Genomic DNA, 55,477 nt, shown 5'->3' with positions numbered 1-55,477 from the left:
CGGCTCATCGCACTGTACCTGCAGCACGCAGCGTTCTCGGCGATTGAGGCCAGGGTGCTACTGCCGGAAGGTGGACCCACTGATCCGATGCGGGCGGTGATCGGACGAACCTCGACGCCGAAAGCGGACGCGTAGTAGCGCAGGCGGCGGGCGGAGGGTTGCCTAAGCTTTAGCAGCGGCTGTCTCACGGCCCCTCAGCTACAGGGCAAGGCCAAGCTGACGTGGCTCTTCCCCCGCGCCATGTTGCAGCCCGGATAGCGACACCCCGATCAGTCGCACGCTGCGGCGTAGGGGAAACACGTCCCGCAGCAGGCCAAGGCTGATCTGCGCCAGCGATTCGCGGCTTTCCACCGGCATTGTGAGGGAACGCGCCCGGGTGATCTGCTCTAGATGTTTTGTCCCGGCATGTGGTGGAGCGGGCTTGACCTGAAGCGACCGGGCTCGGCGGCCCATGCTTTGCAGATGCCCTCGTCGAGCGTGAGACCACGGAGGGTCTTGAGGCGGCGACCGAAGTTGTCGGCGCTGACGAAGGCGGCCAGCGGCGAAGCCTGACCGAGGGCATGGTCACGGTCACGATTGAGGCTCGTGACCGTGCGAGAGAACACATCCGACTAAGCCCGGCGGCGTCAAACCGGAGCCGTCAGGTTTTCGCCTGCTCGATCCGCCTGCCGCGCTCCCGCGAGACATCAATGACCATCCTCGAAGATGCCCCGTCCCAGCCGGCCACCTCCTCGGACGCAGCCTCGCGAGGCCTCGACCGTCGCCGCTTCGGCGCCATGGTCCTGACGGCCGGTGCCGGAAGTCTACTCTTCCGTCGTTCGGCCTTGGCACTGCCGGCGTCCGATGCGGTCCAGGTTATCGACTTCGAGTGGGTCGACGCCGCCCGCGACCGGGCGGTGCCGGCGCGGCTTTATTGGCCGAACTCCTCAGCACGGAAGAGCCCGGTCCCGCTGATCGTCTTCTCCCATGGGCTCGGTGGCTCCCGGAAGAGCTACAGCTACCTCGGAGAAGGGTGGGCTGCGGCCGGGACGGCCAGTCTGCACATCCAGCATGTCGGCAGCGACGAGTCGCTGTGGCGAGGCAACCCGCTCCTGCTCCTCGACCGGTTGGACGGCGCGGCGGACGAGCGTGAGGCCATCGAGCGGGCACGCGACGTGCGCTTCGGGCTCGACCGCCTGCTCGACCGGAGCAATCCGTACCATGCCGCCATCGACCGGAAGTGCATCGTCGCGGCCGGTCACTCCTTCGGCGCGAACACCACCCTGATCCTCACGGGCGCCCAGGTCGTCAGGGACGGAAAGCTCCTCGAGTACCAGGACCCCCGCTTCTCTGCGAGCCTCGTCATTTCGGCCCCGCCCTTCTACGGCGAAACCAACCTCGCGGCGGTGCTCGCCTCGGTCGGCGTCCCCACGCTCCATGTGACGACAACCGAGGACACGATCCGCATCCCCGGTCGCTACTCGCCCGTCCAGGACCGCATCGACGTCTTCAAAGCCATCCCTACGGTGCGAAAAGCCCTCGTCGTGTTTCAGGGCGGTTCACACAGCGTCTTCACCGACCGATCCCTCAGGAACGGCGGACCGCTGAACCCCTTGGTTAAGCGCGCAACGTCGGAGGTCGCCCTGGCCTTCCTCGACCTCGTCTACCGGTCCGATCCCCGTCCCCTCGAAGACTGGAGCGCGACGTGGAAACCAATCCTGGCCACGGCACCGGCACCGTTTCCGGTGCCCGTAAGGCAAATGGATCGCAAGCGGCGTGCGTGAGGAAAGAATCGTCTCTGCGCCGCCAATGCGCCATTGAGCTCAGGACGACAGGCAGAATACTGGGGGCATGAAGCGATGTTTGGTGCCGGACCTCGACTGCTGCGATGGGGTGATTCTCCGCACGTCCACGTTCGGACGGACCCTTGGCGACGCGCAGGTTGGCGTTCACGCGAGGTGACCCCGGACAGCCCTCCACGATGCGCCGGCGGAACGTTGGGTTGCGAGCGTGTCTCGGACACTGGAAATCCTGTCGAAGGTTCCGAGGACGCGCCGCTCGAAGCAGGGTCCCCGTACGAGAACGGGCCAGCCTATCAGGTCTTTCGTCGCCTTCCGAACAGTCACGCTGCCGCCGAGACCGAGTACTCGTTCGTTCGGCAGCAGCTTCCGAGTGGAAGGAAACAATGACCATCGGCACCGCGACCTTCTGGATCGTCATCGCCGCTGCCGGCGCCTGTTTCGGCGCAGTGTTCGGCTTTCTGTTCAAAGAGGGGCCGACGGTGGCTGGCATGATATTCGGCGCGTGCGTCGGCGGTGTTGCCATCGCCTACGAGCGCGGCGTCCTGTTCCCGAGCTACAGCAGGCGCCTGCGCCTCCTGCCGACACCTGCCTACCTCGTGGCGGCGGAACTCAGCCTGTTGCTCGTGGTGCTTGTCGGAATGACGGTGACCGGTTCGCTCATGTGGACGCTCGGCCTCACGGACAAGACTTTGTTGCAGGCCGCGACACCCCAACCCGCATCCGTGCTCTATGCGCTGGCTGTCTCGGCGCTTCTCGTCAGTGTGCTGCGAGTGCGCGAGTTGCTCGGCAGCGGGACCTTCGCCAACATCCTTCTCGGACGCTACCACCGCCCGGTCAGCGAGGAACGCGTCTTCCTGTTCCTCGATCTGGTCGGGTCGACGACCTATGCGGAAAAGCACGGCGACCTTGCCGCACAGGAGCTGCTGAAAGCCGTCTTCTCGGCGATCGCCGAACCGGTTCGGCGGCACCGTGGTCAGGTCGACGATTATATAGGCGACCAGGTCATCATTTCCTGGCCGCTTGTGCGCGGGATCGAGCAGGCACGGTGTGTCGCCTGCGTCTTCGCGGTCCGCCGTACCCTCGGCAACGATCGCGATTGGTGGATCACGCGTTTCGGTGTCGTTCCCGAACTGCGCGCCGCACTTCACGGCGGTAGCGTCGTGACGGCGGAAGTCGGCGTCGACCGGCACAAGATCGCCTATTTCGGCGACGTCATGAATGCGACCTCAAGGCTGGAAGGTCTGTGTCGGACGACCGGGCGACCCGTTCTCATCTCGGACGCCGTCCTCGCGCGGATGCCGGTCCTTCCGGATGGCATCGAAGCCGAGGAGCTTGGGTTGCATAGCCTGCGCGGCCGTAGCGGAACAATGGTGGTGCATTCACTGGCTGAAAAGCGAAAGCTCAAAATCATTTGTGGCGCCAAGGAGCACTCGGACGCCGAAGACCAGCGCAAGGGAGCAGGGCTCGGCCACGCTGCCCGGGCAGGTGGCCTATAATCCACGGTCCGATTGGATGATCCATTTTGCTTGGTCAGCGAGCGAGGTGACGGCGTCGCGTCTCGATTTTTATTCGGAGCAGCCGATGGGCGACCACTGAATCAGCCGCCGTGCCGCGCTGTGGCGAGGGCCTGCCCGAGAGCAACCGGGCCGGACGCGCCTTCGCGCGGTCCGGCGGGGTGCCTCAGCGGCCGATCTGCTTGGTCAGGGGCATGATCCCCTCGATGCCCAGGAGTCTCTGGTCGCGCTCTTGCGGACGGTATCCGCTCTCGACGGAAGCCGCGCACCTCAACGCGGCGCCGGCCATGTCCCAGTAGATCCTGACGGTCTTACGCAGGCTGGCTCCTTCCGCTTCGGGGACGGAAAGGTCGTGGTTCATTGTCGTGCTGGCCATCGGTAGGTCCCTTAATGGTGGTGGGTCCCGATGGGCGTCCTCCCTGGACAGACAGGAGATGGCCTCTGTGTGCACCGCAGCAAAGTGCGAAGCGACACAGACACGCAGCATCATGCGTCCGATACGGGCCAGCCTTGCGCCTAGGACCGAATGGTGCCCGGCGGGGGTCGAGGGCGGATCCGGAACAGACCCCTGAGCGTTGCCCGGCCTCATTCCTCCCCCGGCCGGACGGGAACGATGTATGCGCTGCCAGATGGCGCGGGCGATGAAAAACCTGAGTTACTCGTCCCGCGCGAGGTGATCGGCGTATTGGCCATTCCTTCGCGACAGACCTGACGTGTCATGCCATTTCCGGTTGATCACTTCGTGATGCGGAAATCGGCTTCGCTCAAGCGCCGCGCGGGCTCCGTGATACGGCTCCCGCTTGATCCAAGCGGAAACCGGATCACCTGCATCGCTATCCGTATCGTACCCCACCCTTGGGTGCAGGTTCCGATCGGAGAACCCAACACCGGCACGAGCGTCGGGTCGACCGAGGCGAGCGAGCGCGGCAAGCTGGATTGGCAGGCGCCCGGCACCGCTATTCCGGCCCTTCGAAATTCGCCGTCCGGGACCCACCGGCCGGGAGGCCGGTTGCCGACGGGCGGGACGGACTGGATCGTCGCCGGACCGGGAGCCGTCCGACAGCAACTGCTCAGCTTTCTTGTCGTCCCGACGGCGGTCAGGTCGCTGCCGGGACGAAACGTGGTCAGTTCGAAGGGCCGCGTCGTCAGCGGCTGCAGCGCCCAGCAGGTCTACGACACAGCCGATGGACAGCCGAGGGACAGTTGTCCTGTCCCGCTCGTCGCGACTCCGGCCTATGCCGTTCCATTTCCGCCCGTGGCCCCGTAGACCTCGCCGGTCACGAAGCTCGCCTCCTGGGAGGCCAGGAAGACGTAGATCGGCGCGAGTTCGACGGGCTGGCCGGGCCGACCCAGCGGCACCTCCGATCCGAACTTCTCCACCGCCTCCTGCGGCTGCCCGCCGGACGGCTGCAGCGCGGTCCAAAACGGCCCCGGGGCGACGGCGTTGACGCGGATTCCCTTCGAGATGGCCTGCTTGGCCAGCGCCTTCGAGAACGCGACGATGCCGGCCTTCGTGGTCGCGTAGTCCAGGAGGATCTTCGGGGGGGTGTAGGCCACGACCGACGCCGTGTTGATGATGGAGGCCCCGGGCGGCAGCAGGGGCATCGCCGCCTTGGTGATCCAGAACATGGCGTAGAGGTTGGTCTTCAGCGTCAGGTCGAACTGCTCGTCCGTGATGTCGCCGATGTCCGTCTGGTTCGTCTGCTTGCCGGCGTTGTTCACGAGGATGTCGAGGCCGCCCAGGCCGACGATGGCCTTGTGGACCAGGGTCTCGCAAAACGCCCTGTCGGTGATGTCCCCCGGCAGCAGGACCGCCTTACGTCCTTCGGCCTCGATCAGCTTGGCAACCTCATGCGCGTCGGGCATCTCGGCCTCCAGGAAGCTGAGGGCGACGTCCGCGCCCTCCCTGGCGAACGCGATGGCCGCGGCGCGACCGACACCGCTGTCGGCTCCGGTCACGAGGGCTTTGCGACCGGCGAGGCGACCATGCCCGACATAGCTCGTCTCACCGTGGTCCGGCTTCGGATCCATCGCCTCCGCCAGACCGGGCGCCTCCTGCGGCTGACGCTTGAAGGGTGGCTGCGGGTACTGGGTGCGCGGGTCCTGCATCGCAACGCGATGGCTCTGTGCATCTGTCATCGATGAATCCTGAAAAGGCGACCTGTTTTTTTGAAACGGTCGCGGCGGGCGCCTATGTCGGCATGCCCGGACAGATTCGAAATCCGAGGCGGGCGAGGGCGGTTCCCCACCCGGTGCGTGGGTAATCGTCGCCCAGGTCACCTTCCGGAGCGGGGGGCCCCCAGGATGACGGAGCCGGGATCACGGAGAGCGCCCGTTCACGCTTGCGCGTCGAACGATACGACCATGCCAGGATATCATCGAACGCAGCTGCCGGCGTGACGAAGGTCTTCGTGGACCGATGCCCGAGATATGCCGCTGCGGCACCGAGGGCGATGGCGGTCCGGGCACGCCCATGGTGGACGTGTCGAGTTGAAGCAGTCGCATTCCGGAACGTCGGGTTCCGGCGTCCGTTCGATTTCCGTTTGTGCGGGACGATCGACTTGGCGCATTTCGGCTACCACGCATCCCATGAGCAATACGCTCCGTCCACGCTCCTCGCCCACGTGCAGTCGGCCGAGCGGGCGGGCTTCGCCTGCGCGATGTCGTCGGAGCATTTCAAGCCTTGGAGCAACGCCCAAGGGCACGCGGGTCATGCGTGGTCCTGGCTCGGGGCCGCACTGGCGACGACGCGTCTGCCCTTCGGCATCATCACTGCGCCGGGGTACCGTCACCACCCGGCCGTCCTCGCCCAATCCGCCGCGACCCTCTCGGAAATGTTCCCGGACCGCCTTTGGTTGGCCCTCGGCAGCGGACAGCGCCTGAACGAGGACATCACCGGGCTCGCTTGGCCGGAGAAGGCCGAGCGTACCGCGCGGTTGGCCGAATGCGCCTGCGTGATCCGGGCCCTGTTCGAGGGCGAGACCGTGACGCACCGGGGCCGCGTCACTGTCGTGGACGCGAAGCTGTATTCCCGTCCCAGTAAGGCGCCCCTGCTCCTCGGTGGTGCCGTCACCGCCGACACCGCTCGCAAGGTGGCGGCATGGGCCGACGGTCTCGTCACGGTCGGCATCGAACCCGACAAGCTTCGTCCGGTGGTCGAAGCCTTTCGCGAGGGTGGAGGTGCCGACAAGCCGGTGTTCCTCCAGACCAAGGTGGGCTGGGACACCGATCCGGATCGGGCGCTTGCCGAGGCTCATGGGCAGTGGGCCAGCAACATGCTGGAAGGCGACGCGAACTGGGACCTGCGCTCGCCCGAGGACTTCGAGACCGCGTCTCGCTTCGTGCGGCCGGAGGATGTCCATGGCTGCGTGCGGGTGTCCGATGACCTCGGGCGACAGGCGGCCTGGCTGGCCGAGCTCGCCGAGATCGGCTTCGAGGAGATCATCATCCACCAGGTCGGACGAAACCAGGACGCCTTCATCGAGGCCTTCGGTGCCCGCGTCCTGCCGCAGCTGCGCGTCTAGCCGACCGCACCGTCATCGTTATCGCCTGCCTGGAGCTGCCGCGCGTGTTGAAGCCTTTTCCCCGCACCGGCGGGTCTGTCGAACGCGAAGATGGATATCTGCCCCTCGAAGCCTACGCCGCCCTCGGTGAGGGCCGTTCCGTCGCCCTTTCCGGCGCGGACGGCTCCATCGACTGGTGGTGCTGCCCGAACCTCGACTCCCCGCCGCTGTTCGACCGCCTGCTGTCACCGCACGAAGGCGGTTACTTCTCGGTGACGCCGGTCGACCCCTTCACGTCCGAGATCGGGTACCGTGACGGTAGCAACGTCCATGAGACCGTCTTCACCACGGCGACGGGCAAGGCGAGGCTGACCGAGAGCCTGAACAGCGGCCCGGCCGGCCGGCTGCCCTGGGCGGAGCTGGCCCGGCGGATCGAGGGGCTGGAAGGGCACGTCCGCTTGCGTGTCGAACTCGTCTTCGGCACGCGCGGGGATACCGCCGGTCCATTCCTCTCCACGAACGCGAGCGGCCGCGCCTTCCATGTCGCCAGCCTGATGGGGCTGTTCAGGCATAGCGAAGGTGTCCTCATCGATGCCGAGGACGACCATGCGATCATGGCGCATGTCGATGTCTCCGCCGGCAAGAGCGAGCTCGTCGCGATCGTCGCCGGCGAGCACGAGCCGTTGGTCGTCGTACCGGTGGCGGACATCGACCGCCGCATCGAGGTCTCCTGCGACGCCTGGCGGAATTGGACCGAGCGACTGGGATACGAGGGGAGGTACCGCGAGCAGGTCGAGCGGAGCGGGCTGGCCTTGAAGCTCCTGCTGTTCTCCCCCACCGGCGCCATTGCTGCCGCGGCCACGACCTCATTGCCGGAGGGCATCGGCGGAAAGAAGAACTACGACTATCGCTACGCCTGGATCCGCGATGCCGGCTACGTCATCAAGGCGTTCCTCCGGCTCGGCGCCCACGCGGAGGCCAGCGCCGCTCTGACGTGGCTCGTCGGCCGCCTCGAGGAACATGGCGCGCAGGTCCTCTACACCCTGAACGGCAAGACCGTGTCCGAGGAGGAGGAGCTCGACCTTCCGGGTTACCGCAACTCGCGACCCGTCCGGAGAGGCAACGCCGCCACCGGGCAGCACCAGCATGGCATCTACGGCGACATCTTCGAGACTGCGGAACGGTTCGTGGTCGGCGGCGGCATGCTCGACCTTCGGTCGGGTGCCCTGCTGGCTCGCCTCGCCGACGAATGCGCCGAGACGTGGAAGCTCAAGGATGCCGGGATCTGGGAGCTTCCCGAGCAGCAGCACTACACCGGATCGAAGATCAGCTGCTGGCAGGCGCTGGCCCGCGCCGTCGAGATGGCCGAGGACGGCCATCTGCCCGGGACGTGCAAGGATCGCTGGGCCCGCGCCCGCGACCGCGTCGCCGCATGGATCGACGAGCATTGCTGGTCGGAGGAGAAGCGGGCCTACGTGATGTACCCGGGCAGCGACAAGCTCGATGCGTCGCTGGCCCTGGCCGTCCGCTTCCGGTTCGGCAACCCGGATCGACTTCGGGCGACCTGCGAGGCGATCGACCGCGAACTCGGTGCTGGCCCCTATCACTACCGCTATACCGGGGTCGACGCCGAGGAGGGCTGCTTCCTCGCCTGTACCTTCTGGCTCGTCGAGGCGATGGCCTTGCTTGGCCGGAAGGACGAGGCCGCGGTCAAGTTCGAGGCGGTGATCGAGGCCCTCGACCGCAACTCGGGCACCTATTCCGAGATGGCTGATCCCGAGACGGGTGCCTTCCTCGGCAACCTTCCGCAGTGCCTGACACACCTCGCCCTCATCCAGGCGGCCGCTACGCTGTCGGGCTTTGAACTCTGACGGAGATCCGGAAGGGGCTGGTAGGCTGGGTGTCGGCTGAGTGTCGCGGTCTCCTATGGCCTCAACGGACGATCCTTAACCTCTCCACCGCCCGGCGACACGCGAGCGTCGAGCCGTCCCAAGTGCGCGAAGACCTGTTCGGAAGCGCCAGTCGTCGCCTGATCGACTGTTCAAACCGGCAAACCTCGTTGCTTGCAGCGTGAATGCAGGCATCGCGGATGTCGGCGCTTGGTCAAGTGACCGCATGGCGCGACCTCCCCACGTCGGGTCTAGTCGTATTTCGCATCTCGCAGGAAGCACATGGCCCACGTCCTCGTCATTGGTGCCAGCAAGGGCATCGGCCTTGAGACCGTGAAGGCGGCCCTGGCGGCTGGGCATCGCGTCCGAGCCTTCGCACGGTCCGCCGCAGGAATAGCCCTTGCGGGGGCGGGCTTGGAACGATTCTCCGGGGACGCCTTGAATGCCGGGGATGTGGCGTCGGCCCTCGTCGGGGTCGACGTCGTCGTCCAGGCGCTCGGGGTGCCGGTCAAGGACCTGCTTGGTCCCGTGACCCTGTTCTCGGACGCCACCAACGTGCTGGTGCCGGCGATGGAGACGGCAGGCGTGCGACGGGTCATCACCGTCACGGGCTTCGGCACCGGCGACAGCCGCGAGGCGATCGGCTTCCTGCAGCGCGTGCCCTTCCGCCTGGTTTTCGGACGGGCCTACGACGACAAGGACGCGCAGGAGATGCGCATCCGCAGAAGCGCCCTGGACTGGACGTTCGTCAGGCCCGGCGTCCTGACGCCCGGATCTGCGACCGGTCGCTACAAGGTCCTTTCCGATCCGTCGTCGTGGCGCAACGGCCTGATCTCCCGGGCCGACGTGGCGCACTTCATCGTCGGTCAGATCGACCGCCCGTCCTACGAGCGCAAGGCCGTCGTACTGGTCGGTTAACGTCGGGGCCTGGACCGGAGCGTCATGCGCGTCAGTTCGGACGGGCGCCCCAGCCTGAGGGCGAAGCCTGGCCACAACGCCGTGCCGTTGTTGACGTAGAGCGTCATGCCGCCGACCGCGTAGGCGCCCGACACGAACCCGCCGTTGGCGCGCGCGACCAGCCGGTCGAGGCCCAAGATCATCCCACCGTGCGTATGCCCCGAAAGCTGCAGGGCCACACCCTTCGCGGCTGCCTGTCTCGCGTCCCGTGGCTGATGGTCGAGGAGGACGATGGGCGCGCCCGACGGCGCACCGGCCAGGGCTGCGTCGAGGTCGTGCGCCGGCTGGCCGGAATGCGAGGCGGACAGGTCGGTCACGCCCGCCAGCACCATGGCATCGGTCCCGCGCCTCAGGACCGTATGCCGGTTCTCGAGCACGCTCAGACCCAGGTCGGCATAGTGGCGCATCCACGCCGCGTACGCGAAGAAATACTCGTGGTTGCCGGGGATCGCCCAGACCCCATCGGGGGCGCGCAGATCGCGCAGCGGTTCGACGTCGGCGCGACGGGCGTCGAGGGACCCGTCGATCAGGTCGCCGGTGACCACGATGAGGTCGACGCCGAGTTCGTTGGATCGTGTCACGACCTCCCGCGCCCACCCCGCCGGGAACAACCTACTGAGATGCAGGTCGGTCAATTGGAGAAGGGTGTAACCATCGAAGCTGGCCGGAAGGTCGTCGATCTCGACGGTGATGTCTTTGAGGGGCGGCACTCGCACGGCCTGGTGTACCGCCACCGCCGACATGAGCATGGCCAGCGCCGCCTCGGCGTAGCGCAACCCGGTCGGGATCGCCCATCCGCCGCCGGGCAGGAGCCTGGTGGCCAACGCCACGACGTCGAGCGCCACCTGCATCGCCGCCACGAGGACGATGGCGCCGAAGGCCCAGTTGAACAGCACGATCAGCGCGCGTGGGAACTCGGGTGCGAACACCGAGCCAGACGAAAGGCGGCTCCACAGGTGATATTGGGACGCGATCAACAGGAGGACGGCGACGACCGCCTTCAGCGCGAACGGCCACGGCAGGGGCCAGAGCACCCTGATGATGACGTACAGGCAGGGCAATCCGAAAATCAGGTGGAACATGGTCTCCTTGCGGCTTTGCGGGATGTCGCTCGACGCCGATTCAGGATGCCGGCGGGTGCGTCCACCCGGAACATGGCCATGAACCATGGGTCCATGAAGAAGGAGGGTGGCTGCTGTTGCGACCGCATGGCCGACAACATGAGCGAGCGTGGCTGAAGCGCTGCCCGCGTCCCCTGGAAAAGACCGGGCGACCTCCACGGCCCGCCGGCCTTACTCCCTATCCGTCCTGCGGTCGCTGTCGATGATGCTTTCGTGGGTCGCGCCATGCGACGGTCGGGCATTGGTTCGGCCCATCGGCGTCACCGCCTGCCGTTCCGCGTGGGGATGGCCAGCGCCTCGACGAAGTTCGCGATCTCGGTCCGCCGCTTGGCGTCGTCCGTGACCTGATCGTCCAGCCCGAGCCGCCACGCCAGGTCGCGCCGGTCGGGCTCGCGGTGGAGGGCCTCGACCAGATCGGCCTGGTCCTCGACCTCTCGCCGGGTCCGTGCCAGGCCGCTCTCCACCAAGTCGTCGGCCTGTCGGCGCAAGGCCCCGGTGACCTCGTCGAGCCCGATCTCGGGATGGTACTGCACGCCCCAGAACATACCCCCGTCGTGCCGGATCTCCGCGGCCTGGACCATTGTGGACCGGTTCAGTGCCAGGAGGGTCGCGCCGTGCGGCAGGGTCTCGACCTCGTCCGTATGGATGCTGGGCGCATCGTAGGCAGCGGGCCGACCCCTCAGCAACGGATGCGACCGCCCGGCCTCGGTGGGGACGATCCGCCGCGCGAAGCCCGCCTCGGGACCGTTGCGGTTCTGCCTGACGGTGCCGCCCGCGGCGACGGTTGCCATCTGCAGACCGGCGCAGGACCCGAAGGACGGCGTCCCGGAAGCGAACAGGGCTCCCATGAACGCGAGCGAGCGCCGGACCTCCGGCGTCTCCTCGTTGAGTGACAAGGGCGACCCGGACAGGAAGACCGCGTCGTATCCGGCCAGGCTCTCGCCGTCCGGAAGGGTGCAATCCGCGTCCGCGGGCATGATGCGGTGGCAAACGGCGCCGGGCGCGATTTGGCCCAGCATAGCGACGTAGGTCTCGCCGGATGACCGTCCGACGCTGTCGCGGCGCTTCCCACGGGCTTCCCGAGGCTCGCTCTCCGCGACGAGGAAACGAAAGACTGATGTCGGTGCCTGCAAGGCCGTGGCGCTCCGGGGAACCGTTCCCCGGGGACCCGAACCGCTGGATGGAGCCCACGTTCCGGGCCGGGCGGTCCTGCCGCAGGGCGAAGGCGATCTGTTCGTTCGTGAAGCGTTCGCGAGGCATGGCATCCACCCTCCTTGAGGGTTCAGGATGCCCGAAAACCGTGCGCTCGGCGTGGACCGGTTTGGTGGGTCAGGGTCACCTCAGCGGAGGCCCCGTATCGCCATCTCCTCCGGCGGATTCTCGGCCGCCTCCTGGCGTGCGAGAAGGCGCCCGAGAGCGACGGGTCGATAGTCGCAGGCGTCAGCGCCGACATCACACGACCGGCTGGTGTCCGGCAGGCAAGCATGCGTGTGGCCATAGAGGTGGCGGGTTTCTCGCCAGAACCCCGGCCAGGACCGGTGCGGATAATGTGAGAGGAAGAGCCGCCATGGCCGGCCCTCGGCGTCCTGTACCGTGATGCGAGCGCTCTCGACGGGCGGATCGGCCCACGGAAGGTCGAGCACGCGGTTCGTATCGTGGTTGCCGCGCACGAGGCGCTTGATGCCGTTGAGGCGAGCGAACACGGTGGCACAATGCTCACGGCTGGCGCCGGCGGCGAAGTCACCGAGGTGCCAGACCTCGTCAGATGCTCCGACGACCGCGTTCCAGCGATCGATCAGCGCCTCGTCATGACCCTCGACGGAGCCGAAAGCATTCCGGCGCCGGTGCACGAGAGGCGCATCGCCAAAGTGCGTGTCGGCCGTGAAGAAGGTTGCCATGCGGCCTACGGGGAAGAGGAGTTCACTGCGAGCAGAAGACGGCAATGCCGTCGCCCACGGAGATGGCGCAGCCCTGGGGGCAGGCAAGCCGGCGCGATGTCGCCCGCCTCGCAGGGTCGGCCCCGGGCATCGAGAAGCCCGCCAGCGGCACGCTCATCGACCCGGCGCCATAGGCCCGAGGGTGAGGGACCACCATATGCCATCGCACCGAGGTCGGAGTGCCGCCGTGATCGAGACCGTCAACCAAGCCATGAACGTGCTTGACGCCTATTGGGCCAAGCACGGAGCACCCGATCACCGTGTCATCGCTCAGATCCGCACCAAGCTCGAAGAGCACTCCTCGATGTGCGGCGACGATTCGACCTCGCTGCTCGACGAAGCCATGGGCGACCTCGGCTACGTCATCGCATGGCAGGGCGAAGGGATCCATTCGCTCGCCCGGCAAGGCGGCGACCTGCAAGCCGAAGTCGCCGGAAACGAGATCGACCTATCAAAGGCGTCTTGAAGCGCGTCGCGGCCGCGGTGGTGTCGATGGCGAAAGCGCACCCCGAACAGGAACGATCCCCTCACCCCCAGCTTCTCTCGACGTTGGACAGTCGCAAGGAGAGCACGATGGACGATGATCGGGTCTGGTCGTTCGAGAAGAGCCTGTGGACGGGTGGCGCCGATCATTATCGCGAGTTGGTAGACGATGAATGCCTGATGGCATTGCCGCAACCGCCCTACGTTTTCACTGGCAGGCAAGCAATCGAGGCCGTTGCGAACACACCGCGGTGGGCCGACGTGGAAATCGACAATGGACAGATAGCCAGGCCGCAAGAGGGATTGATCGTCATCGCCTACACCGTCAAGGCGACGAAAGACGGTGAAACCTACGAAGCGCACTGCACCTCGACCTATCGCCGACTCGCACATGAAGAGTGGCGGGTTGTGCAGCATCAACAAACCCCACGTCTCGTCGCTTCCGCCGCAAACAAAGACGTGTAAGGCACGGTCCGCTCCCGGTGTCACATTCCTTCGCACCACACCGGTTCTTGCCGAGCCGGTCGTCGGTCGTGCCGCGGTGATCGACGGAGACACGCTCGACGTCCGCGGCACGCGGATCCGGCTGCACGGCGCCGAAGGGCCCGAGAGCGGGCAGCGCTGAAAGGACGTTGCTGGCAAGGATTGCCGGTGCGACGAGGCAGCGTCCTTGGCGCTCGCCGAACGGATCGGCGAGCGGTCTCTCGCTTTCGATCCGCGCGATACAGACCGCTATGGCCGGGTCTTGGCCGTGTCCGGGATCGAGGGCGGGGATCCGAACGCTTGGGTGGCCCGAGAAGGCCACGCTGTCGCGTTCCGACGCTATGGCGAAGACGACGTGAATGCCAGGCTGACGGCCAAGGCGCTACGGACCGGGATATGGGCTGGCCCATTCCGGGAGCCAACCGAGCGGCGCCGGCCCAACGTGCCGGGGGCGAGGACAGGCGGACAGAGATCGTAACGCCCCCGACCGGTAAGAGCGGCTGCACGATCGAGAGCAACATCTCGGCCGGCGGCCAGCGGATCTACCATCTGCCCGGATCGCGCGATGATACCCGCACGTGCGTCAACGACCGGGCGGGCGAGTGGATGTTCTGCGCCGGGGTGGCGTGCGATGCGTATCGGTCCTGAGGCCAGCTCTGATCCCGCATCGTTCTGCGCGATGCAGACGACACACGTCGATTCAAGTCCGGAATCGACTAAAAGAGCGCAACGAGCGCGACGCCGGCGATCATCAGAAGGCCGCCAAGGATCCGCCATGGGCTGGCAGGGTGCTCATCGAAGCCGACCCATCCAAAATGATCCAGCAAGATCGAGGTGATTACGCCGGCGGTCACGAGCATTCCAAGGAACGGCGCGGCCCCGATCTGCCGGGCAACGACGAACTGGGCCAGGATGATGCCTCCGCCGAGGAAACCTCCGAACCACGCCCACCAGGGCATCGCCACGACCTGGGCCGCCGTTGGCCACGCGAGTTTGCCGAAGATCAATCCCACGGCAAGGATGCAGGTAGCGGTACCAGCCACAACAACCAGCCCGGCCGTCAGCGACTCGTCCAACCCCTTGAACAGCGCCCCGTTCTGTCCGGCTTGAACGGCATTGGCCACGCCAGCGAGCAGCACGAAGCCGTAGAGGTACCACATGGTTCAGATCTCAATCGGTGAGATCACACGACATAGGGCGTGTGGGGCATGTGTTGACCAGGCCGGCCGGCGTCATCGTGTCCGGATTTCGCTAAGACGTCGTGTTCAAGGCTTTCGGATCGCCGAACCCTATGAAACGGGGTCTCAGATCGCCTGCGGGAATCTCACGCGTGCCATGCAATGCACGTCCACGAACGCGCCGTTCCGGAAGCTCGCCGCCTTGTGCGTGCCCTCGATCTCGAAACCGAACCTCTTGTAGAGGGCGATCGCCCGCGCGTTGTCGACGAAGACGGTCATCTCGATCCGGTTGATGTTGAGCCAGTTGTCGGCCGTGTCGATCATCGCGGCGAGGAGACGCGAGCCGATGCCGGCGCCCATGAAATCCTCATGGACGGCGAGCCAGAACTCTGCGGCATGGGCACGCCGTCCGTAGAACGGGCGCAGGGCCGCCGCGCCGACGACGCGATCGTCCCGTTCCGCGACCAGGTGGAGATCCCGCGGCGAGCGCGGCTCCGCCCATGTCTTGACGGCCTCGAAGGATTCGTAAGGCAGCGCCAGCGTTCCGAAGCGGAAGGCGGGTTGGTTGTAGATTTCGAAGAGGTCCGCGGCGTCCCCCTGGCGCATGGCGCGGGTGATCACGTCCGTTCTCCCTTGCGGGTGGGTCACTGCGACGGCTCCTTGGCATCGCGCGTGCCGGAGGCCGCCTCGGTCCAGTCGTAGCGGAGCGTTTCGCGGAACGCGAAGCGCTCGACGTGACGCGCGACGACATCGCGGAGGCCGGACAAGTCGGCGGTGTCCCGCGCCGTCAGGTCGATGGTCAGGGCCTCGGCGCTGGCGCTGAGCCGGGTCTCGCCGAGCGGCAGCGCGATGCGGCCGTCCGAGTCGGTGAACGCGGTCTCGAACCTGTGCGCCCAGTGCTTGCACAATTGCTGGAGGTAGCGGCTGGCATGGGGGGTGGGGACGACGGCACGGGATTGGAGCATGTCTTCTTCCGTAGAACTGGCGTTGATCGTCTTGGGCGCGATGCTCGGCTCTCGATGCGCCGATCGACATCCGGTCACCCGGCGATATCCATCTGGAACCCGAGCGCGTTGCGGCGCCTGGCGGTGACGTCGCGCAGCGCGAGAAGGTCGGTCGGCAGAACGGAGAAGCAGGCATCGCCGAACCATTCGAGGGAGGCCTCGGCGTTCGGGTCCAGTGCGTCCAGGAACGACCGGTAGTCCAGCGCACCCTCGAAAAGTCCGGTCATGCCGTCGCGTCGCCCGGCCGCGGCGTAGACGTTGGCCGGCTCGAAGACGCCGAGGTCGGGGCGGGCCCGGACGTTCTTGAGGTGATAATAGTCGATGTGCTCCGCGAGGCCGTCGTGCGCCGCGAGCGGATCGTCGCCGCCTTCCCAGACGTGGAGCGCGTCGAAATTCACCTTGAGCGCCGGATGGTCGACCTCCTCGAGGAGGCGCATGAGCGATGCGGCGGTGTCGGCCAGGGTGTCGGGGTGGGTCTCGACGAGGAGCCGCATGCCGTGGTCGGCCAGGTGGCTCGCCGATTCCCGCAGGCGGGTCGTCATCAGGGCGCGCTCCTCGGGCGATGTCGTCGCGCTGCCTTTCGTGCCGGCGAAGGTGCGAAGCCGCGGCGCCCGCCACTGCCGGGCGAGCCGGCACAGGCCGGCGGTTCGCTCCATCAGAGCCTCGGGCGGCGCGTCGAGCGGCAGGTAGTCGCTCAGCATCGGCACGCGCAGGCCGTAGGCCGCGAGCCATTCGCCGTGATCGCCCGGGCCGAGGTTGCGCGCATGCACCCCCCACAGCTCGATGCCGTCGAAGCCGCTGCCGCGCGCGAAACGGGCGATCTCGCCGATCGACAGGAGGTGGTGGCGAAAGCTGATGGTGCAGAGCGAGACTCTCATGCGGTCAGCCTTTCGCGGTGGGAGGACGGACGGCCGAGGCCTGGGCGGGCCTCGCGCCACGCTTCGTAGGCGTCCCCGAGCCGACGCTTGAGGGAGAACTCCACCGCGTCGAGCGCGTCGAGCTTGGCGAGGATCGGGGCGACCTGCGCCGGATCCTGGGTCCTGGCGAGCTTCAGGACGGCGTAGTGCAGGGCCGTCAGACCGTTCACCAGCGCCTCGATCTCGTCGCAGATCCGCTGGAACGCGCTGTCCGGCCAGCCCAGGGCGCGCCAGAAGAAGGCGAAGCCGTGCTCGTAGGCCCACTTGCGGATGGTGATCACCGGCAGTTCGCGCAGCGCCCCGTCGACATCGGCGAGGGCGAGGCCGCCGCGGCCCTCGGCATGGGCCGAGACGATGGCGCGCACCGCGTCGATCAGCGGGTTGGCCTCGGGGCGGAAGCAGGCCTCGAAGAAGGCCGCGAGGTCGGCATCCGCCGGGGGGTGGCCGAGCGAGGGATCGAACCGGTAGCCGCCGGCGACGCTCGGCTGGCGGATGGCGTTCAGGAGCGTGTCGCGCGCGATCGGGCCTTCCCAGCGGAAATCGGGATCGCGCACCTTCCAGACGGCGGGATCCTCCGAGAGCTCCACCAGCAGGTAATGCGGGAAGGGGTTCTGGTTGAACTTGTTCTCGCGCTCCGGCAGGTGGAACATGTCGAGCATCACCATGATGCACTCGTCCGGCGGGCGTCGCTCCAGGCACTCGAGGAGGGTCGCCACGTTCCGGTCCTTGGAGCGGGAGTGGTCGTACCAGGCCAGCAGCGGCACGCCGTAGAGCCGCTCGAACCAGTAGCGGAACGACTCGTGGTCCATGGCGTCCGAGTGGTAGGCGAGCCGGAAGCCGTCGGTGATCGCGAACTCGGCATCCCAGATCAGGAAGTAGAAGGGGCGGTGGTCGATGCCGCGCGCCTTCAGCCCGTCGCACAGGCAGCTGACGAAGCAGTGGATCTTGAGGTCGTAGGGCATTTCGCCGTGGACGCCGTCCGCGGGCGCCGCCGGTTCGCCGGCTGCGGCCGCCCGGTCGTCCTGCCCGCCCGGAGCCAGGAGCGCGGCGAGGTCGGCGACGGTGGAGAGGTCCTGCCGCCCGATGGCCTCCTCCGGGATCGACAGGGCGAGGCTCGTTTCCAGCGACAGCATGAGCTGGAGGAGCTGGACGGAGTCGAGATAGAGGTCCTCGTTCAGCCGCGCGTCCGGCCCGAACCGATCGAGGTGGGGGTGGCTCATCTCCTCGCGCAGGATCGTGCCGATGGCCGCGACGACGGTGTCCCGGTTCATGCCACGGCCTCCGCGACGAGGTCGCCGAGGCGGCCGTTTTCGTACCGGTCGGCGACCTCGCGGCGAGAGATCTTGCCGTTGGCCTGACGGGGGATCGCGCGCACCTGCACCGCCTCGACCGGCACCTGGTGGCCGGCGAGCCAGCGGCGGCACCAGTCCTGGAGCGCGCGTGGCGGCACCGGCGCGTCGGCGCTGAACAGGAGCGTCACCCGCTCGCCGGCGAAGGGATCGGGACGCGCGAAGGCCACGGCATCGGTGACGCCGGACATCGCCATCACCACGTCCTCGACCTCGCCGGGATAGACGTTGAGGCCGGACACGTTGATGGTGTCGTCCATGCGCGACACGAAGACGAGCATGCCGTCGGGCCGCCGGTAGCCGAGATCGGCGGTGCGGACCGGGCCGTCCTCGCCCTCCACCACGATTTCGGCGGGCCCCTCGGCGCTCGCGCCTGCCAGGACGCGGTGATGGGGCAGCGGGTAGCCGATCGCGTCTGCCCGTCGCAGGTCCGGATTGACGGCGATGCAGCCCGCTTCCGAGCAGCCGTACTGCTGGAACAGGTGGACGACGCGGGCCCGGATGGCCGAAAACCAGGGCGCGGGAAGAAGCGTGCCCGAGACCATCGCGGCGTGGATGGACTCGCCCTCGGGCAGCAGCCGGGCGAGCGTGTGGAGCATGGCCGGCGAGGTGTAGAGCAGCGGGCGGTCGATCTCGCGCAGGCGGCGCAGGAGGTATTTCGGGTTGGTGGTGTCCACCACCACCGGCGCGCGGCCGCGGCGCAGGCCGACGAGGAGCCCGCAGATCAGCCCGTAGGAATGGGTGATCGGGCAGGCGACGACCGGGGTCATCCCGTCCGGCTCGGTGAAGGCCGCGACGTAGCTCTCGATCTCGCGCTCCACCGCACTCCAGGGGCGGGCGATGCACTTGGGTTCGCCCGTGGTGCCGGAGCTCATCTGGAGGAGCCGGCCCTCGCCCGGAACCGGCGGCGGGGCACCGCCCAAAACCTCGCCGTCCAGCGTGTCGAGGAACAGGCGGTGGCAGCCGGCGCGCTCGGCGAGCCGCCGCGCGCCTTCGTCAGGCACGGCCGGGTGGATCGGCAGCAGCGTGACGCCGATGCGGCGCGCGGCGAGGATGAGCGCGAGGCCCTCGGCGGTGTCGCGAAAGCGCGCGGCGATGCGCTCGCCGCCGCCGCACAGGCGCGCCTGTTCTGCGATGCGCCGGATGGCGGCATCCATCTCGTCCGCACCGACGTTGCGTCCGTCGATCTCGATCATGGGGTGTCCCGAGGAATCGCTGGGGGAGGGGAAGAGGGCGTTGGGCACGAGGCGGCTGCACCGTTCCTCGTCGAGGCCGAGCTTTCGCGAGAGCAGCGCCTCGACCCGCAGCCGCGGGGCGTCGATGGCGAGCCGGGCCAGCCGGTCCTCCAGCCCGTGCTCGGCCGCATGGCGCTTCAGCCGGTGGCCGAGGCGTCGCCAGAAATCCGTCTCGTCGAGCCCATGCGTGCGATGGACGAGGTCGGTGACCTCGCAGAGGTTGAAGACGAACAGGCTGTCGGTGACGAGTTCGCCGAGGACGGCGGGCGAGCGCATGGCGTGGAAGCGATCGTCCACCGGACCGGCATGGGCGGCATCGATGGCGCCGAAATTCGGCACGCGGGCGGGATCCGATACGAAATCGACCCCGTATTCCGCACTCTCGTGGAAGTCGCGCAGGATCACCCGTTCCGGCCAGCCGTCGCGATGCACCAGGATCGTGTTCTGGCCGTGAGCTTCCAGCGCGACCCCGTGGGCCACCAGAAGATGCCAGACCGGTAGCACCGCGACCTCGACCCATCGGTCGAGCCACGCCCGCAGGCCGTAGCGCGCGAGCCAGGGGGCGACGAAGGCGGTGCCATCCGCCTCGCGCGTCGCCAGGACGTTGAAGGGCAGGGCGGCCTCGCCGGGCGACAGCGCGACGCTCTCGCGCCAGATCGCGGCGAGCCGGCCTGCGAGCGGTCCGTCCCGGTCGACGAGCGCGGCCGCGTATTCGCGCAGGACGTCCATCCGGTAGCGGCCGCGCAGCAATGGATCGCCCGCGACGATCCCCGCCAGCCACGCCGAGAGGGCGGGGGCGGTGAGCACGAAACGCGGGTCCAGGGTACGAAGGCTCGACGTGCTGACGACGCTCAGGGCGAGCTTCACGCTGCCCGCGCGCGGGTCGTCGAGATTGTGCAGCGTGCGCAGGGACTGGCTGGCGCGGTAGCGCGGCCCGGCGACGCCCAGCGCGATGGCGCGGCCCTCCGCCAGCCACGGCCGCAGCGGTCCCTCTTCGAGGTGGCGCATCTGCCAGGGATGGACGGGCAGGAGGGCGTGGGTGTCGAACGCATGGCCGGCCTCGACGAGGCGCCGCTCCAGCACGTCCCAGTCCGGGCCGAGTTCGGCGCTGTGGAACCCGGCCTGCGCGCCCGGCAGCGAGAGGGCGATCGCATCCTTGCGCACGGCCAGCCATTCGAGCCGGAACGGCTCGGCGCATTCGGGGCCGTAGCGGCGATGGTCCGCCAGGGTGAACCCGGTGCGTGCCTTGAAGCAGGGATGGTAGGGGTGTCCCTCCCAGACGGCGCCGTCGAGGGTCGCGAAGGGGAGGGCGCGGCGGTCCGGCGGGGACAGGGTCTCGGCGTTCCAGCGGCAGAGTTCCACCGTCTGGCGCAACTCGGCGAGCAGGCGTTCCCGGCGCTCGGGGGGCGCCGGCAGGGCGTCAACGAGTGCCGCGAGGTCGGCCGGGCGCCACGCTCCCCCGGCCTCGGCCGTCTCGAGGGTCGACGGATCGAGGCGTGGGCGCCCGAACGGGCCGATCGCGCCGGTGGCGCGGAAGCGGCGCCCGCCGACGCGCCAAGTCAGTTGTCCCGAGGCCAGCCGTCCCGAGGTTTCGTCGCGGGCGGTGTCATGCTCGCCGATCCCTTCGAACAGGATCGCTTCCGCCAGCTGCCGCAGGACGCGCAGCTCGGGCGCGCAAGCCGTCCGCACGACGCGCTCATCGGGCGCGCAAATCGTCCGCACGACGCGTTCATCACGCGCGCAAACCGTCCGAAGGACGCGCTCATCGCGCGCGCATGCCGTCTCAAGAGGCGAGGGCATGGCCGGCCTCCGTCCGAGCCGCCGCGCGCAGGCGGAGCGGGTTGGGCATGTCGATGTAGTTGCCGCTGCCGTCGCCCGAGGCCAGCTCATCGCGATCGGACAGGCGCACGCGCAGGTTGGCCTTGGTGCAGAGGGTCGGCCCCTGCAGCACCGCGCGGGCGAAGGCCCGGCCATGTCCCGTCATGCGGCGGGCCATCGCCTCCAACCGGTCGGCGAGGTCGTCGACGAGGATATCCTCGCCGACCGGCCCGTCGTGCCCCATCCGGGAGATCACGGAGAAGATCTGGTTGACCACGAGATAATAGGCGAGGCGGCGGCGGACCTCGCCGTCCTCGAAATAGAGCCCGGCGATGGCGGCGGTCTCGGGCGCGAGGCGCAGGAGCCGCGGGCGGGCCGACTCCGACAGGTAGAAGCCCTGGTTGTCGCGGTAGAAGCCCCGGCGCGGCCAGCCGGTGGAGACGTCGAGGAGCGCGTTCTGCTGATGCGCCTCCAGCGCGATCCCGTGCGCGTCGTAGAGCGCGACCACGGGCTCCAGCATGCAATCGAGGTAGAGGCCGAACCAGGTTCGGACGGCCTTCGACGGCGCGGTGCCGTCGTCGCGGAGATGGCGCAGCAGGGTCTCGAGCCGTGAGGGGCGGCCCGGAAGCGGCTCGGCGGTCAGGGCCGCCAGGGTGGCGACGCCCCGCTCGGCCCCATCGCGGAACGGGTTTTCGCGAAACACCGTCTCGAAGCCGCTCTCCTCGCGGTCGGGGCAGCGCAGCGTGAGATAGGCCGGGTCGGAGAGGATCCGGAAGGCGGGATGGCGCGCAGCGAACCCGCTGCGCGCGATGAGCCGGGCCATGGCGACGCCGGCTTCGAGTTCGGCGATCCGGTTGACGCGCAGCGAGTTGGTGAGGGTGACGGGAAGCGAGAACTTCGCCATCCAGGGGCTCTCCGGCGCGTAGACGGTCCGGAGCGAGGAGGTCGCGGTGAAGCGGGGGCCGAAGGCGCCGAGGCGCCTCAGCACGCCCGCATCGACCATCGCCGCGACGTGCGGCTCCAGCATCAGGGCCTCGGCCTGGAGCGGATGCATCGGCACGGCGATCTCGCCCGGCCGCAGCGGCACCCGTGCCGCATCGGCGCCGAGGAGCTCCAGCGCGACCTCGGGCGCTGAGCGAGACCCTGCCGAATCGTGCCGGGCGCGGTCCGCACGGACGGCGAAGACGGCGAGCTGGAACGTGCCCGCTTCCTCGGGCGCATAGGCTCGCGCCTGCCAGGACGCGAGACCCTGCCGGCTCTTGGGCGTCGGGTGGAGCCAGTGTCCGAAAACCAGCGCGCGGTCGGCCCCGATGAAGCTCGTGTCGTCGGCCGTCGCCTCTCGGGCGAGATCGAGCTGGCGGGCGGTCTCGCGGTAGCTGTCGAGCACGCGCCCGAGCAGTTCCAGCTCGCGCCCGCGGGCCGTCTCCCCCGATCCTTCGTCCACGCGCGCATAGGCCTCGCCGAGGAGATCCTGGATCGCGCGCATCGGCGCGACCGAACGCCAGCGGGGCTCGTGGAGATGACGGGTCCAGAGGCGGCCGAAGATCTGCGCGCCGCACAGCGAAGGGGAGCGGATTTCGGCGCGGATCGCGATGCGCTGGCTGCGCAGGTTCCATTCCACGCAGGCTGCCGGCGGCCCGTCCGGCAGGGCATGACGGACCCGGATGCCGGGATCGATCTCGCGCAGGTAGCCGTTCGCGAAACTGCGAAAGGCCGCCGCCTCGGCGATGGGCTGGGACGATGGTGGCATGAGGATCGATCCTCGGCGAAGGCCTTGGGTGGCGAGGCCTTGGGGTGGCGAGGCCTTGGGGTGGCGAAGGCCTCGGGTTGCCAGGCGGCGCGGCCGAGGACGGCCGCGAGGGGATCGGACGGTCTACCGGCCGACGGTCGGCATCCTGCGCGACGTCTCCATCGCCTCAGGACGGTGCGGAGCGACACGTCGCTCCGACGATGCGGCACGGCGGGCCATCGTTTCGCGCGCGGCCGCAGGGCTGCGCACCGGCCGGTACGAGATCGCCCCGCCGGCGAATTCGCGGTTGCGTGAAGTCGCGATGACGACCCGGGCGCTCTGGATCACGCCGAAGGACCCTCCTGTTTTCGCCAATGGCATTCTCCTCCCCATCCCGATCGTCACGAAGATCCAACGAAAGAAATAAATTCGTCGCCTCATCTCAATTGTGCGTAAAACTCAAATATTGATATTCTAATATAGTGATTATAGATTGGTATATAATATCATAAAGCGACATAAAATGGTATTTATTGAACCGCGGTCATCAGATGGTCGATTCAAAAAACGACGTCAAGATGAAAACCATAGATTGGAATTCGTCGATTTCCATTTTTATCGCAAACCAATGCGGCTGGCGTCATTTACGATGGCTTTCACGTTTGGGTTATCGTTCGGAAGCTCGTTTGTCCGATCCATATGCCGTGCTTGTCGGGCGCCCAATCTTCCGGTCGACGCGTTTCGGCAACGCCACGACGTCGGGCGCCTCCCGTATTCGGCCCACCGAGCGGTTCCGCATGGCCCGGCGATCATCGGCGGCCGGTGTCCTCGGATGCGCCTTCACGCAGGGCGAGGGTCATCACGGCCCAATCGCGAATGGCACGCTCTTGTTCCAGAAAAACGTGGCGCTTTGCAAGCATCTATCGATTAGAATACTTCCAGAATAACGTATCGAGCGTGTGTCTTGCCTGCAACGGCGCCTCTAAATGAAATGTATCTTATAACTGTTCTATTTCTCATCCGGCGTCGACGACGGCACGATTCGTGAGGGAGGTCAGCGACTTGCCGTGCCGACCGATGCCAGGCTGGAATAGATATAACCTGTTGGAGGAGTTGCTTAATTTGGAAAAGCGCCGCCTCGCTGGCGCCGGCGATCGTGCGCAGCGGGCCGATCGGCGGACACATCACGGGGGTTTTGACATGGCGTTGTGCGTACGTGGATCATACAGGCGGACGGCGTGGGTCGCCCTCGCCGGCGTGTCCATGGGGGTGATGACCCAGGCGGCGGTCGCAGGCGGCGGTGCCGGCCCGACCCTCCGACGGGTCGACGCCTCGACGATCGCTCCGGTCAATCCGCGCTACGTCCAGCTCGGCGCGCAGGGTGCGGACGCGGTGACGCTCGAAGAGCTGCGCGTCGAGGGGCAGGTCCAGGGCCGCGGCGTCGTCGGCGGCCAGCCGCCCTCGTCCGGCACCGTGGGACAGCCCCCCGTCCCCTATGCCGGCGGCCAGGTCGGGTCCGGAACCCGTGTCGGCTTCCTGGGCAATCGCTCGGTCCTGAAGACGCCCTTCAACGTCACGGGCTACACCAACAAGCTGATCGGCGATCAGCAGGCCCGGACGCTGTCCGACGTCGTGCTCAACGATCCGTCGGTCCGCAACGACGCTCCGGCGTTCAGCGATCGCGACTCGTTCTTCATCCGCGGCTTCTCGGTCACCAACCTCGATACCGCCTTCGACGGCCTGTTCTACATCGCCAATCCGCGCCGCACGCAGCTCGAGGGCATCGAGCGGGTCGAGATCCTCAAGGGTCCGACCGCGCTCCTGAGCGGCGGGACCGGCCGGGTCGGCGGCACCATCAATCTCGTCCCCAAGCGCGCCTTCGACGAACCGCTGACGCGGATCAACACCTTCTACACGAGCGACGCGCAGGTCGGGACGCATCTCGACGTGGGCCGCCGCTACGGGGCGTTCAAGGAATGGGGCGTTCGCTTCAACGGCGCCTACCGCAACGGCGCGACACCGCTCGACAAGAACGCTCTCGAGGTCAGCAACCTCGCGGTGGGCCTCGACTACCGTGGCGACCGTTTCCGCGCCGCGCTCGATCTGACGCATTCGAAGCAGAACGTCACGGCACCGTCGTCGCTCTTCAACTCGGCGGCGGCCAATATCGCGATTCCCCGGGCGCCGAACAATCGACGCAACACCTCGAATTCCTTCGAGTACTACGATTCATCGTACAATATGTTGGCAGGGCGGGTCGAATATGACCTGTTGCCGGACACGACGGTCTACGCCGCCGGCGGCATCAGCCGCTACAACGAGGATTCCCTGTCCTCCTTCTATCAGATCACGAGCCCGACCGGCCGGGCGACGAACACGCTGTCCATCTCTCCCACCGAGCTTCAGGGCCGCAGCATCGAAGTCGGGCTGCGCTCCCAGTTCGAGACGGGGTTCGTCGGCCACCGGTTCAACGTCTCGGCCGTCGAGGCCTACAACGGCAATTTCTCGCGCGGCTACACCGCACCGCGGCTCCCCAGCTACCAGACCAACATCTACGACCCGGTCTACCTGCCGTCTGGCTCCGTCCCGACGATCGGATTCCCTCGCTCGGGCGGACAGCCCATTTTCGCCGACCTCACCGCGCGCAGCGTGGCCATCGCCGATACCCTCTCCCTCGCGGGCGACCGCTTCCTGCTGACGCTGGGCGGGCGCTACCAGGAGATCGACCAGAACGGCTTCGTGGCGCTCCCGGGCCCGACCCAGGGGTCGCCGACGTCGCAATACAAGGAGGGCAAGATCACTCCGGCCATCGCCGTCGTCTTCAGCCCCTTCGACGCGCTGTCGTTCTACGGCAACTATATCGAGGCCCTGGTGCCGGGGGCGACCGCACCGACCGTGGCCGTCAACGCCAACGAGATCTTCGCCCCCACGGTGAACATGCAGAAGGAGGTCGGCGCCAAGTACGATTTCGGCACCGTCGCGGTCACGGCGTCGCTGTTCGAGATCGAGCAGCCGAGCGCCTTCACCGATCCCACCACCAGGCGGTTCTCCGTCAGCGGCCTCCAGCGCAACCGCGGCATCGAGTTCAATGTGTTCGGCGAGCCCTTCGCCGGCGTGCGGCTGCTCGGCGGCGTCACCCTCATCGACGCCAAGCTCGTCAACACCCTGGGGCGCCAGTTCGACGGGAATGCCGCGCCCGGCGTCCCCGACACCGCGTTCAACCTCTACGGCGAGTACGACCTGCCGCCGTGGCTGGCGCCGGGGCTGACGCTGACCGGCCGGGCGATCTACACGAGCGGCCAGTTCTACAACCAGGCCAACACGCAGTCGGTGCCGGACTGGACCCGCTTCGACGCCGGCCTGCGCTACGTCTTCGAGGGCGTGAACGGCAAGCCCGTCGTCGTCCGCGCCATCGTCGAGAACCTCCTCGACGATTCGTACTGGGCGTCGGCCGCCCGCGGCTTCCTCGCGGTGGGGGCGCCCCGCACGTTCATCCTGTCCGCATCCTTCGACTTCTGAGGCCTGCGATGACGATCGGACCCGCGACGATCCTCGCCCCCGGTGGGGGGACCGCATCGTGACAGGAAGCTTTCGCCAGTCGATGGCGTGGCTGCACACCTGGTCCGGCCTCGTCGTCGGCTGGGTGCTGTTCGCCGTCTTCGTGACGGGCACCGCGAGCTACTACCGCACCGACATCTCCCGCTGGATGCGCCCCGAACTCGCCCAGGTCGAGGCGGTGCAGGGGCCGGAACTCGCCGCGGCCGCCGAGCGGGCGGTGGCCTATCTCAAGGAGCACGCGCCCAAAGCCAGGACCTGGCTCGTTGGCATGCCCCGGCCCGATCACCCGGTGCTCGACCTGTTCTGGCGCAACCGGCCCGGGGAGCCGCCGGGCCACGTCCTGCTCGATCCGCGCACCGGCGCACCGGCCGCCGTGCGGGACACGGAGGGCGGCGACTTCCTCTATCTGTTCCACTTCGAACTGCATCTGCCGTCGTTCTGGGGGCGCTGGGCGGTCGGCGTCTGCACCATGATCATGCTGGTGGCGCTGATCTCCGGCATCGTCACCCACAAGCGGATCTTCGCCGACTTCTTCACCTTCCGCCGGGACAAGGCGTCCCGGCGCAGCTTCCTCGACGCCCACAACGTCACCGGCGTCCTGGCGCTGCCGTTCCACCTGATGATCACCTACACGGGGTTCGTGACGCTGGCGACGTTCTACATGCCGTGGGGTGTGACCGCGGCCTACAAGGGCGAGGCCAGGACTTTCTTCGCCGAGGCCGGCTGGACCACGACGGCCCGCCCGCCGAGTGGAAAGCCCGCCGCCCTCGCGCCGGTCGGGCCGCTCGTCGCGCGGGCGCTCGCCACCGTGCCGGAGAGGCTGGAGCGGCTGACGATCGCGAACCAGGGCGATGCCAAGGCGACCGTGGTGGCGATGTTCGAGGAGCCGCACGGCATTTCCCACGAGCAGCCCCAGATCGCCTTCGACGGCGTGAGCGGCGAGATCCTCGAGGTCCGCAACGGCGGCCTCGAGCCCGCAGCCAAGACCTTGACGGTCATGACCGGCCTGCACGAAGGGCAGTTCGCCGGCACGGCCCTGCGCCTGCTGTTCTTCCTGTGCGGCGTGATGGGCTGCGCCATGATCGCGACCGGGATCGTCCTGTGGTCGCTGGCGCGCCTGCCGAAAGCGGCCGAGCGACCCTTCTTCGGCCTGCGCCTCGTCCAGGCGCTGAACGTCGGCAGCATCGTGGGTCTTCCGGCGGCGGTCGCCGTCTATTTCCTCGCCAACCGGCTCCTGCCCGTGGACCTCGCCGGACGGGGGGATCGGGAGGTCCAGGCGTTCTTCGTCGCCTGGATCGTCGCGGCCGTGTTGCCGCTCGCCCGCCCGGAGCGGCGGGCCTGGTGCGAGGGCCTCGCCGCGGTCGCGCTCCTGTGCCTGGCCGTCGTCGCCGCCGACGTCCTCACGACGCCCGGTCACCCCTTGCGCCGATCCGGCGGCGATCCGCTCTTCGCCTGGTTCGACGCCGCGATGCTGATGCTGGCGGCCCTGTTCGCCCTCGCGGCCCGCAAGGTCGTCCGCTACGAAGCCCCGCGGCGGAAGGCTTCGGACCGCCCGATCGAGCCGACGATGACGGTCTCTTGAAGAACACGTCCTGTCACGCCCGGCCGGATCGGCCTCAGCGCAACAAGAGCAGCAGACCCGCGCACGCTCCGACGAGGAATGCTCCCGCGCCGGCCGGATAAACGATGCGGGGACGATAGGACAGCAGCAGGACGAGGGCGACGGCCGCCCCCGTCAGCGCACCGATCCATCCGACGAGCCCGAGGTCCCAGCCTTCCACGTGCCCGGTCAGGAGCAGGGACAGGCCGATGCCGACCCATCCGGCCAGGCGCAGGGCGACGACCCGCCGTTTTCCCGGCCTCGACCGGAACACCTCCCTGTGGTGCCGGTCCAGGCTCAGGCAGAGGGCCGCGAGCGCCGCAAAACCCAGCCCGAGGTTGAGAACGAGGGCGGCCGGCATCAGAATCCCGCTCCCGCGGAGGCCACCAGCCACAGGCTCCCGCCGATGACGATTGCGGCACCCGCCGTCATGACGGTCGCCCGCAGGAGGGAGCGCATCGCGAAGACCAGCACGACGACCCCCGCCATGACGGCAAAGCTGAGAAGCGTCGCCGTCGTCACCGCCTCGGGCCGCGACAGGGGCAGCGTCAGCGACAGGAGCGCGGTGACGAGCGCGGCGATCCCGTAGCCTCCTCCCGTTGCCAGGGCGACCCGTCCGGCGATCCTGGCTCCACCGACGAGGCGAGATCCGCTGCGGATCGAGGTCGAGGTGGTGTTCGACACTGCAAAAACCTCATGCCTCGGCGTCGGAGCCGGAATTCCATCGACCGCCATTGTCGGACAAAAAATCGATGCCTTCAATAATGTCGCATCAATCGCCGTGTCGCTACGCAGGTAAGAATGATAAACGTTCCAATGTACGTCTTGCGTTGCTTGCGCATCCGGACCTAGGCTGGACGGCCGGTGCTGACAAGATCGAATCCCACGGGGCGGATTGCACGCTCAGGCCGACCTCGAATGCGTTGGCTGCACCGCCATCGCGGGTTTCCTCGCTGAGGCAGACCGGTGTGGCGTCGAGCGGGGCCCCGGGCCGGCGAAGTCTCGTCGTAGCCGTTCCCGCGGAACGCGAGAGCGAGACGATCATCCGCCGCCGTCGAAGCGACGGCCTGCCGACCTTGTCGCTGCCTTTCAAGCGGTACCCGCACGGGCCCACGGCGCTCTCGGTCGAGCCGGAGCGCTCGTCGATGCGTTCACCGTCCCCCGCGAGGCAGGACGATGACATCGGGCCGGGACATGGGACCGGCGGCTAGCCCGGACGTCTCGGCGTCGTCCGCTCGCCGTCCGGGCATGGTGGCTACAGGCGTGGTTCGCCGCCCGAAGTCGGCATGTCGTTCGCCAGGAGGGGTTGGTCGCGACCGTCCCCGGGCGCCTGCTCCAGGGCGTCGCGGTCGATCTCGACCACGTAGCCGCCGAGCTCGACGCTGTAGCGCAGGGAGCGCCAGGGCAGCGGGTGCAGGCTCTCGCCCAGCCCCAGGAAGCCGCCGGCGGCCAGCACGACGTAGGCGACCTGACCCGAGACCTTGTCGAGCATGACGCTCTTCACTGCGCCGAGGTGCGTGCCCTCCTGGTCGTAGACCGCGGTGCCCTCGACGCGGGTCGAGGCGATGAGGCGCGCGGTCTCGTCGGTGCCGATGTCCTCGGCGGCGGGGTCGAGTTCGAGCGATCCGGGGGCGCGCAGAATCCGCTCCTGATCGTCCTGCGGCGGGCGGTGCGAGGCGGGCAGGTCCGTGGGCATGCGGTCTCCTGGAGTGGCGCCGACGGGGCCGGGCCGGCGCGGGTTCGCTGTTGCCGAAGGGGAAGCCCGTCGCGGGCCGCGAGGTTCCGCCGGGCGGCCGCCGCGGCGCGCGGAATGGGTCTTCCAGGTCGCTCCGTCTTCACCATCTGTGGATGACGATCGCGCTGGCGGTGATTTCCCCTTGGAACGCGGTGGTCACCGCTTAGTTGTTGCAGCTATGCGCCCCGAGGCCTTGGGCCACGGATCGACTGGCGCTCGCAGCCACATCCGGAGGGAAGCCATGGCTACCAAGACCGCACCGAAGGCCACCGAGAAGGCGGCCGCCGCTCCCAAGGGGAAGAAGGCAGCCGAGACCAAGGGCTCCGATGGCAAGGCCGCCGAGACCAAGGCCGCCAAGCCCAACGCCCTGCAGCAGCCCCTCAAGCCCACCGAGGAACTCGCCGCCATCGTCGGCGCCGCCTCGCTGCCGCGCGGTGAAGTGGTCAGCAAGGTCTGGGAGTACATCAAGAAACACAATCTCCAGAACCCCGAGAACAAGCGCGAGATTCTGGCCGACGACAAGCTCAAGAAGGTCTTCGGCAAGGACAAGTGCACGATGTTCGAGATGAACAAGCACCTCGCGGCCCATCTCAAGTCGGCCTGACGGTCCGCTTCCGACCCAACCGAAAACCACGCCCGGTCCGTCACGGACCGGGCGTCGTCGTGTCCGGGGTCTTCCGTCAGGCGATGTTGCGCAGCACGCCGCCGTCGACACGCAGGGCCGCGCCGCTGGTGGCGCTGGCCGCCGGGCTGCAGACGTAGGCGACCATGTTGGCGACCTCGTCCACGGTGGCGAGCCGCCCGATCAGCGAGGTCGGCCGGTGCTCGGCCACGAAAGCCTTGCCCATCGCGTCGAGGTCCGGATTCTCGCTGCCCTTGGCCATTTCCTTCATGAAGTCGGCCACGCCCTCCGACAGGGTCGGGCCGGGCAACACGCTGTTGACGGTCACGCCCGAGCCCGAGACGGTCTCGGCGAGGCCCCGGGCGATGGCGAGCTGCGCGGTCTTCGTCATGCCGTAGTGGACCATCTCCACGGGGATGTTCACGGCGGATTCGCTGGAGATGAAGACCACGCGGCCCCAGCCCTTCTCGACCATGCCGGGCGTGTAGGCCCGCGACAGCCGCACCCCGCTCATCACGTTGGTCTCGTAGAACCGCTGCCAGTCCTCGTCCGGGATCTCGAAGAAGGGTTTCGGCTCGAAGATGCCGGCGTTGTTGACGAGGATGTCCACCGCTGGCAGGCCGGCCACCACGGCCTGCGTGCCCTTGGCCGCCGAGACGTCGCCGGGGGCGGCGAAGATCGCGCCCGAGCCGGTCTCCCGCTTGAGGCGGGCCACCGCGTCGGCGCAGCGGTCGGGGGTACGCCCGTTGACGGCGACGGTGGCGCCCAGGCCGGCCAGCGCCTTGGCGATGGCGTAGCCGATGCCGCCCGTTGAGCCGGTGACGAGGGCGGTACGCCCGGTGAGGTCGAGGTTCATGGCCACTCCTGATGCTGGTCGACGTACCCCGACAACGCGTCGGAGGCCGCCGGGTTGGCGGAGGTCACCCCTGCGGCTGGCGCCGCATCACGCTGGCCGCCGCGCCCAGCGCCGCCAGCCCGCAGGCGCACCACAGGGCGACCGTGATGGCGGGGCCGGGCCCGAGACCTTGGCCGAGCCCGAAGATCACCGCCACCAGGGCCGCGCCGAGGGATTGCCCGGTGAGGCGGGCCGTCGATTGCATGCCGCTCGCGCCCCCGCTGCGGTGGCGCGGTGCGCTCGTGATGATGACCTTGTTGTTGGGCGACTGGAACAGCCCGAAGCCGAGGCCGCACAGGGTCAGGCGCCAGCCGATGTCGACGGCGGACGGATCGGCCGGCAGCAGGGCCACCGCGGCCAGCCCGAGGGCGAGGAGCGTGAGGCCGACGCCGCCGAGCAGGCCCGGCGCGTAGCGGTCGGCGAGCCGCCCCGAGATCGGCGCCATGACCGCGATGGCGATGGGCCAGGGCGTCATCAGGAAGCCGGTCTGCGTCTCGGAGAGCCGCATCACGTCCTGGAAGTAGAACGGCAGCGCCACGTAGGCCATCATCTGCGCCGCGAAGGAGGCGACGGAGGTCGCCATCGATAGGGCGAAGGCGGGGATGCGCAGGAGATCGACCGGCAGCAGGGGTGCCGGCCTACGCAGCTGCGTGAGGACGAACACCGTGCCGACGGCCAGCGCCGCGCCGATCTCGAGGAGCGCGATTGCGCGCCCCTCGGCCTGGCCGATGCCGTCGATGCCGATGATGAGGAGGCCGAAGGTGAGCGCGTTGAGCACCGCGCTGACCCCGTCGAACCGGGCGCCGCTGCGGGGCGTGGCGGGGAGCGTGCGCAACGCCACCGCGAAGGCGACGAGCCCGACGGGCAGGTTGACGAGGAACAGCCACGGCCAGGTCGCCACCGACAGGATCGCCGCCGCCACGGTGGGGCCGGCCGCCGAGGCCATCGCCACGATCAGGGCGACGTTGCCGACCCCGCGCCCGATCAGCCGGCTCGGATAGATGAAGCGCACCAGCGCGATGTTCACGCTCATGATCCCGGCCGCCCCCACCCCTTGGGCGATCCGCGCCGCCACCAGCCAGCCGAGCGAGGGCGACAGGGCACAGGCCAGCGAGGCGGCGGTGAACAGGACCAGCCCCCCGAGGTAGACCCGGCGGTAGCCGAGGATGTCGCCCAGCGACGCGAACGGCAGCAGGCAGGCCGTCACCGCGATCTGGAAGCCGTTGACCACGAAGATCGCCGCGGACGGACTCACCCCGAGGTCCTTGGCCATCACCGGCAGGGCGACGTTGACGATCGCCCCGTCGAGCACCGCCATGGTCATGGCGAGCGCGATCGCCAGGAGCGCCAGCATCCGCTCGCGCGGCGGTAGGCCGTCCATCGATGTTGCAGCGTCCGGCCCGCTGGCGGCTTGCGTGTCGGCCTCTTGCGTCATGAGCGTGTCCATGGCCAGGACGGCGGCCGTGCCGCCCTATGTCACCGCGCATCCGCCTCGTTCAAGGCATGCCACACCGGAGTTCCCCATGGCTTTCCCCAAACGCGGCCCTGCCGTGTCCACGGCGCTGACCGGTTCGGCCCTGGGCCTGGCGCTCGTGCTCGGCCTCGCGCCGCTTCCCGTCCGGGCCGACGAGGCTCCCCTCGGGATCGGGATCGAGGGCTTCGCCTATCCCTATCCGGTACGCTTCCTCGACCTGATGCGCGACGGGGAGCGCCAGCGCCTCGCCTACATGGACGTGCCGGCCTCGGGCACCCCCAACGGCCGTACCGCGCTCCTGCTGCACGGACGCAACTTCCCGTCGAGCTACTGGGAGCCGGTGATCGCCGCCCTGAGCGCCGGTGGCTACCGGGTGGTGGCGCCCGACCAGCTCGGCTTCGGCAAGTCCTCGAAGCCGGTGGCGCCCTTCGGCTTCGACACCATGGCGGCCGAGACGGTGGCGCTGCTCGATGCCCTCGGCCTGGCCCGCGTCGACGTGGTCGCCCATTCGATGGGCGGCATGCTCGCGGTCCGCCTCGCCCGCAACGCGCCGGCGCGGGTCAATGCCCTGGTCCTCGAAGCCCCGATCGGCCTGGAGGACTACCGGTTCTTCGTGCCGCCGGTCTCCAACGACACCCTGCTGCGGATCGAGACCGACGCCACCGCCGAGGCCTACCGCCGCCAGCTGATGACGAACTACGCCCTGTCGCTGCCCGCCTCCGCCATCGAGCCGTTCGTCGCGTTGCGCGAGCGGGTGAAGGGCTCGGGCGAGTATCCGCGCTGGGTGCAGTCCTTCGTGAACTCCTACCAGATCATCTGGGGCCAGCCGGTGGTGCACGAGATCCCCCTCGTCACCGCCCCGACCCTGTTCGTGATGGGCGAGAACGACCGCAACGCGCCGGGCAAGCCCTTCGCCCCGCCCGCCCTGAAGGACCGGATGGGCGACAACGCGGCCCATGCGAAGGCACTGGCGGCAAAAATGCCCGACGGCCGCGCCGAGGTGCTGCCCGGCATCGGCCACCTCGTCCACATGGAGGCGACGGCCCGCTTCAACGACCTGATGCTGACGTTCCTCGACGGACACTGACCGGCGAGTGCCGGAGAATCTCATTCTTCTCGCCCTGCGTGCCGTTTCGCTCCTGCGTTTACGGGATCGATACGGAGTCGATGCACTTATCGGTTGCACGGGAAGGCTGTCGATGTCGCATCCCGGACGATGGGGAGTGGCACGATGGCAGCGTCGGTGGGGGTGCCAGGGCCGGCGACGTACCGGGCGCCATGGTGGTCACGCCTGCCGTCGCCGGGCACGCTCCGGATCGGACCGACGCTGTGGCTGCTGGCCGCCGGCCTGATCCTCCCCAACGCCCTCGCGCTCGGCGCCGAACTCGCCTTCGGGCTCCCGTGCCGGACGCTGTCGATCACGGCCTACGCCATTCTCGCCCTCACTTGCGGACGTTGGCCGAGGGCACTCGTGGCCGCCCTGTTTCCCCTCCTCCTCCTGTTCGATCTCGCCATGACCATCCCGCGGATGTTCTTCATCGAGATCGGGGCGATGGGGCGCAACCTCGGCCTGCTGGCGCAGGTCGATCTGCTGGCGTCACCTTTCTACATCGCCTTGCTGGCCGGCCTTTGCGTCCACCTCGCCGTCAACCTCGCGGTCCTGGCCTCGTGCGGTCGGCGGATGGCCGCGGGCAACCGGTCGCTCCTGCTCGCGGCGGCCCTCGCGCTGGGCGTGGCCGACCTGAGCGACGACGGCATGCTCGCCCAGGCGGTGGGTCCGCTCGCGAGCATCGGCCAGCCGTTCGAATCGGCGGTGATCGCCTCGGGCTTCGACACCCTCGCAAGCCCGGCGGTGCCCGGTCGCAACGTCCTCCTCGTCGTCGTCGAGAGCCTCGGCGTGCTGCGCGATGCCCGGGCTCGCGCCATCCTGTTCTCCGCCTTCGAGGCGCCGGATCTGGTCCAGCGGTTCGACGTCACCCGCGGCACGACGACCTTCTTCGGGGCGACCTCCCACGGCGAGATCCGCGAACTCTGCCGCACGCGCACCGCTTACGGCGACATCGCGGCGAGCGGGGAAACCACCGCCTGCCTGCCCAACCGGATGGCCGCGCACGGCTACAGCACCCTGGCGCTGCATGGCTTCAGCCGGATGTTCTACGACCGTGCCGCCTGGTATCCGCAGGTCGGGTTCGCCCGCAGCGCCTTCGGCGAGACCCTCACCGGCATCGCGCCGCGCCGGTGCGGCAGCGCCTTCTCGGGGCCCTGCGACGTCGATATCGCGCAGACGATCGGCCGGACGATGGCGGAGGCCCGCGACCCCCTCTTCGTCTACTGGTTGACCCTGAACTCCCACGTGCCGGTCAAGCCCGGCCAGGCGACGCGGCGCCACGATTGCAACGACGGTGGCGGCCCGTTCGGAGATCCGGAGGTCTGCGCCATGGCCGAGATCTGGCAGGACCTGTTCGCGGCGGTGACCCGCCTGGCCGTGGCCAACCCGCGGACCGAGATCCTTCTCGTGGGAGATCATGCCCCGCCCCTGTGGCGGCGCGCGGCGCGCAGTCGGTTCGAGGCGGACCGCGTGCCCTGGCTGCGCCTGTCGCCACGGGCCGGCATCCTGGTCGCCCGGTAGGATGCGGTCGGGCCGGTGGCCCGGGAAAAAGGGGGCGGGTCGGCGATCGCAAGGACCCCTCGCTGTTGACAGCCGAGGCGGCTTCGCCAACACCCCCGGGCCGGGCGTCGGCCGTTCTCGGCCCGGCGGCCACGGCACCGTTCGCCGGGACGGGCCGGCGGTGCCCGGGCGACGAGCATGGCCCGGGGCGACCCATCCGGCCGCGGCGACCAACATGGACCCCCGATCGATGACGGTGATGCGCTCCTACCTCGATTTCGAGAAGCCGGTGGCCGAACTCGAGGCGAAGGTCGAGGAATTGCGGACGGTGGCCGCCCGCGACGGCGCCGTCTCCATCGCCGACGAGGTCGGGCGCCTGGAGGCCAAGGCCGCGGCCGCGCTCTCGGACATCTACGCCGCCCTCACGCCCTGGCAGAAGACGCAGGTCGCCCGTCATCCGCAGCGCCCGCATTTCGTCGATTACTGCGCCGGGCTGATCGCCGAGTTCACGCCGCTCTCGGGCGACCGCACCTTCGGCGAGGACGCCGCGGTGGTGGCCGGGTTCGGGCGCTTCCAGGGGCGCTCGGTGTGCGTCATCGGCCAGGAGAAGGGGGCGACCACCGAGGCGCGCCTGCGCCACAACTTCGGGATGGCGCGGCCGGAGGGCTACCGCAAGGCGGTGCGCCTGATGGAACTCGCCGACCGCTTCGGACTGCCGGTGCTCGCCTTCATCGACACGGCGGGCGCCTTCCCCGGCATCGAGGCGGAGGAGCGCGGCCAGGCCGAGGCCATCGCCCGCTCGACCCAGGCCTGCCTGGCGCTCGGTGTCCCCAACGTCGCCCTCGTCATCGGCGAGGGCGGCTCGGGCGGCGCCATCGCGCTCGCCACCGCCAACCGCGTCCTGATGATGGAGCACGCGATCTACGGGGTGATCTCGCCCGAGGGCGCCGCCTCGATCCTGTGGCGCGACCAGGGCCGGGCCAGCGACGCGGCCACCGCCATGAAGATCACCGCGCAGGACCTCCTGCGGCTGGGCATCATCGACCGGATCGTGCCCGAGGCGACCGGGGGCGCCCACCGCGGCCGCGAGGCGGCCATCGCGGCGGCCGGCGAGGCGATCGCGGCCTCCCTCGCCGAATTCGGCGGCCTCTCGCCGGACGAGGTCCGCGACCGGCGCGCGGCGAAGTTCCTCGACATCGGGCGCAAGCTCTAGCGCCGATGCGCCTGTCCCTCGGCTCCCTCCTGAGGCGCCGGACCGAGCGCGCGCCCGATACCCGCGAGCCGGGCGCCCTCAACCATGTGTCGCTGGGCAGCCACTGCCACATGGCCCAGATCCTCAAGGACAGCGGCCTCAGGACCTGGTCAGGCCCGTTCGACTGGATCTTCTCCGCGCCGGGCATGGTGCGCGACTGCCTCTCGGACGATTTCGCGCTGCTCCTCGACCGGCGCCAGCACGAGACCACGCGGCCCGAGGAGCGGCCCAAGCCCGGCGAGTTCCTGGGCCGGCACCGCATCTACTGCCAGCGCCACCGGATCCCGTTCGTGTTCAACCACCACGATCCGGCCGGCAACGACGCGGACTACGCCTTCCTCGAGCGCGGCGTCGAACGCCTGCGCCGTGCCCTCGACACCCCGGGCACCGAGAACCGATTCTACCTGATGACCGCGATGCCGGTGCGGGAGGCGGCCCTGATGCAGCTCTGCGACCTTTTGGCGCGGCGTGCCTCCCGGAACCATCTCACGCTTCTCGAAGTCGCGCCCGGCCAGGCCGCGGCGGCCGTGGAGCGGGTCGAGCAGCCGCGTGCCGACCTGACCCGGCTTCGGGTCGCAACCCGCTCGGTTTCCACCGGCATCCGCTTTCGCGACCCGGCCGACGACGTCTTCGTCGCAAACCTCCTGCGCGGCTGAATCCGGTCGTGGGGCCCCGACGTATTCGGGTTCCCGCGATCCAGTATCTCCCCCCGACAATCCCGGAATTCACACCCCGGCGCGGTCGCGGGGCCTGCGGCCATGTCGCTCGCCTTGCGGTAAAGAACGGGTAAGTTTAACGACGCTATGGGTTTGGGGAGTATTGGGCGCGAGGGTGACATCCCGCGCACGACGGCAAGACGGGGTTCCCCATGGCTTTTCGTCCCTTCGCGGCGGCATGCATCACAGCTCTGACGATCTCGCTGGGCGCCTGCCAGGACGGCGGGCTCGGCGGTGTCGCCTCGACGCGTCACCTCGCCCCGGTGCCGCCGAAGACCCTCGCGCTGATGGCGCAGAAGGGCATGAGCCAGAACGACCCGATCCTGATCCGCGCCTTCAAGAAGGAAGCGGAGATGGAGGTCTGGAAACGCGACGGCCGCGGCCGCTACGCGCTCCTGAAGACCTTCCCGATCTGCCGCTGGTCGGGCCAGCTCGGCCCCAAGACCAAGCAGGGCGACCGTCAGGCGCCGGAGGGCTTCTACACGGTGACCCCGGGGCAGATGAACCCGAATTCCTCGTACTACCTCTCCTTCGACACCGGCTATCCGAACGCCTACGACCGGGCGCAGGGCCGCACCGGCAACTACATCATGGTCCACGGCACCTGCTCGTCGGCGGGCTGCTTTGCCATGACCGACGAGTCGATGGGCGAGCTCTACGCCCTCGCGCGCGACTCCTTCGCCGGCGGCCAGCGCGCGTTCCAGTTCCAGTCCTATCCGTTCCGGATGACGGCCCAGAACGTCGCCAAGTACCGCAACGACCCCAACACCCCGTTCTGGAAGAACCTCAAGGAGGGCTCGGACTATTTCGAGGCCCTGGGCGAGGAGCCGCGGGTGGCGGTGTGCGGCTCGCGCTACGTCTTCGGCGGTGCCGACGTGGCGGCGGGCTCCTGCACGCCCAAGGTCGAGACCCTGGTCGCCGAGAAGCGCGAGCGCGACAACCAGGCCGTGGCCGAGCTGATCGCCAAGGGCACCCCGGCGACGCGGGTGGTCTACGAGGACGGCGGCCAGAACCCGGTGTTCCGGGCGCCGGCCACGACCACCGCCTTCGCCAGCCTCGGCAAGTCCGAGGAGCCCGAACTCCCCTACGACGCCAAGGACTTCGCCCGCCGCCATCTCGGCGAGGTGAGCCGGCCCGATGCCCTGGCCGCCGCCGGCCGCGAGATCGAGGTCGACGCCAAGGGCCGTCCGGTGATGGTCGCCGCCGCCGAACCGGCGATCCCGACCAAGGCCGCCGCCGCGGCCCTCACCGCCAAATCCGTCGCCGACAAGTCCGTCGCCGACAAGGCGGGGGCCGATCGCAAGGGCGCCACCCGCATGGCCGCGCCCGAGCCGGCCAAGGCGCCGGAGCCGGTCAAGCCGGCCCGGGTGATGGTGGCCGATGCCGATGGCGACCCGAGCGCCTACCAGAAGCTGCTGGGCGGGCTGCTGAAGTCCGGCCCCACCGCGCCGGCGACGCCGGCTACCGATGCGGCCACCATTCCCGCCGTGGTCGCCGCCGCGCCGGTGACGCCCGCCAAGCCCGTGCGGACGGCCGCCGCCGCCGTCAAGCCGGCACCGAATCCGGCGACGGTGGCCAAACCCGCCAAGGGCGATGGCAAGGCGGAGCCGAAGCCCGCCGCCCACAACGTTGCGTCACCCGCCGGCAGGAACTGAACGCGACGCCGCGGTCACGGCCGCCCGATCGCCGCCGCGATGAGGCGCTTGGCATCCTCGCTCGCCCAGTCGGCCGGGCCCTTCATGATGCCGAGCGTGCAGCCGCCCGCATCCACCAGGATCGTGGTCGGCAGGCCCAGCGTGCCCGTCTCCTTCTGGAGCACGGGCAGCACGCGCCCCGTCGGGTCGGCGTAATAGGCCAGGGCCCGGATGCCGTTCTCCTTCAGCCAGAGCGGTGGCGTTTCGAGGTTGCGCGTGTCGAGGTTGATGGCGACGACGTGGAAGTCCTTCGCGTCGAAGGCCGCCTGCAGGCGGTCGAGGGCCGGCATCTCCGCCTTGCAGGGGGCGCACCACGTCGCCCACAGGTTGACCAGGAGCGTGCGCCCGCCCATTCCCGCCAGGGTGACGTCCCTGCCCTCCGGGCCCTTGAACGGGAAGGCCGGCGCCGGGCGCGGCGTCTCCAGCACCTGGAGGGCGGCGACTTCGCCCCGCGCCAGCGGCGCGAGGCGCGCGGCGGTCTTGGCGGCGCCCGCGCAGGCGCCGGTGTTGCCGCCCGTCGTCCCGGTCCCGTATAGGGCGAGGCCGGCGGCGAGCGCCGCGACGAGCCCGATGCCGGCGGCGAACGCCGCTGTGGTGCGAGGCATCATCGTTGCGTGCCCGCGGCAGATGGAAGGATCGATGACGACATGAGCAACCGGATGTGGGGCGGGCGGTTCGCGAGCGGACCGGCCGAGATCATGGAGGAGATCAACGCCTCCATCGGATTCGACAAGCGCCTCGCACCCCAGGACATCCGCGGCTCGCTGGCGCATGTGGCAATGCTGGGGCAAGCCGGCATCCTGCCGGCCGACGATGTGACCGCGATCGAGGCCGGGCTCAAGGCCGTGGCCGCGGAAATCGAGGAGGGCCGCTTCGCGTTCCGCCGGGAGCTCGAGGACATCCACATGGCGGTCGAGAGCCGCCTGACCGAGATCGTCGGCCCGGCCGCCGGGCGCCTGCACACCGCCCGCTCGCGCAACGACCAGGTCGCCACCGACATGAAGCTGTGGGTGCGCGACACCCTCGAGGGCCTCGACGCCCAGGCCGCCGGTCTGCAGAAGGCGCTCGCGCAAAAGGCGCTGGCGCATGCCGCCACGGTGATGCCGGGCTTCACCCACCTGCAATCGGCCCAGCCCGTCACCTTCGGCCACCATTGCCTGGCCTATGTCGAGATGCTGGCGCGCGACCGCGGCCGGTTCCAGGACGCGCGCCGCCGGCTCAACGAATGCCCGCTGGGTGCCGCCGCACTGGCCGGCACGTCGTTCCCGATCGACCGCCACGCCACGGCCGCCGCGCTCGGCTTCGACCGGCCGACCGCGAACTCCCTCGATTCGGTGGCCGACCGGGACTTCGCTCTGGAGTCGCTCTCGGCCGCCGCCATCTGCGCCGTCCACCTCTCGCGCTTCGCCGAGGAACTGGTGGTGTGGACCTCGGCCCAGTTCGACTTCGTGCGCCTGTCGGACGGCTACACCACCGGCTCGTCGATCATGCCGCAGAAGCGCAATCCGGACGCGGCCGAACTGGTGCGGGCCAAGTCCGGGCGGGTGATCGGCGCGCTCACCGGCCTGCTCATCGTGATGAAGGGCCTGCCGCTCGCCTATTCGAAGGACATGCAGGAGGACAAGGAGGGCACCTTCGACGCGCTCCAGGCCCTGTCCCTGTGTCTGGCCGCCATGACCGGCATGGTGCGCGACCTCGAGCCCAACGCGGAGGTGCTCGCCCGCGCCGCCGGCTCCGGCTACGCCACCGCCACGGATCTGGCCGACTGGCTGGTGCGCGAGCTCGGGCTGCCGTTCCGGGAGGCGCACCACGTCACCGGGCGCCTCGTCGGCGTCGCCGCGGCCAGGGGCGTCGGCCTGGAGGCGTTGTCGCTCGCGGACCTGCAGGAGGCGGAGCCGCGCATCGGCGAGGCCGTCTATGCGGTTCTGGGGGTCGAGAATTCGGTGGCGAGCCGGACCAGCCACGGCGGCACCGCCCCCGACAACGTGCGTGCCCAGGCCACGCGCTGGCTCGCGGCGCTGGACGCGCCTGCGGCGTGATGCGCAAGCGCGGTCGACGGACCCGCGCTACCGCGGTCACTCGGGTGCCGCGGGCTGCGACCGCAGAACCGCGGGCCGCTCTTTTGCGGATCCCGCTCACGTCGCGATAGGAGTCGAGCGATGGACACGGTGCTGGTCACGGGCGTTGCCGGCTTCATCGGGCTCCACGTCGCCGAACGGTACCTGGCCGCGGGGCGGCCGGTCGTCGGTATCGACAACCTCAACGATTACTACGACGTCTCCCTCAAGGAAGCGCGGCTGGCACGGCTCGCGGCCGACCCGAATTTCCGGTTCGTCCGGATGGACATCGCCGACCACGCGGCGGTCGATGCGCTGTTTTCCGAGCATCGTTTCCGGCTGGTCGTCCACCTGGCCGCCCAGGCGGGGGTGCGATACTCGCTGAAGAACCCGCGCGCCTACGCCCACAGCAACGTCGACGGCTTCCTCAACATCCTCGAAGGGTGCCGGCATCACGGCTGCGAACACCTCGTCTACGCCTCGTCGAGCTCGGTCTACGGCAAGCTCACCAAGATGCCGTTCTCGGTGCACGACAACGTCGACCATCCCGTCAGCCTGTACGCCGCCACCAAGAAGGCCAACGAGCTCTTCGCCCATTCCTACAGCCACCTCTACGGCCTGCCCACGACGGGCCTGCGGTTCTTCACCGTCTACGGCCCTTGGTATCGGCCGGACATGGCGCTGTTCATCTTCACCAAGGCCATCCTGGCGGGCGAGCCGATCACCGTGTTCAACAACGGCGCGATGCAGCGTGACTTCACCTACATCGACGACGTCGCGGAAGGCGTGCTGCGGGTGGGCGAGGCCGTCCCGTCCGGGAATGCGGCCTGGACCGGCATGGCTCCCGACCCCGCCAGCAGCAGCGCGCCCTATCGCATCTACAACATCGGCAACAACCGGCCGGTGGCGCTGCTGCGGCTGATCGAGGTGCTGGAGACGTGCCTGGGCCGCAAGGCGGTCCGCCAGCTGCTGCCGATGCAGGCGGGCGACGTTCCCGCGACCTATGCCGACATCGACGCCCTGACCGAGGCCGTGGGCTTTCGCCCGTCGACCCCGATCGAGGTCGGCGTCGAGCGCTTCGTGCGATGGTACCGGGATTACTACGGGGTCTGACGGCAAGGGCGCGGCCCCGTTCCGGCCCGCCGGCGGGGAAGAGGCCCACACAACCGATCCCGACGTTCCCGCGCAATCGGCGTGAAACTTGTTTGTGGTCTCACGGGTTGTAAGCGTGGCCGTTCACGGCCCAGCCAGATTTGCCCCGTTAGATCACCGCCAGCGTTTCGGAGATCGCTTGATGCCCGTCGAAAGTTGGACTCGGCCGGACGACGTGCCCGCCCTGGCGGCGCAGGCCAGAACGTACATCGACGCGGCCCTTGCGCGCCTCGACGAGGCCGAGCGGCAGGCGTTCTGGGCCTCGATCGTGAAGTGCTACAACACGCCCTACAACGACCCCGAGCCCCGTGCCCTGGTTCGCCCGGCCCCGGCCCCGGCCCCGGTCCGCATCGTGCTGGCGGACGAAACGCCCGATGGCGAAGGCCCGGTCGAGGCCGCGGACCTCGCCCATCTCGCCGCGATCCCGGCCGCCTCGGGCCCTGTCGACCATCACGTCCGCTGACCGGGGACGCCCGCGGCCGACGGGGGTGATGTCCTGCGCCGCGCCGGCCGATGCTTGCCGAAAAAGGCGTGACGGTTAAAACGGGGCCTCCGGCCGGGCGATGCGGCGGGAGCGGCCACGGCGACCGCCTCGAGGCCCACAGGACCCAAGAAGCCCATGTCGCGTGTCGTCGCCCGCAGTCTCGTCCTCGGAACCTCGGCCCTCGTCCTCCTGTCGGTGCCGATCGCCGGCCCGGTCGGTCCCGGACCGGCCCTCGCCCAGCAGCAGGCTCCCGCCGCCGTCGAGGAGACCGAGGCGCCACCCTCGCGCAAGCGCGGCCGCCGCGGCCGCGAGGCCTCCCGCGAGGCGACACGGACGGCGCCGGGCATGCAGCAGGCCACCCCCGTCGCCATCTTCGGGGACTGGAACGTGTTCGCCTCCGGCCAGGGCAAGACCCGCGTGTGCTACGCCATCGCCCAGCCGCAGACGCGCACGCCCAAGACCCTCAAGCGCGATTCCGCCTATCTCTTCGTCACGGTGCGCAAGGGCGAGAACATCCAGAACGAGGTCGCCGTCATGCTCGGCTTCCCCGCCAAGCCCGCCGCCAGCCAGGCCAAGCCGGCCGCAGCCGCGGCACCGGCGATCTCCGCCTCCGGCGATCCCGCCCTGGCCCTCGGTGCCGTCCGCTACGGCCTCGTGGTCAAGGACGGGAACGCCTGGCTGCAGAACCCCGCCGAGGAGGCGCGGGTCGTGGCCGAAATGTCCCGGACGCCCAAGGTCGTCGTCAAGGCGACGTCGATGAAGGGCAACCCGACCAGCGACGAATACGCTCTGGCGGGTTTCGGCGACGCGATGAAGCGGACCCGCGAGGAGTGCCGCTGAGGGCGCCACGGCCCTGAACGGGGAGGGCGGGCGCCGCCGGCCTTCTTCCACAGGTTTTGCCGGCCCGATCCGCACATCACGGTTCCGCGATGACGGCGAATTCTCCCGTGACGACTATGCCGTCCCGCCGTTCGCGTGGACTATCGTCTTCATCGTCGATCGGCGGGAGGGTTCCGACCGCGTCTCTGGGATGTGTCGGAGCGGTCGAAGATTACCGAAAGTTGCTTTGGGCGCAACTTGTCATATGATGTGAATTGATGTCAGCATGTTTGTGGGAGCATTTGAGGATGAGGTATGCCAACCGCATCCGTCTTTCCTTCGCCAAACGCTGAACAGGTCGCCAAGCTAACCTGATCCGAGACCGAGACTCGCCATGTTGGATTTTCTCGGGACCTTCTTCGATCGGAGCACCCTCGCTCCGCATGGGATCTGCCTGCTGTGGCGTCCCGAACTGATCTGGACGCATGTCGTCTCAGACCTCGTGATCGGGCTGGCGTACTTCTCGATCCCCGTGGCGCTCGGGGTGTTCGTGACGCAACGGCGCGACATCGCCTTCGGCTGGATGTTCTGGGCCTTCGCGCTCTTCATCCTGGCGTGCGGCACCACGCATTTCTTCGCGATCTGGACCCTGTGGGTGCCCGACTACGGTGCCGAGGCGCTGGTGAAGGCGGCGACGGCGGTCGTCTCCGTCGGTACCGCGGCGGCGCTGTGGCCGCTCCTGCCCAAGGCCCTGGCGCTGCCCTCGCCCGAGACGCTGCGGCAGGCCAACGCCGATCTGCGGGCCCGCATCGCCGAGCGTGACGCGGCCCTGGCGGCCCTGCGCCAGGCCAATGCCGAGCGCGACCGGGCCGAGGAGATGCTGCGCCAGACCCAGAAGATGGAGGCGATCGGCGAATTGACCGGCGGCGTCGCCCACGACTTCAACAACCTCCTCGGCATCGTCATCGCCAACCTCGACCGTATCGCCCAGGTCGTCCCCCGGGACGCGAAGGCCGACCACGCCATCGCCGATGCGATGACGGGGGCCGAGCGTGCGGCGAACCTGGTGCAGAAGATGCTCGCCTTCGCCCGCCGCCAGCCGCTCCACCCGACCGTGATCGACGCCAACCGCCTGATCGGCGATCTCTCGGAACTCGTCCGCGGCGCCCTCCACGCCATCGCCCAGCCGCGGCTGGAACTGGCCGAGGACCTCTGGGCCGTGAACGCCGACACCAACCAGCTGGAGAGCGTCCTCCTCAACCTCGCCGTCAACGCCCGGGACGCGATGCAGCCGGGCGGCGTGCTCACGATCCGCACCCGCAACCTGCCGGCGGCCACGGCGGCCGGTCACGCCGGGCTCCAGCCGCGCGACTACGTCTGCATCGAGGTGGTGGATACCGGCTCTGGCATGTCGCGGGAGGTGGCCGAGCGGGCCTTCGAGCCGTTCTTCACGACGAAGGCGGTGGGCCAGGGCACCGGTCTCGGCCTCAGCCAGGTGTTCGGCTTCGTGAAGCAGTCCGATGGGCATGCCGAGATCGAAAGCCGCATCGGCAGCGGCACCGTGGTACGTCTCTACCTGCCGCGTCACGATCCCTCGCGGCTACCCGAACCGCGTCTGCTCCCCGCCGCGTCCGAGCGGTCCGGCCCGTCCGCCTTCTCCATGCCGAAGTTTGCCTGAGGTCTTCATCGATGAGCGAGACATCCACACACCGGGTGCTGATGGTCGAGGACGAATCGCTGCTCTTGGAAGTGATCACGGCGGATCTCGAGGATGCGGGCTTCACCGTCACCAGTGCGGCCAATGCGGAGAACGCCATCACCCTCCTGCGCGAGGGTTTGGCCGTCGACCTGCTGTTCACGGACATCCGGCTGCCGGGGGCGATGGACGGATGGCAGCTCGCCGAGGCGGCTCGCCGCCTGCGGCCCGGTCTTCCGGTGATCTACGCCACAGGCTTCACGACGACGCCGCCGCGCCTGATCGAAGGCAGCATGTTCTTCACCAAGCCCTACCGGGCCTCCGCCATCATCCGTGCGATCCGAACCCTGGCCGAGGGCACCGCCGCCTGAGGCGGAGACCGCCTTACCCCGAGTCCTCCGCGCACCCCGTTGCCGGATCGCGGACGGTGTCCGCCGCGCGCGGCATGCCTTTGCGATCGCCTACGACGACTACCCGGGGCGGAGCCGCGAGCGGCAGCACGACGCTGGCGGCTGTTGACGCCGTAAACGACGAGAACCCGGCGTCATTCCTCACGCCCAGGTCCGGCTCGATGCCGGACCCCTCCGTCGACCGCGCGCCCGAACGACGTCAGACTGAAAAACGGCCGTGGCAGTGCTTGTACTTCTTGCCCGACCCGCACGGGCAGGGCTCGTTGCGCCCGACGCGGCCCCAGGTCTCCGTGTCGTCCGGGTTGCGCTCCAGCACCGCGGTGTCGCCGGCCTCGGCGCCGGCCACCATGGTGGCGCGGGCGGCACCGGCATAATCCATCTCGTTCTCGCCGGTGACGGGATCGAGGTGCTGGGCGAACATCGGCGGCAGGGCCGGCGAGGCGAAGGGATCGGGGGCCTGATCCTGCTGCTCGTACATGATCTCGATGCGCGAGAGCTGTTGGGTCACCTGCTCGCGCAGGGAGGCGACGAGGCCGTTGAACAGCTCGAACGCCTCCGATTTGTACTCGTTGAGCGGATCGCGCTGGGCGACACCGCGCCAACCCACCACCTGGCGCAGGTGGTCGAGGGTGACGAGATGCTCGCGCCAGAGGTGGTCGAGGGTCTGGAGCAGCACCTGCTTCTCGACGTAGGTCATCAGCTCGGGCGTGTTCTTCTCGACGCGGCCGGCATAGGCGTCGTCGGCGGCGGTGCGCAGGCGCTCGCGCATCTCCTCGTCGGCGATGCCCTCTTCCTTGGCCCAGTCCTCCACCGGCACGTCGAGGTTGAGGACGGTGGTGACCCGCTCGCGCAGCCCCTCCACGTCCCACTGCTCGGCGTAGGCGTTCTCGGGGATGTGGACGCTCACGAGGTCGTCGATGACGCCGTGACGCATCTCGTCGACGGTGTCGCGCACGCTCTCCTGGCCCATGAAATCGCGGCGCTGCTCGAACACGACCTTGCGCTGGTCGTTCATGACGTTGTCGTACTTGAGCACGTTCTTGCGCATGTCGAAGTTGCGCGCCTCGACCTTCTGCTGCGCCTTCTCGATGGCCTTGTTGATCCAGGGATGGATGATCGCCTCGCCGGGCTCGAGCCCCAGGCGCGTCAGCATCCCGTCCATGCGGTCGGACCCGAAGATCCGCATCAGGTCGTCCTGGAGCGAGAGGTAGAACTTCGAGCGGCCCGGATCGCCCTGGCGGCCGGAACGCCCGCGCAGCTGGTTGTCGATGCGGCGCGACTCGTGGCGCTCTGTGCCGATGATGTAGAGCCCGCCGGGCAACGCCTTCTTGCGGCCGGCCTCCGGATCGGCCGGCTCGCCCGAGGCCAGCACCTTGGCGCGGTACGCCTCGATCTCGGCCTTGATCGCGGCGATGCGGGCCTCGCGCTCGGGCCCCTCCGGCACGTCGGCGAGCTCCTTGCCGATGCGCATCTCGAGGTTGCCGCCGAGTTTGATGTCGGTGCCGCGCCCGGCCATGTTGGTGGCGATGGTGATGGCGCCCGGCACGCCGGCCTCGGCCACAATGTAGGCCTCCTGCTCGTGGAAGCGGGCGTTGAGCACCGCGAAGGTCTTGGTGACCTTGCCCTCGCGGGCGGCCTTGTAGACGTCGGTCAGCGCGTTCAGGTCCGAATAGTCCAGGGCCTTGAAGCCGGCCTTGCGCAGGAGGTCGGCCAGGTGCTCCGACTTCTCGATGGAGCCGGTGCCCACCAGGATCGGCTGATGGCGGGCGTGCGCCTTCTCGATCTCGGCGATGATGCCGGCGTATTTCTCGTCCACCGTCCGGTAGACCTCGTCGTCCTCGTCGACGCGCTCGACCTCCTTGTTGGTCGGGATGTCGACGACCTCGAGCTTGTAGATCTCGGCGAACTCGTCCGCTTCCGTCGAGGCGGTGCCGGTCATGCCCGCGAGCTTGGAGTAGAGGCGGAAGTAGTTCTGGAAGGTGATCGAGGCGAGCGTCTGGTTCTCGGGCTGGATGGTGACCCGCTCCTTGGCCTCCAGGGCCTGGTGCAGCCCTTCCGAGTAGCGCCGGCCCTGCATCATGCGGCCCGTGAACTCGTCGATGATCACCACCTCGTCGTTCTTGACGATGTAGTCCTTGTCGAGGGTGAACAGGGTGTGGGCGCGCAGAGCCTGGTTGACGTGGTGGACCAGGGTGACGTTGTGCGCGTCGTAGAGGTCGCCCTCCTTGAGGAGGTCGGCGCCGCGCAGCAGTTCCTCGATGAACTCGTTGCCGCTCTCGGTGAGCGAGACCGTGCGCTGCTTCTCGTCGAGGTCGTAGTGCTCGCGCTCGAGGTGGGGCATCAGCGCGTCCACCGAGACGTAGAGGTCGGAGCGGTCGTCGACGGGGCCGGAGATGATGAGCGGGGTGCGCGCCTCGTCGATCAGGATCGAATCGACCTCGTCGACGATCGCGAAGTTGTGGCCGCGCTGCGCGAGCTGGCTCAGCTCGTACTTCATGTTGTCGCGCAGGTAGTCGAAGCCGAACTCGTTGTTGGTGCCGTAGGTGATGTCGCAAGCGTAGGCCGCCTTGCGCTGCTCGTCGTCGAGGCCGTGCACGATGGTGCCGACGGTGAGGCCGAGGAACCGGTAGACCCGGCCCATCCACTCGGCGTCGCGCGAGGCGAGGTAGTCGTTGACGGTGACGACGTGGACGCCGAGTCCCGAGAGGGCGTTGAGGTAGACCGGCAGCGTGGCGACCAGGGTCTTGCCCTCGCCGGTCTTCATCTCGGCGATGCCGCTCTCGTGCAGCACCATGCCGCCGATCATCTGCACGTCGAAGTGCCGCTGGCCGAGCACGCGCTTGGCGCCCTCGCGCACGGTGGCGAAGGCGGGCACGAGGATGTCGTCGAGGCTCTTGCCCGCGGCGATCTCGGCCTTCAGCATCTCGGTGCGGGCGCGCAGCTGATCGTCCGACAGGGCCGCGATCTGCGGCTCGAGGGCGTTGATCTCGGCCACACGGGGACGATAGCCCTTGACGCGCCTGTCGTTGGACGAGCCGAAAATCTTCTTAGCGAGGGCGCCGAGCATCGTGAACCTGCGGTCGATCGAAAGTGTCTGAACGGTCTGTTGGGCCGGGCTTATAGAGGTAATTATCGGCCTGCGCATCAGACAAGGGTTGACGCCCCCGCGGCCCGATCACGGGCAGAAGAGGACGGGCCATGCCAAAGGCGCCCGGCGGACGCTTGGTTCCGCGCAGGCGCCCGGCGGACGCTTGGTTCCGCGCAGGCGCCCGATCGCAGGGGCGGCGTTCGATCGGTCAGTTGATCTGACAGAACCCGGCGCCCTGGCCGACGAGGCGGCCGCTGGCGCAGTTCGCCGCCACCACCCCCGTCGAGGCCGGCTGGATCGCCTGGACGGGGGCGCGCACCGGCAGGATCGGCCGCAGGAAGGCCGCCTGCGGCTCCACCGGCATGCCGGCCGTCGCCGTGCGCCTAGCGGAGGCGTCGTGGGCCCGGGCCGGGGTCGCGTAGACGATGCCGCCACCCCCGCGGCCACCGCCGCCGCGCCCGCCGCGGGCCTCGGCCTCCTGGACGGAGGCGAACGCCAGGGCGAGGGCACCGATCACGACGGCGTGGCGCATCCGATTGTCCTCCGGGTCGAGGCTGAGACGGCGCCATCCTACGGCGGGGGCCTTAAGGCCGAGTGGATGCAACCGTTCGTATTCGACGCTTTCCGTGCGATCGGGCGGAGGTGCGGCGGTCCCCTCGGGCTTGCCATCGGGCCCGGCCCGCGCCACGTGTGTCGGCGTGAAACGCCGCGGCCGTCACGCCGCAAACCGCCACGCCTTCCGCGCCCCATCCGGCCACGAGAGCCGGCCCGCGGCGGCGCTTCCAAGGACGCATCCCCCATGATCAAGCCCTCCCGTCTCTGGCTCGCGAGCGCCCTCGCGCTCGGCGCGGCCCTGCCCGCCGGTGCCCAGACGCCCCCGGCCGCCACGCCCGCCCCCGCGGCGGCGCCGGTGGCGCCCGAGACCGTGGTCGCCAAGGTCAACGGCGCGCCCATCACCGCCGGCGACCTCGCCGTGGCCAGCGACGACCCGGCCCTGTCGCTGCCCGGCGTCGACGAGGACCAGAAGAAGAACCTGCTCGTGGACTACATGGTCGACCTGAAGGTCGGCGCCCAGGCGGCGAACGCGGCCAAGATCGGCGAGACCGCCGACTTCCAGCGCAAGCTCGCCTACTTCAAGGACAAGCTCCTGCTCGACGAATACCTGGAGCGCGAGGCCAAGAAGGCCGCCACCCCGGAGGCCGCCAAAGCCCTCTACGAGCAGACCGTGAAGGCGATGAAGCCCGAGGAGGAGGTCCACGCCCGCCATATCCTGGTGGACAACGAGGCCGAGGCCAAGGCGATCGCCGCGCGGATCAAGGGCGGCGAGGAGTTCGCCAAGGTGGCCGGCGAGGCCTCGAAGGACCCCGGTTCCAAGACCGAGGGCGGCGATCTCGGCTGGTTCACGAAGGAGCGCATGGTCGCCCCCTTCGCCGAGGCCGCGTTCAAGATGAAGGCCGGCGAAGTCTCCGACCCGATCAAGACCCAGTTCGGCTGGCACGTGATCAAGGTCGAGGAGAAGCGCGTGAAGCCGGTGCCGACCTTCGCCGAGATGAAGGATCAGGTCGACCAGTACATCACCCGCAAGGCGCAGCAGGACCTGATCCTGAAGCTGCGCGAGGGCGCCAAGATCGAGCGCACCGACGCCGCCCCGGCCGCAGCACCCGAGCCCAAGAAGTAGCGCGACGTCCGCCTGTCCCCTCTCCCCGCCGGCGGGGAGAGGGCGAGCCGCGCTCGGCCGAATCGCGGTCCCGGGTACCCCCGTGTCACCGCGCGGATCGACCGCGACGGACCGATCCCGCCGCCGCGCCCGATCCGGCTGACGACGGCCCGATCGTGCGAGCCCGCACACGGATGCGGTGTCTTTCAGCGCTGCTGGCTGGCCGGCGGCGAAATCAATATCCACATGTAACGAACAGCACATCCACAGGTGTGGTGGGGGCCTAACCCAGTCGTCGTTCGGAGCCGGCCGGTGCCGCTTCGACGTTTCGAGGAGGTCCCATCATGACGCGCCTTTCAAACATCGGATTTGCCGCCTTCGCCCTGACCGGCGTCGGCCTCGTGTCCCCGGCGGTCGCGGCGCCGCTCGCCGTGCCCGCCTCGCCGCCGGCGACGCTGGTCGACACGGTCGCCTACGGCTGCGGCCCCGGCTGGATCCCCAACCGCTTCGGCGACTGCCGCCCGATGTATCGCCGCTACGGCTACGGCTACGGCCGGCCCTATCGCGGTGACGACGGCTATGGCGGCCGCGGCCATTACGGCGTCCGTCCCGTCTTTCACGTCGGCCCCTTCGGCGCCGGGATCTCCTTCCGTTGAGCGAGCCCGCCGCCGGCCTCGCGCCCGCTGCGGGCCGTGAGGCCGGCGGCGCCTGCCCAGGGCATCCCTCACGATCGACGACGGAGGCCGAGATGAACGAGTTCGACGGCGACACCCCATCCGAGTTCGACCACTGGAAGAACACCGCCCTGGCCTATGGCCTCATCGCCATCGGCACCTGCATCGTGATCTACGGCATCGTCGGCCAGTGATACGGTTTCCGCTTGGATAAAGCGGGAACCGTATCACCAAGCCCGCGCGGCATCTGAGCGAAGCCGAAATCCGCATTGCAAAGCAATCAGACGGATTTTGCACGACGGGCGGCGAAGGCCCTCAGGACTCGGGTCCGGCCAGGATCGGGGCGAGGGCACGCCCGGCGAGCAGGGTGGCCAGACGCCCCTCGGCCACGGTGTCGGAGGCGATCATCATGCCGCCGCAGACCCGGTCCGTCCCGGACAGGGCGTAGCGCAGCACGCTGGAGGGGGTGAGCGCACCCGCGGCCTGCGAAACGAATCCCTGCATCGTCCCGGGCCGGTCGTTGCGGCCGTTGACGATGGCGAGCCCCGCCGCGCGTCCGGCCTGGACGATCGGCGTGAAGGCCAGCCGCGAGCGCCCGTGCTGCGCCATCGCCCGGCGCGGCGAGACGATGGCGGCCAGGATGTCGGGGCCCAGGTGCAGCCATCCTTCCATCGCGATCGGCCCGCCCCGCGTCGCGAAGCGATCGAGGACGACGAGCCCGCTGAGGTCGTGCAGCGCCACCACGAGGCGGGCATGAGCGTAGGTGGAGCCGTGGACGCCGGTGCCGATCTCGTAGGCGGTGGCGCCGTCGAGGGCGGTCACGCCCGCGAGCCAGGCCTCGCCCGCCATCGGTTCGCGCCCGTCGGGAGCGGCCACGTTGTGGCCCTGCGCGCTCACGAGGTGGTGGCGCACCGCCCCCGTCTCCACGAGGCTCGACCCGCCCGCCTCGACGATCCAGCGCACGCCCTCCGTCGCATAGACGAAGGAGGTGGCGTCGCGATGCCCGGACCCGTTGGCCGCGTAGGTGCAGGCGAGGTGGCCCCACAGCCGTCCCGGGGCGTCCTGGCGCAGGACGATGACGCCGCCAGACGGGGCGGCCGGCTCCGGGGGCGGCGGCGGCGGGCCGCGCCGGCGGTCGGCCACCAAGTCCGTCTCCAGCGCTCTGCGGCCGCGCAGGCGTCCGATCCAGGCGGCGTGGTCCACCCCGTGGGGCGTGTCCCCGAACGGCGGCAGCCGTCCGCCGGGATCGAGGAGGCCGGTGAGCCCGGGCATCGCCGCTTCCACCCGTCCCGCGATGGTCGCGGCGAGGGGGTGGTCCGTCAGCCCCTCGGCCAGCGCGCGTCCCAGGGTCGCGAGGTCGAGGCGCCGATGCAGGCTCGGGTCGGGGATGGACCCGTCGGGCCGGATCTGGCGCTCGATGCAGGCGGCGACGCCGCTAAGCGCCAGCCCCGTCCAATGGGCGGCCACGGGCAGGGCGGGCAGGGCGCGGGCGACCCCGAGGAGGGCGGCGGCGGCCTCGAACTGCAGGAGGGAGCGCGCCAGGGCGTTCTGCCCGACGATCTCGGCGAGGGCGAACCCGTGCCGGGCGATCTCGCCGGTGAGGACGAGGGCGGCGGCCTCGCCCTCGGGCGCACGCCCGAGCAGCCTGACGAAGACCTCGGCTCGCTGGGCGAGGGCGGCCGGATGCAGGGCGAGTCCGTCGGCCGGATCGCCCCAGGGATTGCCCGCGGACCACGACAGCGCCAGCGCCAGCGCCCGCTCCGGCCCGCCCGGGGATTCGGCCATGGGCCACAGCCAGGTCAGGGCCTGGTAGGCGATGCGCCAGGGCACCGAGCGGAACGGATCCTCGGTCCAGTCCGGTGTTTCCGGCACGGGCCAGTCGGGGCAGGCGGCGAGACGCAGCACGCCGGCCCCGGCCTTCGCCTCGCCGTCCTGCAGGGCGCGCGCCCTGGCCAGGATCGGGGGCACCGCGGCGACCGTCCTGCGCGGAGGGCACCAGGCCGCCACCGCCGCGTCCGACAGCTCGAGGTGTTCGGCCAGCCGCGCGAGGAAGGCGGGGGCCGCGAGGAGGTCGTCGCCGCTCACGCTCTCCAGCCGCAGCCTGTCGTCGAGGGCGACCTCGGGGTCGTCGATGAGTTCGACCGGGCGCCCGTCCCCGTCCCAGGCGGCAAACCCCACCGAGACGCGGGCCGCGTCCGGCGGCGGCATGAGGTCGAGGGTGAAGCGGCGGGCCTGCTGCTGGGTCGGCAGGTCGACGAAGGCGCCCAATGCCGGGAGCACGATGGTGCCGGGATAGGGCGGCGGGATCGGCGTGCCGCCCGCGTCGCGGTAGAGGATGCGTGCGTGGGCGGCGTGCTCGCCGGGGGTCGCCGCGAAGATCTGCCCGCGCAGGACCAGGGGCCGCCCCGGCACCAGGACGTGGTCGAACCATACCGGCTCAGGCCCGAGACGCCGGCGGCGGCGCGAGGGCGGTGGGGCGAGGGCGTCGCGCCGGGCCTGGCTCAGCTGCGGGCGGGTGACGACGAAGGGCCGGGTGTTGCGCCAGGAGCGGATCGTCACCGCCACCCGCGCGGCCGGGGCCGGCAGCATGAAGGCGACGCGCACGAGCGCGGCGCGGGGCGCCGCCGCTTCGCCGGGGTGATAGGCCGGGCCGGCGATCCAGGTGCCGTGGGGGTCGAGTTGCGTGCGGTCGAGGCCCGGCATCTGGTCGAGGTCGAGGCTCGATCCGTCCTGCGCCTGCGGGTCGATGCCGACCAGGGCGAAATCGGGGGCGGCCGCCGCGGTCTCGTCCGCGTCCCAGGCGATGCCGAACCGGACCTCGCACCACCCGTCGGGGACGAGGTCGCCGTAGGCGAGCACCACCCGCGACCAGCGGTTCTTGGTGCCGACCACGTGCTCGTCTTCGCCAGCGCCGGGGTGGGCGCCGCCGGCATAGCGGGCCGGGGAGGGGTCAGGCGAGGGGGTCGGCCCGCTCATGCGACGTCCGGCAGGGGGCGAAGGGTCATCGCGGGCTCGGGATCAAGCGGGACGGACCATCGAACGGGCAGGGGCCCGGGCCGGCCTCGGACCTGCGGTCTCCTCCCCGGCCTGTCAAGGTTGGGCGCGGCGCCGGCCTCGCCCGTCAGCTTCGGACAAGGTTGCCGCCCTACTGGTCCACATCGAAGACGATCACATCCGGAGCCAGGGCGGTGACAGGCGTTTACCTTTTCGAGATCGCCTCGCAGCAGGCCCGTCACCTCGCCGTCCGGCAGGCGACGATCGCCAGCAACGTCGCCAACGCCAACACCCCCGACTACAAGGCCCGCGACGTGGTGCCCTTCGCCGAGGTGCTCTCCCGCGCCGGCTCCATGACCGGGCTGGCGATGACGGCGAGCGCCCATGTCGCCTCCGCCGAGAGCCCGGTTCCGACGCGGCCGGTCAAGGCCGAAGCGGCCTGGGACGCCCTCGAGACCTCGAGCTCTGTCAGCCTGGAGCAGGAGATGCTCAAGGCCGGCGAGGTCAGCCGCGACCACAACCTCAACACCGGCATCGTGAAGGCGTTTCACCGCATGCTGATGTCCGCCGTGAGGGCGGGCTGATGATCGATCCGCTCTCCGCCTCCACGCGCCTGGCCAGCGCCGGCATGGAGGCGCAGTCCCTGCGCCTGCGCATCGCCGCCGAGAACGTCGCCAACGCCCAGTCCACCGGGGCGGAGCCGGGCTCGGACCCCTATGCCCGCAAGACGGTGTCCTTCCGCTCGGCCATGGACCGGGCCGCGGGCCTCGCCTCGGTGAAGCTGAACACCATCGGCACCGACAAGAGCCCGTTCCGGATCGAGCGCGATCCCGGCAACCCGGCCGCCGACGACGAGGGCAACGTCAAGATGCCCAACGTGAACATGCTCGTGGAGATGGCCGACATCCGCGAGGCCAACCGCTCCTACGAGGCCAACGTGCAGGTGATCAAGCAGGCCCGCGCCATGGTGGCCAGCGTCATCGACCTCCTGAAGTCCTGAAAGAAGACCCGCCCCGATGATCGAAGCCCTCGCCTCCATTTCCGCCTTCGACCGGGCCGGCGCGGCCTCGCGCACCGAAGGCACCGCCGCCCTGCAGCGGGCGGTGATGCCCGCCGTGGGCGGCGCCGCCCCGGTCACGGACTTCGGCGACGTCATGGCCCAGCTGGTGTCGGGGGTGCGCACCTCGGTGCGGACCGGCGAGGCCACCGCCATCCAGGGCATCCAGGGCAAGGCCTCCGCCCAACAGGTGGTGGAGGCGGTGCTCTCCGCCGAACAGAGCCTGCAGACCGCCATCGCAGTGCGCGACAAGGTCGTGGCCGCCTACCTCGAACTCAGCCGCATGCCGATCTGAGATCCGCCGATTTAAGGAAGTACCGCCGTGAGAGCACTCGCC

The 55,477-nt window shown here is 69.3% G+C and carries 53 protein-coding genes and 1 pseudogene (2 of these 54 only partly in view); 30 read left to right on the top strand and 24 right to left on the bottom strand.

Annotation, left to right across the window (positions count from 1 at the left end):
* Nucleotides 1-135 carry the 3' portion of a methyltransferase domain-containing protein gene (locus ASG40_RS14670; RefSeq protein WP_055887456.1) on the top strand. Its footprint begins 510 nt before the window's first position, so 135 of the gene's 645 nt are visible here — the last part of the coding sequence; its start codon lies off the left edge, out of view; it ends in the stop codon at nucleotides 133-135.
* A 63-nt stretch (nucleotides 136-198) separates the two neighbouring features.
* Here the strand turns inward: ASG40_RS14670 and ASG40_RS20700 are convergent, their stop codons facing one another.
* Nucleotides 199-453 (bottom strand): DinB/UmuC family translesion DNA polymerase, encoded by a 255-nt coding sequence (locus tag ASG40_RS20700; protein ID WP_082524086.1) that lies wholly within the window; start codon nucleotides 451-453, stop codon nucleotides 199-201.
* Nucleotides 387-539, bottom strand: a pseudogene (locus ASG40_RS22590) (IS481 family transposase); the annotation flags it as partial. The pseudogene ASG40_RS22590 and the gene ASG40_RS20700, both read right to left, overlap by 67 nt.
* Nucleotides 540-689: 150 nt before the next feature.
* On the opposite strand from ASG40_RS22590, the gene ASG40_RS14660 reads away from it, so the two are divergent.
* Together ASG40_RS14660 and ASG40_RS14655 are read left to right on the top strand one after the other, a co-directional pair.
* Nucleotides 690-1,763 carry an alpha/beta hydrolase family protein gene (locus ASG40_RS14660; RefSeq protein WP_055887134.1) on the top strand — a complete coding sequence of 358 codons (1,074 nt, stop codon included), beginning with the start codon at nucleotides 690-692 and terminating at the stop codon, nucleotides 1,761-1,763.
* A gap of 401 nt (nucleotides 1,764-2,164) precedes the next feature.
* Entirely contained in the window at nucleotides 2,165-3,277 is a 1,113-nt protein-coding gene (locus ASG40_RS14655) for an adenylate/guanylate cyclase domain-containing protein (protein ID WP_082524085.1), read from the top strand.
* Nucleotides 3,278-3,461: 184 nt separating this feature from the next.
* Here the strand turns inward: ASG40_RS14655 and ASG40_RS14650 are convergent, their stop codons facing one another.
* Both ASG40_RS14650 and ASG40_RS14645 read right to left on the bottom strand, forming a co-directional pair.
* Nucleotides 3,462-3,671, bottom strand: coding sequence for a hypothetical protein (locus tag ASG40_RS14650; RefSeq protein WP_055887131.1), 210 nt, complete (start codon nucleotides 3,669-3,671; stop codon nucleotides 3,462-3,464).
* A gap of 857 nt (nucleotides 3,672-4,528) precedes the next feature.
* Entirely contained in the window at nucleotides 4,529-5,434 is a 906-nt protein-coding gene (locus ASG40_RS14645; protein WP_055887128.1) for an SDR family oxidoreductase, read from the bottom strand.
* Between the two features lie 422 nt (nucleotides 5,435-5,856).
* Between ASG40_RS14645 and ASG40_RS14640 the strand changes: the two genes are divergently transcribed.
* The 3 genes from ASG40_RS14640 to ASG40_RS14630 all read left to right on the top strand — a co-directional run bounded on the left by ASG40_RS14640 (nucleotide 5,857) and on the right by ASG40_RS14630 (nucleotide 9,605).
* A complete protein-coding gene (locus ASG40_RS14640; RefSeq protein ID WP_055887125.1) occupies nucleotides 5,857-6,819 on the top strand; it encodes a TIGR03885 family FMN-dependent LLM class oxidoreductase in 963 nt (320 codons plus the stop codon).
* A gap of 44 nt (nucleotides 6,820-6,863) precedes the next feature.
* Entirely contained in the window at nucleotides 6,864-8,669 is a 1,806-nt protein-coding gene (locus ASG40_RS14635; protein ID WP_055887122.1) for a glycoside hydrolase family 15 protein, read from the top strand.
* Between the two features lie 300 nt (nucleotides 8,670-8,969).
* Nucleotides 8,970-9,605 carry an NAD(P)-dependent oxidoreductase gene (locus tag ASG40_RS14630; RefSeq protein ID WP_055887119.1) on the top strand — a complete coding sequence of 212 codons (636 nt, stop codon included), beginning with the start codon at nucleotides 8,970-8,972 and terminating at the stop codon, nucleotides 9,603-9,605.
* On the opposite strand, the gene ASG40_RS14625 is transcribed toward ASG40_RS14630, so the two are convergent.
* From ASG40_RS14625 to ASG40_RS14615, 3 genes are all read right to left on the bottom strand, one after another.
* Nucleotides 9,602-10,726: a metallophosphoesterase gene (locus ASG40_RS14625; RefSeq protein ID WP_055887115.1), complete on the bottom strand. Its 1,125-nt coding sequence runs from the start codon at nucleotides 10,724-10,726 to the stop codon at nucleotides 9,602-9,604. The genes ASG40_RS14630 and ASG40_RS14625 overlap by 4 nt on opposite strands.
* Before the next feature lie 299 nt (nucleotides 10,727-11,025).
* On the bottom strand, nucleotides 11,026-11,742 hold the full coding sequence (locus ASG40_RS14620; protein WP_244480627.1) for a type 1 glutamine amidotransferase: 717 nt from the start codon (nucleotides 11,740-11,742) through the stop codon (nucleotides 11,026-11,028).
* 363 nt (nucleotides 11,743-12,105) lie between these two features.
* A complete protein-coding gene (locus ASG40_RS14615; RefSeq protein ID WP_055887109.1) occupies nucleotides 12,106-12,663 on the bottom strand; it encodes a metallophosphoesterase in 558 nt (185 codons plus the stop codon).
* Between the two features lie 44 nt (nucleotides 12,664-12,707).
* Here ASG40_RS14615 and ASG40_RS22440 point away from each other — a divergent pair, with 44 nt between their 5' ends.
* The 4 genes from ASG40_RS22440 (at nucleotide 12,708) to ASG40_RS22470 (ending at nucleotide 14,146) form a co-directional block, all read left to right on the top strand.
* Nucleotides 12,708-12,836, top strand: coding sequence for a hypothetical protein (locus tag ASG40_RS22440; protein ID WP_274533836.1), 129 nt, complete (start codon nucleotides 12,708-12,710; stop codon nucleotides 12,834-12,836).
* A 53-nt stretch (nucleotides 12,837-12,889) separates the two neighbouring features.
* Nucleotides 12,890-13,168 carry a hypothetical protein gene (locus ASG40_RS14610; RefSeq protein ID WP_055887106.1) on the top strand — a complete coding sequence of 93 codons (279 nt, stop codon included), beginning with the start codon at nucleotides 12,890-12,892 and terminating at the stop codon, nucleotides 13,166-13,168.
* Between the two features lie 107 nt (nucleotides 13,169-13,275).
* Nucleotides 13,276-13,650 carry a hypothetical protein gene (locus ASG40_RS14605; RefSeq protein ID WP_055887453.1) on the top strand — a complete coding sequence of 125 codons (375 nt, stop codon included), beginning with the start codon at nucleotides 13,276-13,278 and terminating at the stop codon, nucleotides 13,648-13,650.
* A 205-nt stretch (nucleotides 13,651-13,855) separates the two neighbouring features.
* Entirely contained in the window at nucleotides 13,856-14,146 is a 291-nt protein-coding gene (locus ASG40_RS22470) for a thermonuclease family protein (RefSeq protein WP_338011781.1), read from the top strand.
* A 238-nt stretch (nucleotides 14,147-14,384) separates the two neighbouring features.
* Here ASG40_RS22470 and ASG40_RS14595 read toward each other — a convergent pair whose 3' ends face one another.
* The 8 genes from ASG40_RS14595 to ASG40_RS21290 form a co-directional block, all read right to left on the bottom strand.
* On the bottom strand, nucleotides 14,385-14,828 hold the full coding sequence (locus ASG40_RS14595; protein WP_055887103.1) for a DMT family transporter: 444 nt from the start codon (nucleotides 14,826-14,828) through the stop codon (nucleotides 14,385-14,387).
* A 144-nt stretch (nucleotides 14,829-14,972) separates the two neighbouring features.
* Entirely contained in the window at nucleotides 14,973-15,452 is a 480-nt protein-coding gene (locus ASG40_RS14590; protein WP_055887449.1) for a GNAT family N-acetyltransferase, read from the bottom strand.
* Nucleotides 15,453-15,490: 38 nt separating this feature from the next.
* Complete coding sequence (locus ASG40_RS14585) at nucleotides 15,491-15,811, bottom strand: DUF2218 domain-containing protein (RefSeq protein WP_055887100.1); 321 nt, start codon at nucleotides 15,809-15,811, stop codon at nucleotides 15,491-15,493.
* Nucleotides 15,812-15,885: 74 nt separating this feature from the next.
* Complete coding sequence (locus ASG40_RS14580) at nucleotides 15,886-16,728, bottom strand: sugar phosphate isomerase/epimerase family protein (protein WP_055887097.1); 843 nt, start codon at nucleotides 16,726-16,728, stop codon at nucleotides 15,886-15,888.
* On the bottom strand, nucleotides 16,725-18,038 hold the full coding sequence (locus ASG40_RS14575) for a DUF6005 family protein (protein ID WP_055887094.1): 1,314 nt from the start codon (nucleotides 18,036-18,038) through the stop codon (nucleotides 16,725-16,727). The genes ASG40_RS14580 and ASG40_RS14575 overlap by 4 nt, the downstream gene beginning before the upstream one ends.
* Nucleotides 18,035-21,040, bottom strand: coding sequence for an IucA/IucC family protein (locus tag ASG40_RS14570; protein ID WP_244480626.1), 3,006 nt, complete (start codon nucleotides 21,038-21,040; stop codon nucleotides 18,035-18,037). Before ASG40_RS14570 ends, ASG40_RS14575 begins: the two co-directional genes overlap by 4 nt.
* 94 nt (nucleotides 21,041-21,134) lie before the next feature.
* Nucleotides 21,135-22,919 (bottom strand): IucA/IucC family protein, encoded by a 1,785-nt coding sequence (locus tag ASG40_RS14565; RefSeq protein ID WP_055887091.1) that lies wholly within the window; start codon nucleotides 22,917-22,919, stop codon nucleotides 21,135-21,137.
* A gap of 123 nt (nucleotides 22,920-23,042) precedes the next feature.
* Nucleotides 23,043-23,246: a hypothetical protein gene (locus ASG40_RS21290; protein WP_156387733.1), complete on the bottom strand. Its 204-nt coding sequence runs from the start codon at nucleotides 23,244-23,246 to the stop codon at nucleotides 23,043-23,045.
* A 915-nt stretch (nucleotides 23,247-24,161) separates the two neighbouring features.
* On the opposite strand from ASG40_RS21290, the gene ASG40_RS14560 reads away from it, so the two are divergent.
* Both ASG40_RS14560 and ASG40_RS14555 read left to right on the top strand, forming a co-directional pair.
* A complete protein-coding gene (locus tag ASG40_RS14560) occupies nucleotides 24,162-26,417 on the top strand; it encodes a TonB-dependent receptor (protein ID WP_443136618.1) in 2,256 nt (751 codons plus the stop codon).
* A gap of 58 nt (nucleotides 26,418-26,475) precedes the next feature.
* The gene (locus ASG40_RS14555; RefSeq protein ID WP_055887088.1) at nucleotides 26,476-28,038 is read left to right on the top strand and encodes a PepSY-associated TM helix domain-containing protein; all 1,563 of its coding nucleotides are present in this window, start codon (nucleotides 26,476-26,478) and stop codon (nucleotides 28,036-28,038) included.
* Nucleotides 28,039-28,072: 34 nt separating this feature from the next.
* Here ASG40_RS14555 and ASG40_RS14550 read toward each other — a convergent pair whose 3' ends face one another.
* The 3 genes from ASG40_RS14550 to ASG40_RS14540 form a co-directional block, all read right to left on the bottom strand.
* Nucleotides 28,073-28,417: a DUF3325 domain-containing protein gene (locus ASG40_RS14550; protein ID WP_055887085.1), complete on the bottom strand. Its 345-nt coding sequence runs from the start codon at nucleotides 28,415-28,417 to the stop codon at nucleotides 28,073-28,075.
* Nucleotides 28,417-28,740 carry an iron transporter gene (locus ASG40_RS14545; RefSeq protein ID WP_244472347.1) on the bottom strand — a complete coding sequence of 108 codons (324 nt, stop codon included), beginning with the start codon at nucleotides 28,738-28,740 and terminating at the stop codon, nucleotides 28,417-28,419. The genes ASG40_RS14550 and ASG40_RS14545 overlap by 1 nt, the downstream gene beginning before the upstream one ends.
* A 571-nt stretch (nucleotides 28,741-29,311) precedes the next feature.
* Nucleotides 29,312-29,752 carry a PRC-barrel domain-containing protein gene (locus ASG40_RS14540; RefSeq protein WP_055887082.1) on the bottom strand — a complete coding sequence of 147 codons (441 nt, stop codon included), beginning with the start codon at nucleotides 29,750-29,752 and terminating at the stop codon, nucleotides 29,312-29,314.
* Nucleotides 29,753-30,032: 280 nt separating this feature from the next.
* Between ASG40_RS14540 and ASG40_RS14535 the strand changes: the two genes are divergently transcribed.
* The gene (locus tag ASG40_RS14535) at nucleotides 30,033-30,395 is read left to right on the top strand and encodes an SWIB/MDM2 domain-containing protein (RefSeq protein WP_055887078.1); all 363 of its coding nucleotides are present in this window, start codon (nucleotides 30,033-30,035) and stop codon (nucleotides 30,393-30,395) included.
* A 76-nt stretch (nucleotides 30,396-30,471) separates the two neighbouring features.
* Here ASG40_RS14535 and ASG40_RS14530 read toward each other — a convergent pair whose 3' ends face one another.
* A complete protein-coding gene (locus ASG40_RS14530; RefSeq protein ID WP_055887075.1) occupies nucleotides 30,472-31,269 on the bottom strand; it encodes an SDR family NAD(P)-dependent oxidoreductase in 798 nt (265 codons plus the stop codon).
* Between the two features lie 64 nt (nucleotides 31,270-31,333).
* Nucleotides 31,334-32,743, bottom strand: coding sequence for an MFS transporter (locus ASG40_RS14525; protein WP_244480625.1), 1,410 nt, complete (start codon nucleotides 32,741-32,743; stop codon nucleotides 31,334-31,336).
* A gap of 88 nt (nucleotides 32,744-32,831) precedes the next feature.
* On the opposite strand from ASG40_RS14525, the gene ASG40_RS14520 reads away from it, so the two are divergent.
* The 5 genes from ASG40_RS14520 to ASG40_RS14500 all read left to right on the top strand — a co-directional run bounded on the left by ASG40_RS14520 (nucleotide 32,832) and on the right by ASG40_RS14500 (nucleotide 39,013).
* Nucleotides 32,832-33,869 (top strand): alpha/beta fold hydrolase, encoded by a 1,038-nt coding sequence (locus ASG40_RS14520; protein ID WP_055887069.1) that lies wholly within the window; start codon nucleotides 32,832-32,834, stop codon nucleotides 33,867-33,869.
* Between the two features lie 144 nt (nucleotides 33,870-34,013).
* Nucleotides 34,014-35,411: a sulfatase-like hydrolase/transferase gene (locus ASG40_RS14515; RefSeq protein WP_055887066.1), complete on the top strand. Its 1,398-nt coding sequence runs from the start codon at nucleotides 34,014-34,016 to the stop codon at nucleotides 35,409-35,411.
* A gap of 238 nt (nucleotides 35,412-35,649) precedes the next feature.
* On the top strand, nucleotides 35,650-36,603 hold the full coding sequence (locus tag ASG40_RS14510; protein ID WP_200944269.1) for an acetyl-CoA carboxylase carboxyltransferase subunit alpha: 954 nt from the start codon (nucleotides 35,650-35,652) through the stop codon (nucleotides 36,601-36,603).
* A gap of 5 nt (nucleotides 36,604-36,608) precedes the next feature.
* Nucleotides 36,609-37,298 carry a DUF1796 family putative cysteine peptidase gene (locus ASG40_RS14505; protein ID WP_055887060.1) on the top strand — a complete coding sequence of 230 codons (690 nt, stop codon included), beginning with the start codon at nucleotides 36,609-36,611 and terminating at the stop codon, nucleotides 37,296-37,298.
* Nucleotides 37,299-37,510: 212 nt separating this feature from the next.
* Nucleotides 37,511-39,013 (top strand): L,D-transpeptidase family protein, encoded by a 1,503-nt coding sequence (locus tag ASG40_RS14500; RefSeq protein ID WP_055887051.1) that lies wholly within the window; start codon nucleotides 37,511-37,513, stop codon nucleotides 39,011-39,013.
* Between the two features lie 14 nt (nucleotides 39,014-39,027).
* Here ASG40_RS14500 and tlpA read toward each other — a convergent pair whose 3' ends face one another.
* Nucleotides 39,028-39,657, bottom strand: a complete 630-nt coding sequence (gene tlpA / locus ASG40_RS14495; RefSeq protein ID WP_055887439.1) for a thiol:disulfide interchange protein TlpA — start codon at nucleotides 39,655-39,657, stop codon at nucleotides 39,028-39,030.
* 42 nt (nucleotides 39,658-39,699) lie between these two features.
* Here tlpA and argH point away from each other — a divergent pair, with 42 nt between their 5' ends.
* The 6 genes from argH to ASG40_RS14465 all read left to right on the top strand — a co-directional run bounded on the left by argH (nucleotide 39,700) and on the right by ASG40_RS14465 (nucleotide 45,631).
* Nucleotides 39,700-41,091, top strand: coding sequence for an argininosuccinate lyase (argH, locus tag ASG40_RS14490; RefSeq protein ID WP_055887047.1), 1,392 nt, complete (start codon nucleotides 39,700-39,702; stop codon nucleotides 41,089-41,091).
* A gap of 120 nt (nucleotides 41,092-41,211) precedes the next feature.
* Nucleotides 41,212-42,222: an NAD-dependent epimerase gene (locus ASG40_RS14485; protein ID WP_055887043.1), complete on the top strand. Its 1,011-nt coding sequence runs from the start codon at nucleotides 41,212-41,214 to the stop codon at nucleotides 42,220-42,222.
* Nucleotides 42,223-42,403: 181 nt separating this feature from the next.
* Entirely contained in the window at nucleotides 42,404-42,724 is a 321-nt protein-coding gene (locus ASG40_RS14480; protein WP_055887040.1) for a hypothetical protein, read from the top strand.
* A gap of 156 nt (nucleotides 42,725-42,880) precedes the next feature.
* Entirely contained in the window at nucleotides 42,881-43,585 is a 705-nt protein-coding gene (locus tag ASG40_RS14475; RefSeq protein ID WP_055887037.1) for a hypothetical protein, read from the top strand.
* Nucleotides 43,586-43,958: 373 nt separating this feature from the next.
* On the top strand, nucleotides 43,959-45,242 hold the full coding sequence (locus ASG40_RS14470; RefSeq protein WP_055887034.1) for a sensor histidine kinase: 1,284 nt from the start codon (nucleotides 43,959-43,961) through the stop codon (nucleotides 45,240-45,242).
* A gap of 11 nt (nucleotides 45,243-45,253) precedes the next feature.
* Complete coding sequence (locus ASG40_RS14465) at nucleotides 45,254-45,631, top strand: response regulator (protein ID WP_055887031.1); 378 nt, start codon at nucleotides 45,254-45,256, stop codon at nucleotides 45,629-45,631.
* Between the two features lie 238 nt (nucleotides 45,632-45,869).
* Here ASG40_RS14465 and secA read toward each other — a convergent pair whose 3' ends face one another.
* Together secA and ASG40_RS14455 are read right to left on the bottom strand one after the other, a co-directional pair.
* The gene (gene secA, locus ASG40_RS14460; protein WP_055887028.1) at nucleotides 45,870-48,737 is read right to left on the bottom strand and encodes a preprotein translocase subunit SecA; all 2,868 of its coding nucleotides are present in this window, start codon (nucleotides 48,735-48,737) and stop codon (nucleotides 45,870-45,872) included.
* Nucleotides 48,738-48,966: 229 nt separating this feature from the next.
* Entirely contained in the window at nucleotides 48,967-49,290 is a 324-nt protein-coding gene (locus tag ASG40_RS14455; RefSeq protein ID WP_055887025.1) for a hypothetical protein, read from the bottom strand.
* 267 nt (nucleotides 49,291-49,557) lie between these two features.
* Here ASG40_RS14455 and ASG40_RS14450 point away from each other — a divergent pair, with 267 nt between their 5' ends.
* Together ASG40_RS14450 and ASG40_RS14445 are read left to right on the top strand one after the other, a co-directional pair.
* Nucleotides 49,558-50,436: a peptidylprolyl isomerase gene (locus ASG40_RS14450; protein WP_055887022.1), complete on the top strand. Its 879-nt coding sequence runs from the start codon at nucleotides 49,558-49,560 to the stop codon at nucleotides 50,434-50,436.
* Nucleotides 50,437-50,759: 323 nt separating this feature from the next.
* Entirely contained in the window at nucleotides 50,760-51,071 is a 312-nt protein-coding gene (locus ASG40_RS14445) for a GCG_CRPN prefix-to-repeats domain-containing protein (RefSeq protein ID WP_055887020.1), read from the top strand.
* A 333-nt stretch (nucleotides 51,072-51,404) separates the two neighbouring features.
* Here ASG40_RS14445 and ASG40_RS14440 read toward each other — a convergent pair whose 3' ends face one another.
* Nucleotides 51,405-54,065, bottom strand: a complete 2,661-nt coding sequence (locus ASG40_RS14440; RefSeq protein WP_055887017.1) for a heparinase II/III domain-containing protein — start codon at nucleotides 54,063-54,065, stop codon at nucleotides 51,405-51,407.
* A 212-nt stretch (nucleotides 54,066-54,277) separates the two neighbouring features.
* Here ASG40_RS14440 and flgB point away from each other — a divergent pair, with 212 nt between their 5' ends.
* The 4 genes in view from flgB to flgG are tightly spaced (at most 27 nt apart) and all read left to right on the top strand, a layout consistent with a single transcriptional unit that may run on beyond the window.
* Nucleotides 54,278-54,667 carry a flagellar basal body rod protein FlgB gene (gene flgB / locus ASG40_RS14435; protein WP_055887014.1) on the top strand — a complete coding sequence of 130 codons (390 nt, stop codon included), beginning with the start codon at nucleotides 54,278-54,280 and terminating at the stop codon, nucleotides 54,665-54,667.
* Nucleotides 54,667-55,083, top strand: coding sequence for a flagellar basal body rod protein FlgC (gene flgC / locus ASG40_RS14430; RefSeq protein WP_055887010.1), 417 nt, complete (start codon nucleotides 54,667-54,669; stop codon nucleotides 55,081-55,083). Before flgB ends, flgC begins: the two co-directional genes overlap by 1 nt.
* Before the next feature lie 16 nt (nucleotides 55,084-55,099).
* Nucleotides 55,100-55,435: a flagellar hook-basal body complex protein FliE gene (locus ASG40_RS14425; protein ID WP_055887008.1), complete on the top strand. Its 336-nt coding sequence runs from the start codon at nucleotides 55,100-55,102 to the stop codon at nucleotides 55,433-55,435.
* A 27-nt stretch (nucleotides 55,436-55,462) separates the two neighbouring features.
* Nucleotides 55,463-55,477, top strand: partial view of a flagellar basal-body rod protein FlgG gene (gene flgG, locus ASG40_RS14420; RefSeq protein WP_055887005.1) — the start only. It continues 774 nt past the right edge of the window; only the first 15 of its 789 coding nucleotides appear in the window; its start codon is at nucleotides 55,463-55,465; the stop codon falls past the right edge of the window.

It is taken from the genome of Methylobacterium sp. Leaf399 (assembly GCF_001424525.1).
Lineage (GTDB): Bacteria > Pseudomonadota > Alphaproteobacteria > Rhizobiales > Beijerinckiaceae > Methylobacterium.
This window is presented reverse-complemented; position numbering and strand designations above follow the sequence as displayed.

Bases quoted from the DNA above. Each gene is read 5' to 3' on its own strand.
- ASG40_RS14520 (WP_055887069.1), top strand. From the start codon at position 32,832: ATGGCTTTCCCCAAACGCGGCCCTGCCGTGTCCACGGCGCTGACCGGT.
- ASG40_RS14575 (WP_055887094.1), bottom strand. From the start codon at position 18,038: ATGAACCGGGACACCGTCGTCGCGGCCATCGGCACGATCCTGCGCGAG.
- ASG40_RS14615 (WP_055887109.1), bottom strand. From the start codon at position 12,663: ATGGCAACCTTCTTCACGGCCGACACGCACTTTGGCGATGCGCCTCTC.
- ASG40_RS20700 (WP_082524086.1), bottom strand. From the start codon at position 453: ATGGGCCGCCGAGCCCGGTCGCTTCAGGTCAAGCCCGCTCCACCACAT.
- ASG40_RS14450 (WP_055887022.1), top strand. From the start codon at position 49,558: ATGATCAAGCCCTCCCGTCTCTGGCTCGCGAGCGCCCTCGCGCTCGGC.
- ASG40_RS14475 (WP_055887037.1), top strand. From the start codon at position 42,881: ATGTCGCGTGTCGTCGCCCGCAGTCTCGTCCTCGGAACCTCGGCCCTC.
- argH (WP_055887047.1), top strand. From the start codon at position 39,700: ATGAGCAACCGGATGTGGGGCGGGCGGTTCGCGAGCGGACCGGCCGAG.
- ASG40_RS14605 (WP_055887453.1), top strand. From the start codon at position 13,276: ATGGACGATGATCGGGTCTGGTCGTTCGAGAAGAGCCTGTGGACGGGT.
- ASG40_RS14505 (WP_055887060.1), top strand. From the start codon at position 36,609: ATGCGCCTGTCCCTCGGCTCCCTCCTGAGGCGCCGGACCGAGCGCGCG.
- ASG40_RS14440 (WP_055887017.1), bottom strand. From the start codon at position 54,065: ATGAGCGGGCCGACCCCCTCGCCTGACCCCTCCCCGGCCCGCTATGCC.
- ASG40_RS14560 (WP_443136618.1), top strand. From the start codon at position 24,162: ATGGGGGTGATGACCCAGGCGGCGGTCGCAGGCGGCGGTGCCGGCCCG.
- ASG40_RS14465 (WP_055887031.1), top strand. From the start codon at position 45,254: ATGAGCGAGACATCCACACACCGGGTGCTGATGGTCGAGGACGAATCG.
- ASG40_RS14585 (WP_055887100.1), bottom strand. From the start codon at position 15,811: ATGCTCCAATCCCGTGCCGTCGTCCCCACCCCCCATGCCAGCCGCTAC.
- ASG40_RS14455 (WP_055887025.1), bottom strand. From the start codon at position 49,290: ATGCGCCACGCCGTCGTGATCGGTGCCCTCGCCCTGGCGTTCGCCTCC.
- ASG40_RS14530 (WP_055887075.1), bottom strand. From the start codon at position 31,269: ATGAACCTCGACCTCACCGGGCGTACCGCCCTCGTCACCGGCTCAACG.
- ASG40_RS14525 (WP_244480625.1), bottom strand. From the start codon at position 32,743: ATGACGCAAGAGGCCGACACGCAAGCCGCCAGCGGGCCGGACGCTGCA.
- ASG40_RS14630 (WP_055887119.1), top strand. From the start codon at position 8,970: ATGGCCCACGTCCTCGTCATTGGTGCCAGCAAGGGCATCGGCCTTGAG.
- ASG40_RS14650 (WP_055887131.1), bottom strand. From the start codon at position 3,671: ATGGCCAGCACGACAATGAACCACGACCTTTCCGTCCCCGAAGCGGAA.
- ASG40_RS14500 (WP_055887051.1), top strand. From the start codon at position 37,511: ATGGCTTTTCGTCCCTTCGCGGCGGCATGCATCACAGCTCTGACGATC.
- ASG40_RS14425 (WP_055887008.1), top strand. From the start codon at position 55,100: ATGATCGAAGCCCTCGCCTCCATTTCCGCCTTCGACCGGGCCGGCGCG.
- ASG40_RS14535 (WP_055887078.1), top strand. From the start codon at position 30,033: ATGGCTACCAAGACCGCACCGAAGGCCACCGAGAAGGCGGCCGCCGCT.
- ASG40_RS14595 (WP_055887103.1), bottom strand. From the start codon at position 14,828: ATGTGGTACCTCTACGGCTTCGTGCTGCTCGCTGGCGTGGCCAATGCC.
- ASG40_RS22440 (WP_274533836.1), top strand. From the start codon at position 12,708: ATGCCGTCGCCCACGGAGATGGCGCAGCCCTGGGGGCAGGCAAGCCGG.
- ASG40_RS14660 (WP_055887134.1), top strand. From the start codon at position 690: ATGACCATCCTCGAAGATGCCCCGTCCCAGCCGGCCACCTCCTCGGAC.
- ASG40_RS14625 (WP_055887115.1), bottom strand. From the start codon at position 10,726: ATGTTCCACCTGATTTTCGGATTGCCCTGCCTGTACGTCATCATCAGG.
- ASG40_RS14620 (WP_244480627.1), bottom strand. From the start codon at position 11,742: ATGCCCGCGGACGCGGATTGCACCCTTCCGGACGGCGAGAGCCTGGCC.
- flgC (WP_055887010.1), top strand. From the start codon at position 54,667: ATGATCGATCCGCTCTCCGCCTCCACGCGCCTGGCCAGCGCCGGCATG.
- ASG40_RS14470 (WP_055887034.1), top strand. From the start codon at position 43,959: ATGTTGGATTTTCTCGGGACCTTCTTCGATCGGAGCACCCTCGCTCCG.
- ASG40_RS14445 (WP_055887020.1), top strand. From the start codon at position 50,760: ATGACGCGCCTTTCAAACATCGGATTTGCCGCCTTCGCCCTGACCGGC.
- ASG40_RS14485 (WP_055887043.1), top strand. From the start codon at position 41,212: ATGGACACGGTGCTGGTCACGGGCGTTGCCGGCTTCATCGGGCTCCAC.
- tlpA (WP_055887439.1), bottom strand. From the start codon at position 39,657: ATGCCTCGCACCACAGCGGCGTTCGCCGCCGGCATCGGGCTCGTCGCG.
- secA (WP_055887028.1), bottom strand. From the start codon at position 48,737: ATGCTCGGCGCCCTCGCTAAGAAGATTTTCGGCTCGTCCAACGACAGG.
- ASG40_RS14645 (WP_055887128.1), bottom strand. From the start codon at position 5,434: ATGACAGATGCACAGAGCCATCGCGTTGCGATGCAGGACCCGCGCACC.
- ASG40_RS14655 (WP_082524085.1), top strand. From the start codon at position 2,165: ATGACCATCGGCACCGCGACCTTCTGGATCGTCATCGCCGCTGCCGGC.
- ASG40_RS14540 (WP_055887082.1), bottom strand. From the start codon at position 29,752: ATGCCCACGGACCTGCCCGCCTCGCACCGCCCGCCGCAGGACGATCAG.
- ASG40_RS14510 (WP_200944269.1), top strand. From the start codon at position 35,650: ATGCGCTCCTACCTCGATTTCGAGAAGCCGGTGGCCGAACTCGAGGCG.
- ASG40_RS14515 (WP_055887066.1), top strand. From the start codon at position 34,014: ATGGCAGCGTCGGTGGGGGTGCCAGGGCCGGCGACGTACCGGGCGCCA.
- ASG40_RS14550 (WP_055887085.1), bottom strand. From the start codon at position 28,417: ATGCCGGCCGCCCTCGTTCTCAACCTCGGGCTGGGTTTTGCGGCGCTC.
- ASG40_RS14480 (WP_055887040.1), top strand. From the start codon at position 42,404: ATGCCCGTCGAAAGTTGGACTCGGCCGGACGACGTGCCCGCCCTGGCG.
- ASG40_RS14565 (WP_055887091.1), bottom strand. From the start codon at position 22,919: ATGCCACCATCGTCCCAGCCCATCGCCGAGGCGGCGGCCTTTCGCAGT.
- ASG40_RS14590 (WP_055887449.1), bottom strand. From the start codon at position 15,452: ATGCGCCAGGGGGACGCCGCGGACCTCTTCGAAATCTACAACCAACCC.
- ASG40_RS14580 (WP_055887097.1), bottom strand. From the start codon at position 16,728: ATGAGAGTCTCGCTCTGCACCATCAGCTTTCGCCACCACCTCCTGTCG.